General features: G+C 29.8%; 46 protein-coding genes (2 of these 46 cut by a window edge). 25 read left to right on the forward strand and 21 right to left on the reverse strand.

Features of this window, described 5'->3' with window-relative positions; genetic code table 11:
* Positions 1–947: the 3' portion of a cobalt-precorrin 5A hydrolase gene (locus tag MSM_RS06400; protein WP_011954397.1), read on the forward strand. The gene continues 73 nt to the left of window position 1, outside the view; 947 of the gene's 1,020 nt are visible here — the last part of the coding sequence; the start codon falls outside the window, past its left edge; its stop codon occupies positions 945–947.
* A gap of 6 nt (positions 948–953) precedes the next feature.
* Here MSM_RS06400 and MSM_RS06405 read toward each other — a convergent pair whose 3' ends face one another.
* A complete protein-coding gene (locus MSM_RS06405; protein WP_004032653.1) occupies positions 954–1,202 on the reverse strand; it encodes a UPF0147 family protein in 249 nt (82 codons plus the stop codon).
* A 117-nt stretch (positions 1,203–1,319) separates the two neighbouring features.
* On the opposite strand from MSM_RS06405, the gene MSM_RS06410 reads away from it, so the two are divergent.
* Entirely contained in the window at positions 1,320–1,511 is a 192-nt protein-coding gene (locus MSM_RS06410; protein WP_004032652.1) for a hypothetical protein, read from the forward strand.
* On the opposite strand, the gene MSM_RS06415 is transcribed toward MSM_RS06410, so the two are convergent.
* Positions 1,503–2,090, reverse strand: a complete 588-nt coding sequence (locus MSM_RS06415) for a class II aldolase/adducin family protein (protein ID WP_011954398.1) — start codon at positions 2,088–2,090, stop codon at positions 1,503–1,505. The genes MSM_RS06410 and MSM_RS06415 overlap by 9 nt on opposite strands.
* 52 nt (positions 2,091–2,142) lie before the next feature.
* Complete coding sequence (locus tag MSM_RS06420; RefSeq protein WP_004032650.1) at positions 2,143–3,858, reverse strand: DNA-directed DNA polymerase II small subunit; 1,716 nt, start codon at positions 3,856–3,858, stop codon at positions 2,143–2,145.
* Between the two features lie 184 nt (positions 3,859–4,042).
* Here MSM_RS06420 and MSM_RS06425 point away from each other — a divergent pair, with 184 nt between their 5' ends.
* From MSM_RS06425 to MSM_RS06440, 4 genes are read left to right on the forward strand one after another with little or no spacing between them, the layout of a single operon-like run.
* Positions 4,043–4,537: a hypothetical protein gene (locus MSM_RS06425; protein WP_011954399.1), complete on the forward strand. Its 495-nt coding sequence runs from the start codon at positions 4,043–4,045 to the stop codon at positions 4,535–4,537.
* Between the two features lie 9 nt (positions 4,538–4,546).
* A complete protein-coding gene (cobJ, locus tag MSM_RS06430) occupies positions 4,547–5,623 on the forward strand; it encodes a precorrin-3B C(17)-methyltransferase (protein WP_011954400.1) in 1,077 nt (358 codons plus the stop codon).
* Positions 5,624–5,634: 11 nt separating this feature from the next.
* Positions 5,635–6,237, forward strand: coding sequence for a potassium channel family protein (locus tag MSM_RS06435; protein ID WP_004032647.1), 603 nt, complete (start codon positions 5,635–5,637; stop codon positions 6,235–6,237).
* A 53-nt stretch (positions 6,238–6,290) separates the two neighbouring features.
* Positions 6,291–7,544 carry a magnesium transporter gene (locus tag MSM_RS06440; protein ID WP_011954401.1) on the forward strand — a complete coding sequence of 418 codons (1,254 nt, stop codon included), beginning with the start codon at positions 6,291–6,293 and terminating at the stop codon, positions 7,542–7,544.
* Here MSM_RS06440 and MSM_RS06445 read toward each other — a convergent pair.
* Together MSM_RS06445 and MSM_RS06450 are read right to left on the reverse strand one after the other, a co-directional pair.
* Positions 7,541–8,407, reverse strand: coding sequence for a hypothetical protein (locus MSM_RS06445; protein WP_011954402.1), 867 nt, complete (start codon positions 8,405–8,407; stop codon positions 7,541–7,543). The two genes, MSM_RS06440 and MSM_RS06445, sit on opposite strands and share 4 nt — an antisense overlap.
* Positions 8,407–9,348 (reverse strand): hypothetical protein, encoded by a 942-nt coding sequence (locus tag MSM_RS06450; protein ID WP_004036163.1) that lies wholly within the window; start codon positions 9,346–9,348, stop codon positions 8,407–8,409. The genes MSM_RS06445 and MSM_RS06450 overlap by 1 nt, the downstream gene beginning before the upstream one ends.
* A gap of 266 nt (positions 9,349–9,614) precedes the next feature.
* Between MSM_RS06450 and MSM_RS06455 the strand changes: the two genes are divergently transcribed.
* From MSM_RS06455 to amrS, 7 genes are all read left to right on the forward strand, one after another.
* On the forward strand, positions 9,615–10,820 hold the full coding sequence (locus MSM_RS06455) for an ATP-binding protein (protein WP_011954403.1): 1,206 nt from the start codon (positions 9,615–9,617) through the stop codon (positions 10,818–10,820).
* A gap of 118 nt (positions 10,821–10,938) precedes the next feature.
* On the forward strand, positions 10,939–11,337 hold the full coding sequence (locus tag MSM_RS06460; RefSeq protein ID WP_004032642.1) for a Zn-ribbon domain-containing OB-fold protein: 399 nt from the start codon (positions 10,939–10,941) through the stop codon (positions 11,335–11,337).
* Positions 11,309–12,238: a sirohydrochlorin nickelochelatase gene (gene cfbA / locus MSM_RS06465; RefSeq protein WP_011954404.1), complete on the forward strand. Its 930-nt coding sequence runs from the start codon at positions 11,309–11,311 to the stop codon at positions 12,236–12,238. Before MSM_RS06460 ends, cfbA (MSM_RS06465) begins: the two co-directional genes overlap by 29 nt.
* A gap of 41 nt (positions 12,239–12,279) precedes the next feature.
* Positions 12,280–12,771, forward strand: coding sequence for a sirohydrochlorin nickelochelatase (cfbA, locus tag MSM_RS06470; RefSeq protein ID WP_011954405.1), 492 nt, complete (start codon positions 12,280–12,282; stop codon positions 12,769–12,771).
* A 122-nt stretch (positions 12,772–12,893) separates the two neighbouring features.
* The gene (locus tag MSM_RS06475) at positions 12,894–14,471 is read left to right on the forward strand and encodes an adhesin (RefSeq protein ID WP_048058628.1); all 1,578 of its coding nucleotides are present in this window, start codon (positions 12,894–12,896) and stop codon (positions 14,469–14,471) included.
* Positions 14,472–14,577: 106 nt separating this feature from the next.
* Positions 14,578–15,498, forward strand: a complete 921-nt coding sequence (thiL, locus tag MSM_RS06480; RefSeq protein ID WP_011954407.1) for a thiamine-phosphate kinase — start codon at positions 14,578–14,580, stop codon at positions 15,496–15,498.
* On the forward strand, positions 15,488–16,489 hold the full coding sequence (amrS, locus tag MSM_RS06485) for an AmmeMemoRadiSam system radical SAM enzyme (RefSeq protein ID WP_011954408.1): 1,002 nt from the start codon (positions 15,488–15,490) through the stop codon (positions 16,487–16,489). Before thiL ends, amrS begins: the two co-directional genes overlap by 11 nt.
* Here amrS and MSM_RS06490 read toward each other — a convergent pair.
* From MSM_RS06490 to MSM_RS06510, 5 genes are read right to left on the reverse strand one after another with little or no spacing between them, the layout of a single operon-like run.
* Complete coding sequence (locus tag MSM_RS06490; RefSeq protein WP_011954409.1) at positions 16,479–17,741, reverse strand: DUF6056 family protein; 1,263 nt, start codon at positions 17,739–17,741, stop codon at positions 16,479–16,481. The two genes, amrS and MSM_RS06490, sit on opposite strands and share 11 nt — an antisense overlap.
* A gap of 2 nt (positions 17,742–17,743) precedes the next feature.
* Positions 17,744–19,000: a UbiD family decarboxylase gene (locus MSM_RS06495; protein WP_011954410.1), complete on the reverse strand. Its 1,257-nt coding sequence runs from the start codon at positions 18,998–19,000 to the stop codon at positions 17,744–17,746.
* Between the two features lie 9 nt (positions 19,001–19,009).
* On the reverse strand, positions 19,010–20,029 hold the full coding sequence (purE, locus tag MSM_RS06500) for a 5-(carboxyamino)imidazole ribonucleotide mutase (RefSeq protein WP_011954411.1): 1,020 nt from the start codon (positions 20,027–20,029) through the stop codon (positions 19,010–19,012).
* 60 nt (positions 20,030–20,089) lie between these two features.
* Positions 20,090–21,595, reverse strand: a complete 1,506-nt coding sequence (locus MSM_RS06505; protein WP_048058629.1) for a glycosyltransferase family 39 protein — start codon at positions 21,593–21,595, stop codon at positions 20,090–20,092.
* Positions 21,579–22,007, reverse strand: coding sequence for a GtrA family protein (locus MSM_RS06510; RefSeq protein WP_011954413.1), 429 nt, complete (start codon positions 22,005–22,007; stop codon positions 21,579–21,581). The genes MSM_RS06505 and MSM_RS06510 overlap by 17 nt, the downstream gene beginning before the upstream one ends.
* 163 nt (positions 22,008–22,170) lie before the next feature.
* Here MSM_RS06510 and MSM_RS06515 point away from each other — a divergent pair, with 163 nt between their 5' ends.
* Positions 22,171–23,097 carry a glycosyltransferase family 2 protein gene (locus tag MSM_RS06515; RefSeq protein WP_011954414.1) on the forward strand — a complete coding sequence of 309 codons (927 nt, stop codon included), beginning with the start codon at positions 22,171–22,173 and terminating at the stop codon, positions 23,095–23,097.
* Positions 23,098–23,101: 4 nt separating this feature from the next.
* Here MSM_RS06515 and MSM_RS06520 read toward each other — a convergent pair whose 3' ends face one another.
* Entirely contained in the window at positions 23,102–24,607 is a 1,506-nt protein-coding gene (locus tag MSM_RS06520) for a DUF2142 domain-containing protein (RefSeq protein ID WP_011954415.1), read from the reverse strand.
* Between the two features lie 15 nt (positions 24,608–24,622).
* On the reverse strand, positions 24,623–26,770 hold the full coding sequence (locus MSM_RS06525; protein ID WP_011954416.1) for a Tex family protein: 2,148 nt from the start codon (positions 26,768–26,770) through the stop codon (positions 24,623–24,625).
* A gap of 331 nt (positions 26,771–27,101) precedes the next feature.
* On the opposite strand from MSM_RS06525, the gene MSM_RS06530 reads away from it, so the two are divergent.
* Both MSM_RS06530 and MSM_RS06535 read left to right on the forward strand, forming a co-directional pair.
* On the forward strand, positions 27,102–27,617 hold the full coding sequence (locus MSM_RS06530; protein ID WP_011954417.1) for a nitroreductase family protein: 516 nt from the start codon (positions 27,102–27,104) through the stop codon (positions 27,615–27,617).
* 60 nt (positions 27,618–27,677) lie between these two features.
* A complete protein-coding gene (locus MSM_RS06535; protein WP_048058630.1) occupies positions 27,678–29,384 on the forward strand; it encodes a glycosyltransferase in 1,707 nt (568 codons plus the stop codon).
* Positions 29,385–29,401: 17 nt separating this feature from the next.
* Here the strand turns inward: MSM_RS06535 and mmp11 are convergent, their stop codons facing one another.
* The 7 genes from mmp11 to MSM_RS06570 form a co-directional block, all read right to left on the reverse strand.
* The gene (gene mmp11, locus MSM_RS06540; RefSeq protein ID WP_011954419.1) at positions 29,402–30,340 is read right to left on the reverse strand and encodes a methanogenesis marker protein 11; all 939 of its coding nucleotides are present in this window, start codon (positions 30,338–30,340) and stop codon (positions 29,402–29,404) included.
* 8 nt (positions 30,341–30,348) lie between these two features.
* Positions 30,349–30,765: a 6,7-dimethyl-8-ribityllumazine synthase gene (ribH, locus tag MSM_RS06545; protein WP_004032619.1), complete on the reverse strand. Its 417-nt coding sequence runs from the start codon at positions 30,763–30,765 to the stop codon at positions 30,349–30,351.
* Between the two features lie 154 nt (positions 30,766–30,919).
* Positions 30,920–33,229 (reverse strand): glycosyltransferase family 2 protein, encoded by a 2,310-nt coding sequence (locus tag MSM_RS06550; protein ID WP_011954420.1) that lies wholly within the window; start codon positions 33,227–33,229, stop codon positions 30,920–30,922.
* Between the two features lie 11 nt (positions 33,230–33,240).
* The gene (locus MSM_RS06555) at positions 33,241–34,251 is read right to left on the reverse strand and encodes an isocitrate/isopropylmalate family dehydrogenase (protein WP_011954421.1); all 1,011 of its coding nucleotides are present in this window, start codon (positions 34,249–34,251) and stop codon (positions 33,241–33,243) included.
* Entirely contained in the window at positions 34,223–34,705 is a 483-nt protein-coding gene (locus MSM_RS06560; protein WP_011954422.1) for a 3-isopropylmalate dehydratase small subunit, read from the reverse strand. The genes MSM_RS06555 and MSM_RS06560 overlap by 29 nt, the downstream gene beginning before the upstream one ends.
* 4 nt (positions 34,706–34,709) lie before the next feature.
* Positions 34,710–35,957 carry a homoaconitase large subunit gene (gene hacA / locus MSM_RS06565; RefSeq protein WP_011954423.1) on the reverse strand — a complete coding sequence of 416 codons (1,248 nt, stop codon included), beginning with the start codon at positions 35,955–35,957 and terminating at the stop codon, positions 34,710–34,712.
* A 106-nt stretch (positions 35,958–36,063) separates the two neighbouring features.
* Entirely contained in the window at positions 36,064–37,065 is a 1,002-nt protein-coding gene (locus MSM_RS06570) for a radical SAM/SPASM domain-containing protein (RefSeq protein ID WP_011954424.1), read from the reverse strand.
* An 88-nt stretch (positions 37,066–37,153) separates the two neighbouring features.
* Between MSM_RS06570 and MSM_RS06575 the strand changes: the two genes are divergently transcribed.
* Positions 37,154–38,383, forward strand: a complete 1,230-nt coding sequence (locus tag MSM_RS06575) for a DUF2264 domain-containing protein (RefSeq protein ID WP_048058686.1) — start codon at positions 37,154–37,156, stop codon at positions 38,381–38,383.
* A gap of 28 nt (positions 38,384–38,411) precedes the next feature.
* Here MSM_RS06575 and MSM_RS06580 read toward each other — a convergent pair whose 3' ends face one another.
* On the reverse strand, positions 38,412–39,650 hold the full coding sequence (locus MSM_RS06580) for a nucleotide sugar dehydrogenase (RefSeq protein ID WP_011954426.1): 1,239 nt from the start codon (positions 39,648–39,650) through the stop codon (positions 38,412–38,414).
* A gap of 97 nt (positions 39,651–39,747) precedes the next feature.
* Here MSM_RS06580 and rfbD point away from each other — a divergent pair, with 97 nt between their 5' ends.
* Positions 39,748–40,590 (forward strand): dTDP-4-dehydrorhamnose reductase, encoded by an 843-nt coding sequence (gene rfbD / locus MSM_RS06585; RefSeq protein ID WP_011954427.1) that lies wholly within the window; start codon positions 39,748–39,750, stop codon positions 40,588–40,590.
* A 20-nt stretch (positions 40,591–40,610) separates the two neighbouring features.
* Here the strand turns inward: rfbD and MSM_RS06590 are convergent, their stop codons facing one another.
* A complete protein-coding gene (locus MSM_RS06590; protein ID WP_011954428.1) occupies positions 40,611–46,721 on the reverse strand; it encodes an Ig-like domain repeat protein in 6,111 nt (2,036 codons plus the stop codon).
* Between the two features lie 379 nt (positions 46,722–47,100).
* On the opposite strand from MSM_RS06590, the gene MSM_RS06595 reads away from it, so the two are divergent.
* The 7 genes from MSM_RS06595 to MSM_RS06625 form a co-directional block, all read left to right on the forward strand.
* On the forward strand, positions 47,101–51,393 hold the full coding sequence (locus tag MSM_RS06595) for an Ig-like domain repeat protein (protein WP_011954429.1): 4,293 nt from the start codon (positions 47,101–47,103) through the stop codon (positions 51,391–51,393).
* 261 nt (positions 51,394–51,654) lie between these two features.
* Positions 51,655–52,524, forward strand: a complete 870-nt coding sequence (gene rfbA, locus MSM_RS06600; RefSeq protein ID WP_004036237.1) for a glucose-1-phosphate thymidylyltransferase RfbA — start codon at positions 51,655–51,657, stop codon at positions 52,522–52,524.
* 1 nt (position 52,525) lies between these two features.
* A complete protein-coding gene (gene rfbC, locus MSM_RS06605; RefSeq protein ID WP_011954430.1) occupies positions 52,526–53,083 on the forward strand; it encodes a dTDP-4-dehydrorhamnose 3,5-epimerase in 558 nt (185 codons plus the stop codon).
* 10 nt (positions 53,084–53,093) lie between these two features.
* A complete protein-coding gene (rfbB, locus tag MSM_RS06610) occupies positions 53,094–54,104 on the forward strand; it encodes a dTDP-glucose 4,6-dehydratase (RefSeq protein ID WP_011954431.1) in 1,011 nt (336 codons plus the stop codon).
* A gap of 2 nt (positions 54,105–54,106) precedes the next feature.
* Entirely contained in the window at positions 54,107–55,240 is a 1,134-nt protein-coding gene (locus tag MSM_RS06615; protein ID WP_011954432.1) for a glycosyltransferase family 2 protein, read from the forward strand.
* On the forward strand, positions 55,237–56,670 hold the full coding sequence (locus MSM_RS06620) for a glycosyltransferase family 2 protein (protein WP_011954433.1): 1,434 nt from the start codon (positions 55,237–55,239) through the stop codon (positions 56,668–56,670). Before MSM_RS06615 ends, MSM_RS06620 begins: the two co-directional genes overlap by 4 nt.
* Positions 56,671–56,676: 6 nt before the next feature.
* Positions 56,677–57,671, forward strand: the 5' portion of a protein-coding gene (locus tag MSM_RS06625) for a glycosyltransferase family 2 protein (protein ID WP_011954434.1). Its footprint extends 544 nt past the window's final position; 995 of the gene's 1,539 nt are visible here — the first part of the coding sequence; the start codon lies at positions 56,677–56,679; the stop codon falls past the right edge of the window.

The raw sequence follows: 57,671 nt of genomic DNA on the forward strand, positions 1-57,671 counted from the left end.
AAGATTCAACTATCATCAACACTGATATTTATTATAAGGATGTTAAAAACACTTTCAAATTATTATTTTATGAATATGATGCAATTATAGCTATTATGGCTTCTGGAATTTTAATTAGAAGTATTGCACCATTAATCAAATCAAAGGTTTGTGGTCCTGCTATTTTAAACATTGATGAAAATGCTAATTTTGTAATCAGTACATTATCCGGTCATCTGGGAGGTGCTAATAAACTTACATCAAAAGTAGCTAACATGTTAAATGCAACAGAAGTCATTACAACTGCAACTGATGTCAACAAAAAGTTAGGTGTTGATGTAATAGCTAAAGATTTATATTTGACAGTTAAAAATCCAAAAGAAATCGTATACTTTAATAAAGCTATTTTAAACAATGAAGAAATAATATTCAGAGTCAACAGTAAAGAAAACTATGATTTTTTATTTGATTATTTAAATGAAAATACACTTGAAATTGATGTTTCAATTGAATTTACCAGTTCCATAAATACAGATGAAATACATGTCTTATATAAAAATCATAAACTGATAATGAAAATTGAAGATATTGTTGTCGGTATTGGCTGCAGACGCGGAAAATCCAAAGAAGACATTTTAACAGGTCTTGATAAAGCACTTGATGATTTAAATATTTCTAAAAAAAGATTATCTAAACTAGCTTCAGGTGAAATTAAGAAAGAAGAAACAGGTATTTTGGATTTAAGTAAAATGTTAAATATTCCAGTTAATTTTGTTGAAATGGACAAACTGACTTTATTCAAATCAGAGGATATACATGAATCCGAATTTGTAAAATCTAAATTTGGTGTTGGCAGTGTGTCTGAAGCTTCTGCTTTAATTACAGCAGGCTTTGATTCAAAATTAATTTATAAAAAAACAGCTTTTGATGGTGTTACAATAGCTTTAGCTGTTTCTAAAAAAGATTAAAAAAAATTAGATGGATTCTAATTTAGAAAGGACTTCCCAGATTAAAGTTCTTGCATGAACTGGTATGTTAGGATCATTACTAATTTCATCTAATTTAGTTAAAACAGTACTTACTTTTACAGACTGATCTTGGGATTCATCTTTTAATAAATTGTTAGATTCCTGTGCTGCTTCTCTTATGTTACGTGGAACTGTATTGTTCTCCATAATATATTCCAATATTTCTGATACTTCATCGATTGTTTGATTAGACATAAAATTTCCCCTCCAAAATAATATATATTTAAAAAATTAGTATATTAAAATTATATTATTATATTAATCTTTAAATATTTTTTGGTAAATTTCAGTATAGAAAAAAATATATAAAATATGATAAACAATTATATAATTATGTCTGATATAAGTAAAACAACTATAAATATGCCTGTAGATTTGAAAAAAGAATTAAAAAAAATAGCTATTGATAAAGATACTTCTTTATCTGGTTTAATTTTAGATATTATAACTGATTATGTTGATTCTGGAAAAGAAAATGAATCTTCACAGGAAGATTCATATTAAATCTTCAGTTGAATTCAACATATAAGTTATAAACTGTGTTTTAGCTGTTTCTTCAACGAAAGTTGCAAGTAAAGTAGCTTCTTTTAAACTGTCACCAACACATAAAACACCATGCTGTTTTAAGATTAAAACATCTTCATCACCAATAGCTTTTGATGCACTTTTAGCTAGTTTCATACTTCCTGGAGCTTCATATTCAATATCTTCTAAAAATGGAGTGTTAATAGCTCCGAAACCTTCATGTCTTTTAATTCTTTTTGAAGAAAATGCAAATCCTGTTGCATACGGTGAATGAGTATGGACAATACCATTTACGTCGCTTCTTTTTTTATAAATTTCTAAATGAAGATCAACTTCAGAAGAAGGTTTACCTTTTGTTAATAAATTGCCTTCTAAATCCACTAAAACAATATCTTCTTCATTTAATTCATATAATGATTTTAAAGTAGGTGTAATAGCAATTACATCATCATCTTCACCTTTAAATCTAGCACTAACATTTCCGGCTTTTCCAGCAACAAGTTTATTTTTATAAAGATAATCTGAAACATTAATAATTTCTTCAATATTTTTTTCCATTTTTTCACCTAAACTTAATATTATTTTAACTTGTTCTTATTTATAAAAATTTTTAAATGAACTTTAAACATTTATATTTCCCTTTGTAAAGTACAGGGACTTCAGCAGGGGTTGGTTCAATATTATAAATTTTCTGGAACTCTGTCTGAGTCTGAAATGTTCCAGAATTAATTAAATGAATACCATTGTATTTTTTATGGGTGTTAATGTGAACATGCCCTGTATGGAAGACATCTGGAACTTCATCAATTACTAAATAATCTTCAAGTTCTGAAGCAAGCGGAGTTCTTTCTCCGTAAATTGGAGCTAAATGTCTTTTTTTAAGTAATTCTTCCATTAACAAATCGTTTTTCTCATGGGTAAACTCTTTAACTGCCATTACCAAATCGTCAAAACTACGTCCGTGGTAAATTAAAACATTAATACCGTCTAAAGAGACAACACCAGGGTTACTTATAAATTCTACATTATCAAGTTCATATAAAGCTTTTGCATACTCTTCAGGTACTGCAGGTTGAGGTTCTGCCACTCTAGATGCATCGTGGTTTCCAGGAGCAATAATAATTTTAATATCACTTCTAATGTTTCCTAAAAATCTGGCTGCTTCATTGTATTGCTGAGTAATGTCTTTAATAGCCAGTTCTTTTTCCTGATTTGGATATACACCAATACCATCTACAATATCTCCACCAATAACAAGATATTTAACACTTTCAGCTATTTTTACTTGTTCTTCATTTCCAAATTCACAATTAATCCAGTCTATAAATCTAGTAAATGCATCTTCCAAAAAGGTTAAACTTCCTATGTGAACATCAGATAAGAATACAATACTGAAATCCATTTCTTTTTTAGGTATTCTCATAACTCCAGGATTTATAATTTCATTTCCGATAGCCAAATCACCATTTTTATCAGCAAGAACACCGATAACTTCATCTTTAACTAGTTTTTCAGCTTCTTTAAAGACTTCTTCATTTTTATTTGAAAATAGTATTGGAATAGTTCCTGTATCATCTTCAAATTCAATAAGTTTATGGCCATTTTTAGTGGATCTGATTTCCCTAACCATTAAAATAAGGCTTAAATTACTTTGACCTTCTTCAATATCAGCTACTTTTGTGTAATTTTTAAGTTCCGGTCTTTTAACCAGAATATTAGCTAATTTTTCATATCTGCTTTGGAAATAAGCAATTAAGTTTTCAAGTTCTCCACTTGTGTATGATTTTTTACTTGTGTCCTGTATGATTTTAAAGTCATATTCTACATTTGTTTTTGTTAAATTCCTTTTAAATTTGACTTTTTTATTTTCTACAGTTTCTAAAGCTTCTGCATTTTCCTTGTTAACGTATTTTTCTTTAACATCAGATTCTTTTTTAAAATCACTAATGCTGGATGGTTTTTTAGTTTCTTCTTTAGGTTTAGGTTCTACAGTAGGTTTTTTAGTTTCTTCTTTAGGTTTAGGTTCTACAGTAGGTTTTTTAGTTTCTTCTTTAGGTTTAGGTTCTACAGTAGGTTTTTTAGTTTCTTTTTGTGTTAATTGAGGTCTTGTTGTTGATTTTTCAATTGTGCTATTTCTCATTATTTCATCAACAGTTTGACCGCTAACTGAAACTAAATCTTTAGATTTAAAATCACCTCCTTTTAATTTAACAATTAATGAAGAGGTAAAATCTAGAGGATTTTCAGCTTCAAGAACTTTTTTATAAGCCTCTGGTGATAGGTTAATTCCCTTTTTTGCAAATTTTAATAAAATTTTATTAGTCATATTAATTAAAATTTTTATTTTCTATATTAATAAACTTTGAGAATTTGGATTTTGAATTTTTATTTGCATTAAAAATTTTTTTTGTATTGATTAAATATTAGTAGTTACTTTTATTATACATTAGAAATATAATTAAATCATTAATATTTCTGTTTTATACAGAGATAAAAAGTAATGTGATAAAATGGCAAAAGCACTTAGAATAATACTAGTTGTTGTACTATTTGTAGTATTTTTTGAAATAGGACTCTTTAGTTCATATACTATTGTTGCTGCAGAAGCTCCTGACATTGAGGGATTAATAGATATGCAGATTTCAAAAATCACAGGTATTTTTAATTCTGACAATGTTAATAATGTTTTAGTTAAAGATCCAACTGTTGTAAACATCACTAATAAAAGGGATGTGGCTCAATCACTGGAGGATTTATCAAAGGTAGATGGAGTTAATGTAGATTCAATGAATGTCACAACTTATGATGACAAAGATAATGAAGAGTTAAATGTAACTATTGAAGCTTTAGGTTATGCATCACCGTCTTCCAATTCTTCACAGATTGTAATTAGTCAGGACCCATCATATAAAATTGTAGCTGAGGGTAATGCAACATTTAAGGGTGGAAGTTTAGTTGTTGATGTTGATTCTATCACTATACAATCTATTTTAAAATTATACTGAGATGGTTATATGATTAATGTAATTGGAATTGGTCAAAATAGAGAGAACATGACTTTAGGAGCAGTTAGAGCTATTAAAGAATCTGATGTTATTGTAGGGTATAAAAAGTATGTAGCTCAAATCTCCGATTTGGTTTCTGATAAAGAAATTATAAAAAAAGGAATGGGTGATGAAATAGCTAGAGCTCAACTAGCTATTGATAAAAGTTTATCTGGCCAAACAGTTTCATTAATAAGTTCCGGGGATCCTGGTGTCTTTGGAATGGCAAATGTTTTATATCAGATAATCAGCAGGTATGATGAAGATATTGATGTTAAAGTTTATCCTGGAGTATCTGCAGCTAATTATGCGGCAGATAAACTTGGAGCTCCTTTAAACGATTATGCAAACATTAGTTTAAGTAATATTTTAACTCCTTTATCTGAAATAGAAAAAAAATTAGAGTTTGCTCTGAAAGCTAATTTAGTTATAGCAATTTACAATCCTATTAGTAAAACACGTAAAGAACCTTTTAGAAGGTTTATAAAAACTGTTTTAAAAATTAAAGGTGAAAATGCATTAATTGGAATTGTAGATAGTACTTATGAACCTGCAAAAGAGACTATTGTCAAAATTAAGGATTTGACTGAAGACATGGTCAATATGTCTTGTACTTTAATTGTTGGAAATGATTTAACTTACATGCAAGAGGATAAGTTAATTACTCCAAGAGGATATGTGATTAAATCTAAAATACATCCTCTTTCCAGTGACCATTATGAGAAATTTTTAAATGGGGAAATTTCTCACGGACCAAATAGGGAATGTGAGTTTTATCCATGTCATTATGAAGGTCAGTACTGTGATTTTTGTTACTGTCCGTTTTATCCATGTGGAGACAGTTCTACTGGAGGGCAATGGATAAAAGGCAAAGGTGTCTGGAATTGTAAGGAATGCATGTGGGTTCATGAAAAAGAAGCTGTAGATTGTTTAAGAAAACCTTTGGAAGAACTTTTAGAGGAAGTAGATGATTTAAAAGCTAAGAAAAAAACGTTATTAAAACTTAGAAGAGCTTGTTTATTAAAAAATAATCCATATGATCTTTAGAGGTAGTGGGAATGTCAATTAAAAATATTTTAATTGAAATGAAAAATATGTCGGAATTGATGGTTGATTTAGCTTATTCAGCTGTTTTATTTAATAGTAAAGATGCAGCTGAAGAAGTTTTGAAACTTGAAAATAAAGTAAATTCAATGAATTATGAAATTAAGAAAGAATCGCTAGTTGCAGCGCGTTCTTATGAAGACGCTGAGAAATTAACTGCATTGCTTGAGGTGGCTGAAGCTGCTGAAAGTATAGCTAATGCTGCTAAAGATTTAGCTGATTTAGTAATTACAGGATTCAAACCACATCCTGTATTTAAAATGGTAATGTCTGAATCTGATAAGATGATTGTCAGAGTTTCTGTAGAATTGGATTCAGATTTAGCTAATAAAACTTTAGGGGAATTACTTTTAGTAAATCGTACTGGAATGAGAGTTATAGCTATTAGACGTGGAGATTCATGGATATATGGTCCGGATAAGAATACATTAATACTTCCAGATGATACTTTACTTTTAAAAGGTACTGAAGCGGGTGCTGATCTTTTAGAAAAACTTGCATCAGCAACATGTTCTCTAGAAGATATTCCTGATGAATTGGAAGAAGACGAAGATTAATTTATTTTTATTAAATAAACAAGTGGTTAAAATGATGAGAGGTAGTGATATTTATGAAACAGAAGATGATTCGACATCCTTATTCTACCTTTTCATCATTTCTAAAAGAACATAATAATATTTTAAAAGAAAGTCTTATAGCTTTGTTAATCTGTGCCTGTGGAGATTTAGTTGCAGGTATAGTTCTTGGAAGAATGGATATTTTTCTTGAAACTTTTCCTGGACTATTGGTTATTATTCCTGGAGCTATAGGAATGAGGGGAAACATTTTTGGTTCTTTTGCATCCAGATTATCCACAGCATTACATATTGGTATAATAGATCCTAAATTTAACCGTTCTGAAGAGTTAATTAATAATATTTTCTCTTCATTTGTGTTGACTTTATTTTTATCCTTATTTTTAGCTATCATTGCTAAAGTTATCTGTGTAATATTCGGTTTTCCGTCAATGGATATTGTAGATTTTATTTTAATTAGCTTAATAGCTGGAGTAATTTCTATAGTTATAATGCTTCCAGTTACAATGTTTATTTCATTTAGAAGTTTTGAACGTGGTTGGGATCCGGATAATGTTACAACTCCATTAGTTGCTGCTGTTGGAGATTTATTTACATTGCCTGCTATTGTAGTGGCTCTTTTTATAATCTCTGCTCTAAAATCAGTTGTATATTTAGAGTTGATAGTCTTTATAATAGTAATTCCACTTGTATTATTCAGTTTTGTATACTGTTACAACTATTCAGAAGAAAATAAGGTGATTATAAAACAGTCTACACCAGTTTTATTAGTATGTTCTGTTTTAGGAGTATCTGCAGGAGGAATTCTTAACAGTTCACTTGAAACATTACTTACAAATCCAACATTACTTACATTAGTGCCTTTATTTTCAGGAGAAAGCGGTGGTTTAGTAAGTATTTTATCAGCAAGACTATCTTCAGGTATACATTCAGGTCTTATAGAACCTCTTAAAAGACCTGAAGGTGAATCTGTACATAATTTTGCAATTATATTATTGTTGGCTCTTATAATGTATCCATTTATAGGAATTCTTGCAGAATCATCATCTGTTTTCTTAAATATAGTTGGTATTGGCTTTGATAAAATAATATTGATAAGTTCAATTGCAGGATTTATTTTAATCCCTATTATGTTGATTTTGGTCTATTATATTTCAATTGTTTCATATGATAATGGATATGATCCGGATAATATTTTAATTCCAATTTCAACAAGTATTACAGATGCAATATCCAGTTTAATACTTATTTCTGTGTCATTAATTATTACTGCAGTTATTTTTATTTAATACCACCCTTTCAGGATAAATTCACAGTTATTTGTTCTAAAATAATCATAATCCAGTTTTGATTTATCAAAATCTTTTGGAACAGAAACTAAAAGGGCTTTGACATCTTTTTTATTAAAATGGATAAACATTATTGAACTAAAATCGACTATTGGAAATTCTAGGTTTATTCTATTATTTAAATATATTTTATTGCTTGTAACACTTTCTACAACAGGTAGTTTTATTCTGGTATTGTCCATACACCATTTTAAGTTATCTGCTGAATCTTTGTCAATTAATAAATAATAATCATTGCTTCTTAAGTAATTTCTATATATCTTGAAATAATTGCAGCTATAGCCATCCTTGTGGTTATGATTGCATTTTCCTTTTGTTTGAAAATCTTTTACAACGTATTTTTTATAAAAATCACATTTAACCATTCTGTTTACACTGTAAACGTTTTTTCCGTCATCTGGTGAACCAATTTTTACACTTGAAATACTGCTCTCTTTAGGGATGACTTCCATTGAAGTTTTAATTTTTGAATCAAAAAGATTCTTGTCAACTAGTTTTCTATAATTTTTACCTAAAATTAAAAATTTATCATAAGAAATACTATTTGGAATAATAGCTTCATTTTCATTTGAAATAGCTAATCCTGGGGTACCTGCTAAATATTTTTCCCAATTTGGAGTTCCCGGATTATTAATTAAGTTATCTGCACTTTGAGAAAGCAATAATTCAATATTTTCATTTTCTGTTGATGTAGCTAGTTTATCTAATGTAATTTCACTAAATTTAGCTGTTATACCAATTATTAATAAAATAACAACCAACACAACCAATATTTCAGTTGAAATACTTCCCTTTTCATTCATTATACTAATACTCCATATTTAGTTCTGTGAGCAACATCTAAAAATAGTTCAGTTGGATCTTCGGGATTTATTTTATGGCCTGGATATCTGTCATGAAATACGACATGGTCCGATCCGGAAACAGAATATTCAACACCTACGCAGTGCGGAACAATAAAGACTTCAAATCCATAGTGGGGACATATTCCTTTTCCCTCAAGTCTACATAAATAACAGCTGCCGTCAGCACTTTCATGAAAATAACCATTTTTTAAGCAGTTTTGCAGGGTATCTCCGTCACCATGGTGAATATAAGGGTCATATGGGCATTTTTTTATTATTAAAGGACTAGTTGCACCTAAATAACCTTCTGGCTTATCGATGCCATGTGCAGTTAAATAGGTGGTTAAAGTAGTTCCATAATGGATTTTTTTATCGTCATGCCAAATTCCGCTATATGGAGTTAAAATGGCATAAGGTAGGGGGTCTTTTAAGCCTTCAACAGAGGTTATGCTTTTTAAATTACCTGAAAATCTGTCCTTATTTTTTGAAATCTTTAAATGAGTTGTAACTTCTAGATTAATGGGGTCATCTGTGTTTTTGATGGATAGGACATTAGAAGATATTGAAACACCGTATTTTTTTTCATATTCCTTGTTTTTATCATCTAATTTTTTATTTAAGACTTTTTTAATTTCTCTTTCAGAACTGAAAATATATTTCCCGTGGTAAACTTCTTCTGTAACTTCAGCTATTGAATCACGGGATAAAACCTCTAAATTTCTATTATAATCATTAACAATATATTTTAGATTATCATTAGCTATTGAATCAGTATTTTCATTTTCTAAAGTATACATACTTGTTAAAACAAAAATTAGAATTAATATTAGAGAAGCTATTAAAATCACAGTTGTTCCAGTTATTATATTTCCTTTAGAGTCTATTTTTAAATATTTCATCACTTGAAATTTAACTTCCAATTTATAAATTATTTTTTCAAGTGCACCAATGTGAAAAAGTGAAAATATGTTTTTTAATTGGAATTATAAAACATATCTAACCGATTTTATTTTGAAAAATAACTTAATTTCAGAAACAATTAGATATAATAATTTTTCTTTTTTTACAAAACATAAATTTTAATTTTTTATAATTTTATGTTTTATAAAACATAAATTTAAATATTACAATAATGTTAAATATTAAATAACTGAAGGTGGTCTAATTGATTAAACGTAAATTTTATTTAGAAAAGATTGTTAAATTAATAGACACAGAAGATATTAAAGTTATAACTGGAGTTCGTCGTTGTGGTAAAACAGTTTTATTAAAACAAATCATCGATGAATTAGAAAACAGAGGAATAGCTAGTGAAAATATTATTTATATGTCATTTGAATCTTCAAAATATAAAAATATTAGAAATGATGATGATTTAGATGAATTTATTTTTTCAAAGACAAATAATTTAAATGGGAAAATTTATTTATTATTTGATGAAATTCAGAAAGTAAAAAACTGGGAAGTTTCTCTAAATTCTTATAGAGTTGATTTGGAATGTGATATTTATATTACTGGATCTAATTCACAATTATTATCCGGAGAACTAGCTACTTTAATTTCTGGAAGATATATTTCAATAAATATGCTTCCATTTTCATTTAAAGAGTTAATTCAATATTATGATGAAATGCATGAAAAAATTGATGAAATTAAATTATTTGAACAGTATTTAAGTTATGGTGGATTTCCAGGTTTATTAAATTATGAAAATGAAGAAAAAGAGAAATATTTATATGATTTATATTCTACTATTGTTTTAAATGATATTTTATATAAAAATAAAGTAAAAGATTTAGATTTGCTTGAAAGATTAATGGAATTCATGATTTCTAATATTGGTAAATTATTTTCAGCTAATTCTATTTCTAAATATATTAAAAATGAAAATCGTAAAACAACTCCCCATACAATAATTAATTATATGGATTATGCAAGAAATGCTTTTATTTTTTATCAAATTAAACGTGAAAATATTAAACAAAAAAGGAAGCTATTAATATCTGATAAATATTATCTTGTTGATTCCGGATTTTATTTTATTTTTAATGGGTCCACTCAAAGGAATTGGAGTCAGTTATTAGAAAATATTGTGTTTTTAGAATTAATAAGACAAGGATATTCCATAACAATAGGAAAAATCCAAGATTTGGAAGTAGATTTTGTTTGCAGGAAAGCTAATCAGATAAAATACATTCAGGTATCTCAATCTATTTTAGATGAAAATACTAGAAAAAGAGAGTTTAAATCATTAGAAAAAATATCTGACAGCTATCCTAAGTATGTTATATCAATGGATTCATTTGACTTTTCAGCTAATGGGATAATTCATCTTAATATAATTGATTTTTTAAAATCAGAGAATTTTTAATTAGTATTACATTATCTCTAAATTTTTAGTTTTAAGTATTAAAAAAAATACTTTTTTATATTATTGTGTAGATAGTATACTGTAATAAAAAATTTTTTTAAAATTATGGAGGATTTGTATGTCAGATACTGTTAGAACATGGCGTCATATACAACAAAGATATAATCTTATAGGTTCCAAATGTAACACTTGTGGAGAATTATTCTTCCCATCTCGTGTAGTTTGTCCTAATTGTAGGAGGAAAGGAGATCTTGAACCTTTTCAATTCAGTGGTAAAGGAAAAATATTCACTTACTCTGTAATTAGGTCAGCTCCAGATGACTTTAAAAAAGTAGCACCTTATGCTGTTGCTGTAATTGAGTTAGAAGAAGGAGCTAAATTAACTGCACAACTTGTTGACTGTGATGTTGACAATCTTGAAATTGGAGACCCTGTTGAAATGGTCTTTAGAAAAATTAGAGAAGATGGCGAGGATGGAGTAATCTCCTATGGTTTCAAATTTAGAGTTACAAAATAAGATTGCAATTCTATTAGTAAGCCATGGAAGTAGTCTCCCTTTTGCAGAAGTTACCTTTAACGAGATTAAAGATAAATTTAACAAGGCTACTGGATTTGCTACAGAAGTAGGTTACATGAAAGTAGCCGAACCTTCTATTGCTGGAGCTGTTGAAAATTTAAAAGAAGAAGTTCCAGAACTTGAAAAAATAATAGCTATTCCTGTATTTTTAGCTCCTGGAATTCATACTAATATTGATATTCCAACTCTTTTAGGGTTAAGTCCGCTGGAAACTGATCCTAGATGTCCTGACGGTAATTATCCTGATGACCATTATTTATCTATTGCTGAGGATGTTGATTTTGATGGAGATATTGAGTTATTGCCGGCTATTGGACCAGATGATAATCTTTTAGAAGTTATTGATAAAAGGATTAATGAATCATTAGCTGATTCTAAGTTAAATGGTGATGCTAAAACAGGAATTTTATTAGTTTCTCATGGAAGTAGATTAAAATATAATAAAGAGTTTATAAGTGAAGTTTATAGGAAGTTTAGTGAAACTACTGATTATCCATCTAATTTTGGATTCATGGAACTTGTAGAACCTAACATTCCGACTTCTATTAACAAGCTTATTAATGAGAATGAAATTGACAGATTAGTTGTTGTACCTGTGTTTATAGCTCCGGGAGTTCATACAACTTCTGATATTCCAACTATTTTGGGTTTAAAAGAGGCTGATTCCCATTCACACTCACATTCACACAGTCATGAACATGGTCATGAGCATCATCATCATCACCATCATCATGATTTGGAAGCGATTGATTTTGAAGGGGAAATTTTATATCCAGAACCTATTGGTTCAGATGATATTTTAATTGATATCTTAGTAAAAAATATGGAAAAAGCTTTATAGATTTTCCGTATTTTTTAATTAATTTTTTTTATGTGATTATAATGACTAGTGATTTATCTAAAACCGGAATTTTACTTTTAAGTCATGGTAGTAGATTAGACCAAGGTAAAAAAGTAATTGAAGCATATACACAAATGTATAAAGAAGAATTCCCTGAAGCTATTGTTGAATATGGATTTATGGAAATGAGGGAACCTAATATTCCTCAAAGTATTAATAAATTAACTAATGGAAATGATTTGGAAAAAATTATTGTTGTTCCTGTATTTGTAGCTCATGGACTTCATACAAGAAGGGATATTCCAAAATTATTAGGAATTGAAAATGATTTTGATGAATCTGAAATATCCGGCGGACATCATGAGCATCATCATGACCACGGACATCATCATCACCATAACCACCATCATGACCATGATCATGATGATGAAGAAACATTTGATTTTGATGGCGAAATAGTTTTAGCTGACCCTTTAGGCATTGATACTCGTTTATATGAGATTATAAAAGATAGAGTATCTCAAAATTTATAATTCCTTAATCATCACCACTTGTGGTGGTGCTTAACTACTTTTGATATTAACATTTATATATAATAAGATGTATAATTTATATTACATTATTGAAAGAAATAATGATATTTTTTTGTGATATTATGAAGTTTAATAAAATATTTTTATTTACTTTAATATTATTAGCGGCATTATCTTTTTCAGCTGTAAGTGCTGAATCTTTTGATGGTAATGATGCTGTTGCTGTAAATGATGCTAATAATGTTATTGTATCCGAACAAAGTTTTACAGATGTAATTAGTGGATCTGAACCTACAATTTCAGATGATGCTAATCAAAATTCAAGTACTGGAGGGGATGTACCTGCTCCTTCCACTAATGCTTCTACTGGTGATAATGGAACTAATTCCACACCGGAAGATAAAAATAGTACTATAATTTCTGAAGATATTTCATTATTCTATAAAAATGGTACCAGATTTTCTGCTATTTTCTTAGATGAAAACGGAAAAGCATTAGCTAATCAAAATATCGTATTTGTTATTAACGGTGTATCTTATACTAAAACCACTGATGAAAACGGTATGGCAAGTATTGGTATTAATCTTGCACCGGGCAGCTATGTTATGGAATCTAAAAATTTAGCTACTAATGAAACTGTTAAAAATAATGTAACTGTTATTTCAACAATTAATCCATCCAATGTTGTTAAATTATATAAAAACGGCACTCATTATTATGCTACTTTTATAGACGGTCAAGGTAATGCTTTAGCTAATAAAACTGTTAAATTCAATATTAATGGTGTTTTCTATACTAGAACTACTGATGAAAACGGTACTGCTAGATTAAACATTTGGTTATATCCTGGCAACTACATATTAACTGCTTATAATCCAATTAATAATGAAGCAAGAGCAAGCAATGTCACTGTTTTATCCACTATTAATGGAAAAGATGTTACAAAATACTACAGAAATGGTACTCACTATTCTGCAGTTGTTTTAGATAGTAATGGAACTCCTTTAGTTAATCAGACTGTTAAATTAAATGTAAATGGTGTATTCTATAACAAAACCACTGATGAAAACGGTACTGTCAGATTAAACATTTGGTTACTTCCAGGCAGTTATATTATAACTGTTTACAATCCAAGTAATGGTGAAGAAAACTCAAACAAAATAGAAGTTTTATCTAAACTTGTTGCAAAAGACATGACTGTAGAGTATCAAGCTGGTAAAAATTACACAGTTAAAGTATTGGACGGTCAAGGTAAAGCTTTAGCTAATCAGACTGTTAAAATTAATATTAATGGTGTGATTTACACTAAAATTACTGATGAAAACGGTACTGCTTATTTAGGTATAAGATTAAATCCAGGTAATTATATATGTACTTCTTACTGGAACGATTCTTTTGTTTCAACTAAAATTGTTGTAAATAAATTAACAGCTTCAATATCTGTTTTAACTCCTACAGTTAAAAAAGGAGATTACTACAAAGTTAAAATTACAGATAAAAAATCCAGCAAACCTATTGTAAATCAGTTAGTTTTATTTATCTACAATGGAGTTGCATATGGATCATATTCTGATAATGCTGGAATAGCTAAGATTAAAATAGGTTTACCTGTAGGGTCCTACCAGTTAATCACAGGTATCCAAAGCAGTTATTGGTATCAGAATATTGCTGTGTACAACACCCTTAAGGTTACAGCTTAATTAAGTGGGATTTTTCCCACAATTTTTACTTTTTTTAATTCTTCAGATAATTTTAAGCACTTTTTTTTAAAAACTTATTTAATCTATAAAACTTATAGTATTATTCATGACTTTAAAGGTCTCAGATATTGGTGAAAAGGAATTAATTAAGTATATTCTGGCTAATTGTAAAACTATAACTCCAGATGATACTGCAGTTACTCCAATAGCTAATACTAACTTAATTTCCACCTGTGACATGCTTATTCAATCAAAGCATTTTCCTGAAAACATGTCTTATTTTCAAATGGGTTTTAAAAGCGTAACTGTTAATGTCAGTGATTTGGCGGCTATGGGTGCTACTCCTTTAGGATTTCTATTGTCAATAGCTCTTCCGAAAGATTTTGAAGTTGATGATTTTAAACAAATTATTAAAGGAGTTCTAAAAGCCTGTGAGTATTATGGTATTTGTTTAATTGGTGGAGATACTAATGAAGCCAGTGAAATTATAATATCTGGAACTGCATTAGGTCTTTGTGATAATCCGTTAATGAAAAACACTTCTGAAAAAGGGGATTTGGTAGTTTTAACTGGTAAAATCGGATTAGCAGCATTAGGTTTTAATTTAGAAAATGACAATATCTACACTAAAAAGGCTTTGGAACCAATAGCTAAGATTAAAGAAGGAATCAATATTAAAAATTCTGGCGGAACTTCAGCTACTGATATTACTGATGGTTTAGCTAGTGAACTTTATGAAATGAAAAGGGAAGATATTGGATTCATGATTTATGAAGATAAGTTAGATATTTCTGGTGAATTTAAGTCATTAGCTGCTGAGCTGAATCTTAATTATCTTGATTTGCTTTTGCATGTTGGTGAAGATTTTGAACTTGTTTTCACGATAAATAAAAAAAATTTACATAAGTTAAATTTCAAATATCTGGTTATTGGTGAAGTAACGGATTCCAAAAAGGTTGAAATCAGGTTAAGTGATTCTACAGTTAGACAAATTAGTTCCAGAGGATATGATCATTATGTTAGTTAGCAGCAATCTTTTTAAGAAAAGTTCCAAGTCACGAAAGGTAAGGTGTGAGATTTGTGCCAATTATTGTAAAATAGCAGATGGAGCTTATGGGATTTGTAAACAGCATAAAAATATTAATGGAGAGTTATTTGATGAAAGTTTTGGCATAGTCTCTTCTTTAAATGCTGATCCTATTGAAAAAAAGCCATTGTATCATTTTTTACCGGGAACTTTAACATATTCTGTAGGCGGTTTTGGGTGTAATATGGGCTGTCTGCACTGTCAGAACTATATGATTTCAAAGGAATTTGATAAAATTTCTGATAGGTTAAATATACTTCCAGAAACGATTGTGGAAAATGCAATTAGTCAAGGTTGTAAGTCAATTGCATGGACATATAATGAACCTACTATACATTTACCATTTAACAAAAAAACTTCTTTACTTGGCAGGAGGAAAAATCTTAAAATTATCTATGTAAGTAACGGGTATATGTCTAGTCAGGCACTGAGTGAAATTTTAGAGTTTGTTGATGCGTTCAATATAGACTTGAAATCCATGTCTCAAAATTTTTATAAAAAAATATGCGGAGCAGATTTAAACATCGTTTTGGACAATTTAAAACGAATTTATGAGGCAGATAAACATTTAGAAATTACAAATTTAATTATAAATGATTACAATGATTCAGCAGAAGAAATTACAAAATTAGCTAATTTCATTGTTGATAATTTGGGTTGTAATGTTCCACTGCATTTTTCAAGAGCATTCCCATACTATAAATTAAATGATATTGCACCGACATCTGAAGACAAATTATTTGAAGCTAAAAAAATAGCTAATGAATGTGGACTTGAGTATGTTTATATTGGAAATTTGGAGTGCGATACAAATACTTACTGTTCAAATTGTGGTGAAACTCTTTTAAAAAGAAATAGCTATTCTACAGAAGTTTTAAATAAAAATAAAAAATGTATGAAATGTGGAAAAAAATTAAATATCATGTTTTGATTCTTTTTTCTATAATTTGTTTAATAAATATAAGAATAGCTAACATATTTCCATAATAAAAAAATATGTACATTCTCTCCATTGACGGGGTTGACGGAGTAAAACCAAACATTATTGTGGAAGCAAATCCAACAAACATTATGCTGTATATCGGCCATAAAACACTTTTTTGATTTTTATATATTGAATATAGGCTGTATAGAAATGCTATAATGAAAATTGCATAAATTGTTAAGCTTAAAATCATTCTTTTAATGCTTATTGGAACATAGCCATAGCGAACAATATTTGCATTCATTATCTGAATAAGTGTTAGATTATCTGTTAAGGTAAGAATCCAAAATCCACTAGCTATTATAAATGGGATTAAACTGATTATGGTTTGTTTTTTATTTTTAGTAAGTAAATAAACACATATTGCAATAATTCCAAGTAAAATTAAAGTAGTAAGATCACACCAGGTAACACATCTATTTATAATGTGTGAAAATCCGATATTAAGTTTATTTAATATATTCAGCTGCAAATAATCCGGAAACCATCTTAGTTCTAGAATATATCGTTTATGAATTCCCGGACAAATAACAGTATTAATAATTCCTATAACTGATGTAATTCCTATTAGATAACATTTTTTATTGATTTTTGTTTTGTAGTTAAGCAGATAATACAGCACAAACAATCCGAGTAAAATAACAGCTAGCTGCTCGTTATTTACTGCAAACATAAGACAAAGTACTGAAATTATATAAGCCAATATTCTTTTTGTTTTGCAGGTATCCTTTGCAGCATGATTTTTTAAAATATATATGGCCAACAAGCCACTGAACAATGGCCAAGTATAATTAATGGTTGTTGTAATAAATCCGGCTGAGCCTAAAGCATAATGACTTGAAAATATGAAGGATAAACATAATATGCAAGATAATGTAGAATAAAAAAGCTTATTTTCACCGTTAATGAGTTTATAAGTCAGTACAGCAATAAATGTGAAAATTAAGCTATCTAAATACCACCAAAGTATAAGAGGGGATTGTAAAATATGGCATAAAATATATTCAATCAGTATTCTGGAGCTCCAAATATCATATCTTTCTATAACAAAGCTCATAATATTTGTTTCTTGGGGAATGGTGTAAAAAAATAAGTCATCTATCGATAATCCAATCGAATGGTGCCAATTCAATAAAATTAAAAATAAAAATATAAAAGGTAATAAGAATAAATAATTCTTATATTTTTTAATATTCATAATTACTCTCCGAAACTAACTCTTTCAAATTTATCTAGGGTTTTTAAGGATTTGGTGGCATCCAAACCTATTTTTGTTGTTGTACCGTCACTTTCAGCTACCGGGTCAAGGGAAGATCCACGTACATTAGGAACAATCATTAAATCTCTGTCTCCTTTTACACGGGTAGCTATTGCATATTCAATATCCTGTGGGTCAAATACATCTACATCAGTGTCTACAACAACAGCGTGTTTAAGTGAAGGATGTGCAGACAGTGCAGCCATAATTGCATTTTTTCCATCTCCTTCTGTTTGTTTGTTAATGGAAATAGCTGCATGTAACCAGCAACACCCTCCTTCTGTTAAAACAACATTTTCAACAGTTGGAACTGCATTTTTAACAGATTTGAAAATTCTAGGTTCTTGAGGAAGGCCCTGTAATAATTTATGTTCAAATCCGGCAGGAAGGATTCCGTGATAATGGGGATTGTCCTTTTTAATATGCATTTTGCTTAAGTTGATAATTGGCTGGTCACGAATAATGTCATAAGTATCGGTTAAGTCTACAAACGGACCTTCAGCTGAAGTTTCACTTACAGATATTTTACCTTCCAAAATAATGTCTGCTTGAGGAACTTCCAGGTCTCCGCATTTAATCAGGGTCAATTCTCCGTTTTTAAATGCATTGGCCACATCCATTTCATTGTAGTCAATTGGGATTGAAGTAGTACTTGCAAGTAAAATTGCAGGATCCATTCCAATAGCTATTGCAATTTCCAAATCTTTGCCTAATTTTTGAGCTTTTTGGAAATATGTGTAGAGATTTCTTGGAACAATCCTAATAACCAGTCTTTTATCATCTAAAACAAGCATTCTGTGAATTGATGCATTTTGAATACCTGTTTCAGGGTCACGTGCAAATACTACACCTGCAGTAATATACTTTCCACCGTCTCTTTTATAATGTGTTAAAATAGGTATTTTATCTAAATTAGCTTCTGTAGTGTTATAATCTGAAAAATCAGTAAATTTATCTACTTTAATTGGATTATCACTGGCTTCTATGATTTTTTGAGTAATTTCACTTACTTCACAATTAATAGATTTAGCTATTTTTTCTCTTGTATTGCAGATTCCGGAAATAATCGGCAAATCATATCCTTTTACATTTTTTATAATAACAGTGTCTTTAGGATATTTCCTTAGCTCTTTAGCTACTTCAAACTCGCTTGAAAGCTCAGTTGTTATTTCAATAATGTTTTCATCTTTGATATCCATAATTATCCCTTATATGTTGATTTTTTTATTTTTTAATTTTTCTAAAAGCTCTAAAAGAACAGGATTGTTAATAGAAAGTATTTCACCACTTAAAACAGCAGCATTACGACCATTATTAACACCAACAGTAGCTACAGGTACTCCTGGTGGCATATTTACAGTTGAAAGCAGGTAATTATTTCCAAGTTCATTTTCACATGGAACTCCAATAACAGGCTTTTCAGTAAGACCTACAAGACCTCCACTTACCTGGGAAGAGTTGGAATTAATTCCAATAAATATTTTAGCATTTTTCATAGTGTTTACATATGCTCTGAATTTTTTTCCTGATCTAATCGGGCAAATTACTTGCATATCATGAGGTATTTTAAGTCTGTCTAGTGTAACACTTACTTTTTTTCCAGTAATTAAATCAGTATGTCTTCCAACAATAATGACTACCTCAGCATTTTTATTAATGTAGCTTCCATTAAATTCTTCTGTAGTTTCATTTAATTCGAGGTTTTTAATCCTTAAAAAGTCATTGGTAATATGTGGATTGTCTATTTTTTGAACAATTTCTTCATTATTTTTAATGACTTTCTGTTTATATTCTTCTTTTAATTCCAATACTTTTTTGCGTATTTCCTCGTCATAAAGCCCTAGGATTTGTGCAGCTAAAATAGCTCCATTATCTCCCCTATCAATTCCAACAGTAGCTACAGGAGAGGGATAAGGCATTTGAACTGAAGAATATAGTGCATCCAGTCCGCTAACTTTAACATCTACAGGAACTCCAATAACCGGTTTGTGAGTATATGCAGCTATTGCTCCTGGAAGATGAGCAGCTAATCCTGCAATTCCAATAAATACTTTTATACCTGCATTGGTTCCCTGTACAACAAGTTCTCTTACAAGATCAGGTGTTCTATGTGCTGAAGCTATTTTCAAACTATATGGTATTTCAAGTTTTTCCAAAATCTTCATACTTTTTTCAGCGATAGCAATATCTGACCCACTTCCCAGAATTATCATTACTTTTGGTGTCATTTTAAAATACCTTCTAAAAAAATATTAATAATTGATATTTGTTTAATTTTATATTAAAAGTTATTTAATTTCAACTTCATAAGCAGTGTATTTATCTAAGTCTATTGGAAGCTTTTTAAGATTATATGTATCATGATTTAGAGTTATTTCATTATCATAATGTTTATAATTTATGAAAAAGACTTTACTTCCATGAGATATTTCATTTTGAATACCTGGGTCAGCTAAAACATCACTAATCTGATTAGCAGTAGTATTAAAATCTTTATCCTCTGTTACTGTCAGCATAAAATTATGGTCATCTGTCAGATAATAGGAATTCATCTCAAAGTACGGAACAAAAGCATCATAAATAATAAGATTTCCACTACCAAAGGTTTCTTCTAGTGACTGTATTTTATTGCTGTCATTAATTTGGTCGTTAATTTGAGTTTGTGTAAAATTAACACAGCCAACTGAAGCTACAAGTAAGATAATCACGAAAATTGGAATAAATATCTTTTTATTGCTGAAGTTTTTGCCAAGTAAAATACTTACTCCCAACCATAAACATCCTAAAACAGGTATTAAATAACGTGGATGAAAAACAGGTTTGATAATTAAAGATAAGATTATTCCGATAATCGGAACACAAACAGCAATTAAAATCCCGTAGGTGTCTTTTTTATCACTTTTAATTAGTAGAACAATAACTCCAATTAGAAGTAATAATCCTAAAACAGAAAATGCAGCTATCTGATTTGCATTAATAACCTGATTATCCGGTGATAAAACAAACCAGAAATATCCTAAAATCTTATTTAGTGTAATTGGAGCTATCCAGTAACTGCTGCTTACACTTGCAGCCTGTTGTTTTAGAATAATCAGCCATGGTGTAAAACTTAAAATAGCTATAATTGCTGATGTGAAGTATTTTTTAAGCTCATTTTTATTATTTCTAATTAAATCAGCAAGTAAAAATAAATAAATGACAAATGAAGCTACTGCTGAGAAATAATGTGTGTAAGCAGAAGCTATTGTTAGTAAAGTTAAAATTCCCCAGCTTTTCCATGTTGAGTTTTTATTTAAAATATCATAAGCATAAATAAAACTTGCTGTTACAAAGAACAGTCCCCAGCTGTACATTCTTAATTCAACAGCAAAATTCATTAGCTGAGGCATGCTAACTATACAAAAAGCAAATAAACCTGCAGTTAAGTATCCCCAGTTTTTCCTAACTTTCGTTGCTGCTAGTACAAGTATTAAATAAAATGGAAGCAGTGAGGTGAATTTACCTACTATAATCGGATTTATTCCTAAAAAGACTCCGATTTTGTAAAATACTTTAAAAATCAGATAATAAAGTGGAGGGTGGACATCAAGAAAAGCAAAATTAATAAAATCATTAAATGGAGATTTAACCATTCCCAAAGAGTATATTTCATCATACCACATTCCTAATTTTGTAAATCCAATATAGGAAACATAAAGCAATGTAATTATGCTTATTATAAAAAGTATTTTTCCTAATTTGTCTTCTTTATTTAAATTTTTCATAATAATTTCCAACTTAAAGTTTTTTCCCATAAAACATAACTCTACGTGCTGTGAAATTCCAGAACATTACTATAATGGATGCTATAATTTTAGACCAGATGTAGTTTATATTTCCATAGTCTACAAATGCGTATAATAATATTTCAGTAAAAATAAGCCCGATAAAGCTGATTAAAATAAATAAATTGAAATCCAGAACCTTATTATTTCTGTCTGTCTGATTAAATACCCATGAAGTAGACATGTAATAATTAGCCAGCACTGATATAAAAAAAGCAATAGCTGCTGAAATTAAATAATTTTGTCCTAAAAAGTTAATTAATGATAAATAAATAATGAAATCTATTAAAAAAGATGCAGTTCCTACAAATAGGTATCTAAACATTTGTAAGAAAATGTTGTCAGTACTTTTTCTAAATAACTTATTAATTAATTTATCCATAGTTATAATCTTAATTTTAATTATTTAATAAGTTTTAGTTTTAATTTTGTTTACAGTGTCTGTGTTGTTGTAGCTGCTTGTTGTGATGTAGTCACCAGGATTTAACAAATAAAAATTATAATCATAAATAATTAATACTATTAGTCATAAAATCTTTATTATAATGAAAACTGCAGTTTTAATCCCCTGTTATAATGAGGAACTTACAATAAAAAAAGTTATCCTGGATTTTAAAAAAGCCTTACCTAAGGCAGATATTTATGTCTATGATAATAATTCAACAGATAATTCTTATGAAATAGCTAAAGACACAGGAGCTATTGTAAAAAGAGAATATAGACAAGGTAAGGGAAATGTTGTAAGATCCATGTTTAGAGATATTGATGCGGACTGTTATATTTTAGTTGATGGTGATGATACCTATCCTGCTGAGGCATCAAAAGAAATAGAAGAGTTAATTCTATCTAAAAAAGCGGATATGGTAATTGGAGACAGGCTGTCCAGTACTTATTTTGAAGAAAACAAAAGAAGATTTCATAATTCAGGAAATAAACTGGTTAGAAAACTTATAAACACTATTTTTAACAGTGATATTTCAGATATCATGACCGGTATGAGAGGATTTAGCTATGAATTTGTTAAATCATTTCCTATTTCATCTAAAGAATTTGAAATTGAAACTGAAATGACTATTTTTGCACTAAATCATAATTTTTTAATTAAGGAACTGCCAATAGAATATAGGGACAGAATGGATGGCAGTGAATCTAAATTAAATACTTTCAGTGATGGTTATAAGGTTATTAGCTTGCTTTTCGGACTTTTCAGAGATATAAGACCTTTGTTTTTCTTTTCTTTAGTAACGTTAGTTCTTTTAATAATAGCTGGTCTGTACTTTTTCCCGATTTTAATTGATTTTTATAGAACCGGATTTGTGGAAAAGGTTCCTACACTTATTACTGTAGGAGTAGTAGCTATTGTAGCTGTTATTATATTTTTCACAGGTGTTGTTTTGCATGTTATTAGAAAACAGCATGATGAAAACTTTGAACATCATTTAAATTTAATAGCTCAAAATAAAAAAAGGTAAAATGTTAATATTTAACAGCTGTTGTCAGCATTAACATTCCGGAAATAAAACTGATAGCTACAGTCAGCACTAAAAAGCTTAAAGTTTGCTTATCTATTTTTTTATTGCCTATTCCAAATACAAACGGTAAAAATATTAGCAACGGCATGAAGTAACGACTGAATACACCACTTGTTACATTTTCCCCTCCAACTGGAGACCATGTTAAGTATTGGATAGCCATTACACCACTATAAATTAAAATAATTATTAAAAATCCTTTAATACGTGTTTTTAAATTTAAATCTTTGAAATTACAATAAAATACACTAAATAAACAGAAGAATACAAAGTAAAGTCCTGCAAGAAGAGTTGATGAATATTCTCTTACACTATTTGAGAAATAAAAGAATCTGTCAATAACAGTTGGCAGTGCAGTACTGTAGATCTCACCAAATCTTTGAAGTGCAATTAATGGATTGGCCAGTAAGTAATCAATTTGACCACTTGCACTTACATTTCTTTGGATAAAATATTCTCCTCTCCAGGAATTAGCTAGTTGTGTTGTTGCATAGCTGCTCCAAGCAATTCCAATACCTAAAGCAACTAAAATACAAAGTTTAGATATGATATTTTGCTTTTTATCACTAAAATTTGTATTTGGAACCAGAAAAATCAATAAACTTAAAGCCAAGTAAGGGGTTTTAAGCAGTCCGCATAGAATTACAGCTATATAAAATATCCCTAAATCCGTCCAGGTAATTTTAGGTGTTTTATAGAAATATAGAAAATAACTGAATGCAAGAATGGCCAGTGCGCTGAATAATCCATCACAGCTTGTTGATGCGGCTTGATAAATAGCTATTGGAAGTATTGACACTATAAGTAATGGAAACTTAAAGACTGGTGCTTTTTTAATAGCTACTGCAATTATTCCGGCATATAATAATAAATTAAAGAATCTTCCAAGCCATAACATCCAGATTGCATTTAAATCCAGACATTTTGCTAAAAACACTCCAATTCCCTGTGCTAAATAACCATAAAATGGATTTTGAGCAAAAGCGGAGTTGAAATATGATGGAGTATGATCTATTTTATCATCATCTGCATGTGTATTAAATACATTTGCTCCAGCATTATCAAAAAATGTGGTTACACTTGCAATTGTTTTATAACCGTTTGCAGTTGTATTTGGAATTGGCACATAATTGGTTGACAATTCTCCGGTTGAAACTATTTCTGAGCGGACAAAATGTTCAGTTTCATCAGACACATCATAAATCGGTGTCAAAAACAGGCTTATTATACCAAATATTATTATTAGTACCAATGCAACTTTATGTAACTTCTCATTGTTTTTTGTATAGTATACAATAGATAATATTCCTGCTATCAGCAATATACAAAACATAAGCACTTCAAATTCAGGATTTGAAAAGTTTGCCCTATATGTGAAATACAGGCTGAATAAGCTTAATATTAAAGCATATATTCCAATGAAATATTTCTTATTTTCTAATTTAAACATTTTAATAACCTTTATTTATATTAACATTGATAATTGTATTCTATTTCTAGCTAAATCAACATCTAAAACCTTAACATCAACAATATCTCCGACACTTACAATATCCAGAGGGTGCTTTACAAATTTGTCAGCCAGCTGTGAAATATGGACTAATCCGTCCTGATGAACTCCAATATCTACAAAAGCTCCAAAATCAACAATATTTCTAACAGTTCCCTGCATAATCATGCCTTCTTCTAGATCATCTATTGATAAAACATTTTTTCTTAAAACAGGTTTTGGCATGTCTTCACGAGGATCTCTTCCAGGTTTTTTAAGTTCTTTAACAATATCCTGCAGGGTAATAACACCAACGTCTAACTGCTTAGATAATTCATCATAATTCAGGTTATCTAATTTTAAGTTATCTGAACCGATATCTGCCAAACTGTATCCCAATTTATCTAAAAGTTTGACTGCAGCATCGTAAGATTCGGGATGTATTGTAGTGTTGTCTAAAGGATGTTCGGGATTGTCTATTTTTACAAATCCTGCACATTGCTCAAAAGTCTTTTTACCAAGTTTTTTAACATTTAAAAGTTCTTTTCGGTTGTTGAATTTACCGTTTTCTTCTCTATAGCTAATGATATTTTTAGCAGTTGATTTGGTAATTCCGGAAACATAATTAAGTAAGCTAGATGAAGCAGTATTTAAATCAACACCAACTTCATTAACTACTCTTTCAACAACTCCTCCTAAAGACTCATTCAATTGTTTCTGATTCATGTCATGCTGGTACTGACCAACTCCAATAGATTTGGGATCAATTTTAACAAGTTCAGCCAACGGATCCTGCAGTCTTCTGGCTATTGAAACAGCACTGCGTTCACCTTCATTAAAATCAGGAAACTCTTCATCAGCCAGTTTACTTGCAGAATAAACAGATGCGCCAGCTTCATTAACAATGATGTATTCAACAGAAGTGTTTTTAATAATATTAGCCACTATTTCTTCAGATTCCCTTGAAGCAGTTCCATTTCCGATAGCTATTACATCGACATCGTACTTTTTAATTAAATCAAGTACCACTTTTTCAGATTCCTTAACCTTATTTTGAGGTTCAGTTGGATAGATTAGGGATGTTTCTAAAACTTTACCTGTTGAATCAATAACAGCTAATTTACATCCTGTTCTAAAAGCAGGATCCCATCCTAAAATAGTTTTTCCACTTAAGGGGCTTTCCATAAGAAGTTGGCTTAAATTTTTAGCAAAAACTTCAATAGATTTCTCTTCAGCCTTTTTAGTTAAATAACTTCTAATTTCCCGCTCAATAGCCGGTGAAATCAAACGTTTATATGAATCTTCAATAGATTCTGTAATAATTGGGGTGGTATGAGGGTTATATTCAATCATTTCAGGAACTTTGGAGCAGTTTTTAAGTGTGTGTCTTTTAAGGTATTGGATAATGTCGTCTTCTTCAATATCCACTTTTACTTTAATAATGTCTTCATTTTCCGCTCTGTTAATGGCTAATATCCTATGTGGTGGAATTTTAGATAGTTTTTCTGAATAATTAAAATAAATTTCATATCCTGAAGCAGATTCATCTTTATTTTTAGCTTTAGTTTCAATTACTCCATTATAAAAAGTATTCTGTCTGATTTTTTTTCTAAAAGTGGAATTGTCAGAAATAATCTCAGCAATTATGTCTTGCGCTCCTTCAATAGCTTCTTTGGGTGTTTTAACTTCGTCTGTAACATAATTTTCAGCTATTTTGGAAACAGGTTCTTTAACTTCCTGAGCCAAAATAAGACTGGCCAGCGGTTCCAAACCTTTTTGTTTTGCTATTGTTGCACGTGTCCTTTTTTTGCTTTTATAGGGCCTATATAAATCATCAAGTTCCACTAATGTTTCTGCATTAAGAATTTGATTTTTTAAGTTGTCGTCTAACTTTCCTAAGTTGTCAATGCGCTCTATGATTTTGGTTTTTTTATCTTCCAAGTTTCTAAGATATTTAAGCCTTTCATCGAATTTTCTTAAAAGTTCATCATTTAAAGAGCCGGTAACATCCTTTCTGTATCTTGCAATAAATGGAATAGTGTTGCCCTCATCAATTAATCTGATTACTTTGTTTACTTGCCATTGTTCCAGGTTTAATTCTTTTTCGAGTGTTTTAGCTATCATTAAAATTACATTCCTAATATATTACAAGAAATTATCTTTTTTTTAATTAATATAATTTCATCTTTTTTAAAATTGAAATTATAAATTATTGCTAAGAGTATAGCTATTATAAATTTGAGCTTATTTTAAAACTTTATTATATGCTGAAAAGTTGTTGATGTAATAATGATTAAACAAGAAACTCAAGAAAGAGAATTTAGACATCTTAAGTTATTAATGATAATTTTGAAAAGATTGTTATAAGTATGGATGATTTTGATTTTTCACATGATGGAATTAAACATTTAAATATGATTAAGTTTTTAAAAGAATTTATCTAGGATGTGATATTATGGCAGATTTTGAAGAAGTTGTAAATACAAGACGAAGTATTCGTGAATATGACTCAAAAGAAGTTGAGGATGAAAAAATAGAAAAAATTCTTAAAGCAGCTATGCAGGCTCCAGGAAGCAGACTTAAGGCCGAACCATGGGAATTTATTGTAATTAAAAACAGAAAAACCCTTAAAGAAATAGGTGAAATAAAACCTAGAGTCAGGGATGCTCCAGTAGCTATTGTACTTGTAGCCAATATTGAAAGGGCATTTTATAAAACAATGTGGCAGCAGGATATGAGTGCAGCAGCTGAGAATATGCTGCTTGAAGCTTGTAATTTAGGTTTAGGTGGGCTTTGGAATGGAGTGACTCCAGAAGAAGAACGTATGGATAAAATAGCTAAATTAGTAGGCATTGATGATGAAAATCTAAAGGTATTCTGTTTAATTACATTAGGTTATCCAAAAGAAGGTTTAAAAAACGAATTCATGGACAAATTTGATGAGTCAAGAATCCACTATGAAAAATACTAAACATTTATACTATAAATAACATATGTATATAAAGTATTAAATTATTATAGGTGAATTTTATTGTCTTGGCTTGTTGTGCTTCTTGTATTTTTATTGGCTGCATTTAAAACAGAAAAACCTAAGAAATATATGAAGGTTTCTGTTATTATTCCTGCATTTAATGAAGAAGAAACAGTAGCCAATGTGATTAATGTTGTTAAAAAGGTCAAATATGTTGATGAAGTTATTGTAGTCAATGACGGATCAACAGATAACACCGAATCAGAAGCTAAAAGTGCCGGGGCAATTGTAATCAACCATGAAGTAAATAAGGGTAAGGGTGAAGCTCTTACTACAGGTTATAGAAAATCTGAAAGTGATATTATTGCATTTATTGATGCAGATATTCATAATTTAACTTCTAAAAAAGTAGATGCTATGATTAGGCCTATTTTAGAAGGAAGAACGGATATTACCAAAACCAAATTCGCAAGAGAAAGCGGTAGAGTAACAGAGTTAACTGCCAAACCTCTTTTAAACTTTTTTTTCCCGGAAATTTCATTTGAACAGCCTTTAAGCGGACAGTTTGCTGCAAAAAGGTCAGCTTTAAAGAAAATAAATTTTGAAAAGGATTATGGTGTTGATGTTGGTATTGTTATTGATGCTGATGTTTTAGGCATTTCTGTAGAGGAAGTGGATATTGGAGAAATTGAACATGACATGTCTCCATTGTCTGATTTAAATTTAATGGCTAATGAAGTTGTAAGAACAATCATTGACCGTGCTAACAAATATGGCCGTGTTGTAATGATTGATGAAATCGGTTACTTTATTAGAATGTCTATTGTAGGTTTGTCCTTAATTATTTTAGGATTATTTGCAATATTTTTTGTAAAACCAGTTCCTTTAGAGGTAGGAGTTATTGTTTCTATTGTAGGAGTTATAATAGCTATTTGTTATATTATTAAAGTAATTGTAAAATCTGTTGTAATATATAGAAAAGCTCCAACAGGCAATTTAGTTAAATCATTTATTAAGGTTCATTTTCCGCTGATTATTTCAGTTATTATTTTGATTTTGATGATTTCAACATTTATAGGGGCAGCCACTTTTGAAGAGGGCACTATTTCTATTGAACCTAGTTCCAGAAATTTAATTATTTTTGCAGATGATAGCAATAATACAATTTCTGTAAGGGGACCATACACTGTAGACTCTGCAATTGAAAATGAAACAGATGTAATCCGTATGCCAGCAGATAGCTTACAAACATTAGGTATGAATTATGGTGATAGTCTTATTGTAAATGGTGTACCTTACTTGATAAATGATACTCGTAGCGGCGAGGTAGATATATTAAGACTCCCTATTGATGCTAAAAATGCACTTAATCTGGAAGATGGTGATGTCCTGCAGGACAGCCGTTTAGGTCAGATCTTTGAAGGAACAGTAGTTCACCATATTTTCAACAAAGGAAATGCCAGTTTGGTTGAATCATATATTATATCTTCAAAAGGTGGAAATACATATTCTTACGGCATATATTTGGATAATGAATCAATAGCTAATTCAACAGCCATATTTGAAGATAATAATACCTATAGTGTAGGTTTAAATCAGGAAGAAATAGGAACAATTGAATATCAGAATGCTTCATTTACAAATAATACTCAAAGTTTTTATTATGACGGTCATGTAATTGAAATTAGATTTGAAAATAGCACTGCTAATTCAATAAAACATATAACTAACATCAATCAGGGATTTTTCATTAATTTAAATTTATAAAAATAAAAAAAGAAAGTTTATGATTTGTCATAAACTTTTACAGCTTCTTCAACATCATTATAAAGTCCAAGAGCTGCAAGAGCACCAACTTTTCCTTGGTCTCCTGTAACAGCTATTAAATCAATACCTAATTCTTTAGCTGTAGCTTCAGCAGTTTCAATATCCATCATTCCAGACTTGGTAGCTATTGAATACTGTCTTAATTTTTCAGGAATTTCTAATCCTTCTAAAACTGCAATTGCGGTTTTATCAGATAATGTATCTCTTTTAAGAATTTCTACAGTTCTTTTGATTAATTCTTCTTTTTTATCTTCAGGCACTGCAAAAGTTAATGCAATTGAAACGCAATTTTGTGTTTTGTGTGGGTTATGGGGATATAACTGAACAATAATGTGATCCAAATATTCAAATCCTTCATTTTTAAGTTCAACACCTAAATTATGAGCCATTGTCCAGGTAGCACCAGCATCTTTAATATCAGTGTCATCGACACCAATAACTACTTTTTCAAGTTTAGGGGTAACTACTCTGGCTCTTCCTACTTTAGAACCTCCCCCTTCTTCAAGAAGTTCAATGTATTTAACACCTTCGCCCATTCCTCTACACATTCCAGCACCTACACCAGCTCCAGCAAGGCCTGCATGAGTTACTTTGACTTCATCTCCATCAACAATAATCTCATCAATTCCTGCTGCATTAAAACTAGCTTTTAAATCAAGTGGAGCACAACCTATATGGCATGAATAAACATGTTTGTTTCCATCTCTGTATGCAGAATCAATTAAATCACTGTTGTTTTTGTATTGGTAAAGTAACCAGTGTGATCCTGAAATACAAGGGTGGAATTCAACGATTTCGACTTTATCTCCATCTACCATTGTCAATACTTTTTGGTAGGGTGCAATCCAGGGGTCATTAAATTTTTCTTTTAACTGATCAGGTTTTAGAATTTCCATGTAATCATCTAAATTTCGTTTAATCTATCGCACATTTTAATAGCTGCTTCAACAGCTCTTTTACCGTAATCTACACGTTTGTGTGCATCTAATCTTGTCATACCTGGTCCGCTGATTCCTAAAGCTACTGGTTTTTCGTATTCTAAGGATAAGTCAGCTATTTTACGGGATGCATGCTGTGCTACAATTTGGTCGTGGTCTGTAGCTCCTTCAATTACTGCTCCAAGAGTGATTACTGCATCAATTTCATCTTTTTCAAGTAATTTTTTAATAGCTAATGCCATATCAAATACTCCAGGAACGGTTACTACCTGTGTAATTTCACAGTCTCTGGATTTAGCTTCTTCTTTAGCTAAACCTAACATCATCTGAGTTATGTCATAATTAAATTCAGCGACTACTGCGCCTATATTATATTTTGCCATTTTTAAGTCCTCCAATTAGATAACCATTAACATAAAACTTGCAACACCACTTAATACCATAATTAAGATGATAAAAAGTGCAGCTGCTCTTTTTTTATCGATTTTCATATTATTTTCCTCATTTAGATAATATTATAATTTAAGATTTTTATTATTATTTAAATTTTCTTTTAATTTTTCTTAACTTTTCAGTAGCCTTCCAACTATTTGAATTTAATATTTGGGAATTAATATTTTCTAATTCACTGATTTTATTTTCATATTCACTGTCTTTTCTAAACTCTTCTTGGCATACATCAATTAATTCGGATATTTTTTGGGTTAATTGTATTAGTCTTTGATGATAGTACTCTTCTGGATTAATGTCATTATTCAAAACATTATTTTCAATATTTAGTTTGTCTTTTACAATATTTTCAATGGCTGTTTTTCCAGAATCAATATTATTTAATTTGGATTTGTAATCAATATCTAAGTTGTCCATTACACTTTCAGATTCACAAACTCCCCAAATTGAACTTCCACTGCCTTTATAGTCGGAGATTTTTGAAGGCAGATAGGGATTAATTTTAAAATTGCCTTTTTGGCTGTCTTCAACAAGCAAAACATCAAATTTTGTTGTAAGGTTTAAAAATTCTAAAAAATCAACTGAAGGGTTTAAAATAGTTTTTTCATATATTTTTGAACTTAATACCTGTTGAAATAGAGTTATAGATGATGTAAATATGTGTAAACGAATTTTATTTCTTATATTTTCATTTAAACTATCAAATGCATTTATAAAGTCTTCAAAATGTCTATTGCTGTATATATCCCCGAAATATGCTAAATTTAAATAGTTATTGTCTATATTATAGCTACTTTTAAAAGCATAGTAATATTTCATATCTAATGTGGGATGGGAGCTAATTTTAGCTTTTTTATTAACAATATCTTTAACATCATAGGGATTGGTGCTAATCATAACCTCTTTCTGATTTTTATTGGTAAAGATTATCTCATCACACAATAAAAAGGTTAAATACTCACAAATGCAGTTTATATCATCATTAACTGATAAATTCAGATTTAATTTTTCATTAATTCTTCCAATGTAGTCTTCATCTTCAATAGCTACACTTAATTTGTCTTTTCCGAAGGCGTAAATTAATGGATCTGAAAATTCTGCACGCCAATAGGTTTCAGGATGGGCTAATTTATATTCAATCGCTAAAAAATGTGAATGGACAAAATTGGCTCTACTGTAAATTTTATCATAGACTTCTGCATTGTCTAAAGCAGCCATTGATTTTTTTACAAAGTTTTTAATATTTTCCCAGCCAGTGGAAAAATTGCTTTCAATTACTATTTTATTTATTAAAAATTGATTAACAATATTTTCAAGTGTAAAATCTTTATCCAATTCATCCAGACTTCCACAAATAACATCTACATTTTTTTTCTCAGTTAAAATTCTTTTAGCTACTGTATTGCTTGTTGCAGTGTTTGTTGGGCTAAAAGCATAAGATATTATTAATTCTCTTTTAGGATTATCTAATTTGGAGATATCTTCATTTAAATATTTAAATGGGAAAAAATCAAAGTTATAACTATTTATATCTTCCAATACTTTTTTATAATCCTCAGGATGTTTTTCCAAGTATTGATTTATTTTAAAAACTTGTCCTCCAGTTAATGTTTTTAAAAAACTGGTGACTTCTATTTTTTTAGCTCTTTTTAAATTCTTATTAATTTCATTAATTACTTTTAAACGGTCTGTAACATTAAAATCATAAGATAAAGGCATTCTTGAAATAGAATTATCTCTTAGCAGACGATAATAATTGGCACCTTGGTTTTTATCAATTATGTAAAATTCAAAGTCATAATCTACATAAAGTTGAATATAATAGGCGATATCAACACCATTTTTTAAATCAGGATTAAAAGAGTATTTTTTTACAATATCAGTTGGAACTAATTTGTCTGTTGTAATTGTAAGCATTTCTCTTAAATTATCATAAGGATTTTTGAATAATCCTGATTTTTCTAATTTGGGAGTTAAATAAGAGTCTCTGACTTCACCGCTATTTTGATCAACATCATAAAAAGTTCCAATAACTATACGGTCTTTTTTAGCATATTCATACATTTTTTCAAAGTAATTATAGCTGATGTAGTCATCATCATCAATAAAAATAGTGTACTCTTTATTTATAAGTTCAATTCCATGATTTCGAGCATTAGATACTCCGGGGTCACTATAAGTTAAAATAATATTGATTTGAGGATTTTCCTCCTGGTATTTTTTAATAATGTCTGGTGTTGAATCTAATTCTCCGTTAACAATAAAAACAGCTTCAAAAAGATTTGGATTAATGGTTTGGTTAATTAAAGAATCCAATAATTTAGAAATAAACGCTTCTCCCTTGTATGTTGGGATAATGGCACTTATGCCTTTTTCTAAATTAGATTCTTTAATCATATGATTTCCTCTTATAATGCATTTTTAACAGCTTGTGCTACTTCCATGGTAGTTGCACTGCCGCCTAAATCACCAGTTAAGGTTTTACCTTCACTTAATACTTTTAAAATAGCAGCATCAAATTTGTCAGCAGCATCATTTTCACCAAGGTATCTAAGCATCATAATTGCTGAGAGCATCATAGCTATTGGATTTGCTTTTTGCTGACCTGCAATATCCGGTGCTGAACCATGAACAGGTTCAAATAAAGCACCATCTGCTCCAATATTTGCTGATGGAATTAAACCAAGTCCGCCAACAAGTCCTGCACCTTCATCAGATAAAATATCTCCAAATAAATTGGTAGTTACAACAACCTGGAATTCCTGAGGCTGTGTTACAAGATACATTGCTGTTGCATCAACGTAAAAGTCTTCAGTATCAATATCCGGATATTTTTCGCCGACTTCGTAGAATATTTTTTTAAATAATCCGTCGGTTTTTTTAAGAACATTAGCTTTGTGAACTGCAGTAACTTTAGTTCTGTTGTTGTCCTTTGCATATTGAAAAGCATAATCAATAATACGTTCTTCAGCTTCTCTTGTAATAACACGTTTAGCTATTGCACCATCTTCGGTTTCTTCTTCCTGGTCTGCAATGTATAATCCTTCTGTATTTTCCCTTACAATCATAAAGTCAACATTTTCAAATAATGATTTGGTGTTAGGATAAGATTTGACAGGTCTTAAATTAGCAAACATTTTCATTTCCTGACGGATTTTTACAATAACATCTGCTGCAGTTTCTCCGGCAGCTCCAAATAAACATGCATCAGAATCCCTTACAATATCGATAGTTTCCTGAGGAAGAGGTGTTCCATGTTCTTCATTGCATTCGTCACCTGCTATACCATAAATATAATCAAAATCAACATCTAATTCGTCTAAAACAGAGATTGTTGCTTCCATAACTTCTTTACCTATTCCATCACCTGGAATAACAGCTATCTGATATTTATTGTCTTTTTTGTTTGAGGTACTCAATTAAACCACCTTTTTCTAATATTTCTAACATAAATGGAGGTAATTTTTTAAATGTAATTGTTTCTCCATTTTCGGATGTTATAGTTCCTTTATCCATGTCTACTTCTATTTCTTCTCCATTTTCTACAAGTTTACTTATACCTGGAGCTTCAAGAAGTGGAACTCCAACATTTGTAGCATTTCTGTAAAAGATTCTTGCAAATGATTCAGCTATTACTGCAGCTACTCCAACACCTTTTAAAGCTATTGGGGCATGTTCTCTGGAAGATCCGCATCCAAAGTTTTTGCCAGCTACAATAAAGTCACCTTTTTTGCATTTTTCATTAAATTTATCATCTAATCCTTCCATACAGTGTTGGGATAATCTTTCTTCATCTGTATAAATTAAATATCTTCCTGGAAGGATAATGTCAGTATCAATATCGTCTCCGAATTTCCAAACAGTTCCTTTCATATTCTCACTCCGGTGCAACAATTCTTCCTTCAATAGCTGAAGCAGCAGCTACTGCAGCAGAAGACAGGTAAACTTTTCCATCTGGACTTCCTTGTCTGCCTTTAAAGTTTCTGTTAGATGTGGAAAGGCTTACTTCTCCAGGTCCTATGATTCCGGTATGTCCTCCAAGACATGGACCGCAGCATGGAGCAGATACTAAAGCTCCTGCATCAACAAATATTTTAAGTAATCCTTCATCAAGTGCTTTAGAGTATACTTCTTTGGAAGCTGGAATAACTAACATTCTGGTTCCTTTAGCTACTTTTTTACCTTTTAATATTTTAGCAGCATCTCTTAAGTCACTAATCCTACCATTGGTACAGGATCCGAGGAATACTTGGTCAATTTCCTGATCCACTTCACTTACTGCTTTAACATTGTCTACATGGTGAGGACAGGCTACTTGCGGTTCCAACTCACTTACGTCAATATCAATAATATTAAGTGACGGAGCATCTAAGTCAGTTTTAAATACTTTATATGCTTTGTTGGAACGGCTTTCTACATAATCAATAGTTTTTTTATCAGGTTCTACTAAACCAGTTTTTCCACCCATTTCAATAGCCATATTTGTTAAAACCATTCTGTCAGAAATGCTCATATTTGAAACAGTTTCTCCTGCAAATTCACAGGCTTTATATGTTGAACCGTCAACGCCTACCTGGCCGATAATATTTAAAATAACATCTTTAGCATAAACATTATCTTTTAATTCACCGGTGATTTCAAATCTGTTGGTTTCAGGTACTTTAAACCATAAATTACCTTCTGCAAATACCATAGCCATATCTGTAGAACCAATTCCTGTTGAAAACGCACCTAAAGCTCCATGAGTACAGGTATGTGAATCTGCACCAACAATAACTTCTCCAGGAACAACATGTCCTAATTCTGGAAGAATCTGATGGCAGACTCCTGCATTAACATCATAAAAGTTTTCAATTTTCTGTTCTTTAACAAATTTTCTCATTATAATATGATTGTTAGCTGAGTCGATAGAATCAGCTGGAACTTGATGATCGAATGGTATTACAATTTTTGACGGGTCCCAGACTTTAGTAGCACCAATTTTCTCAAAAGATTGTACTGAAAGAGGTCCGGTTAAATCATGAGTCATTGCAACATCAATATTGGCGATAACAATATCTCCAGCCTCAACTTCGTCTTTACCAGCTGCTTTAGCTAATATTTTTTCAGACATTGTTTTTGGCATATTTTTAAACCTCACATATTAATGATAAATATATAGATGTTTGTACTATATAAACTATTTTAGAATGGGGCTTTGTTTATTTTTTTTTCAAAATTTCATTTTTTTTTTATTGAATATTAAAAATAGAGTATAAGTTTTCCCATTGATTTGTTATATCTGTATTAGTATAAGGTATTCCGTCTAATTTTTCAACTAAAACATCACATTGCTTGCATAATTCTAAGTTTTTTCTGCTATTTTCTTTTTTATAGAGAATTTCACGTATTTCTTTAGCTTTTTTACCATTCCAAATATCTACAAGTTTTGCAGTGTTTAAATCTCCTAAAATAACTTTTCCAAAAGGATCACAACAGCATAATGGGACTTTACCATCTGGTTGAACAACTATTTTGTTAAATGGTAATAAACAGGATGATTTTAAGGTTAAAATTTCATTTCTGTTGTCTGACTGCCCGCCTCTGCTTGTTAAAATTTGATTTTGAAGTCTTAAATCAATTAAAACTTTCTTTTTAAGTTCGGGATGTTGGATACAATAGTCAAAAATTTCTTTTACTGGTTCAATAAGTTGTATGTTATCATTATAGTTATCAATAACTATTAAATCCAAATTTTCGGTTAAATCAAGAAATTTGTCTATTGTTAATAATGTACCATTTGTATATAGGTAAATATAGCTATTTGGAAGCTCTTTTCTAGCATATTCGGCATAATTATAGATTTCTTTATCAAGCAATGGTTCATTATTGGAATGGAGTGCAATAGCTCCATCATAATTAATTTCTTTTAGCTCTTTGATTATTTTTTCAAACAGTTCTTTAGGCATTTTTTTATATTCTCTAGGGTCTTGATTCTTGTTAACAGGACAAAAAGAGCATGTTCCGTTACATCTGTTAACAGTTTCAATTTCTATATTGTTAAATAATGGATTAGGAGTTGTTTTCATAAAATTATCAATTAAATTATAGATGTTCTGAAATATTTCTTCATCTTTTTGTTTGGTTTTTAAATTATAATCTGTTTCTTCAGTATTTTCAACTTTTGAAACTTTTTTATTTGTTGATGGTTTTTTTAATTTATTTATTAATTTTTTAATATTGTTTGAAAACATAATCTTTAACCCCTTTTGTTTAATGCTTTTGTTTTTGAGGTATTTTTATTTTTTGTGGAATGTCGATTTATTAAAAACTTTAAATATTATGTATAATAAAATACTGTTCATGAATAACTCATTCTTTGGACGATTTAAAAAAAATGATAATCAGGTTATTGAAGAACAACCTCCAGTTTGGGAGGATAGGATTTTTTGGGTAGAAACCTTGCAAAAGATTGCATTTCCAGTATTAAACAATCTTAAAAAGGAGTCTCTTAAGAAAAACATGTCTATTGAATCATTTAGCTCTGAAAGCAATAAATTTGCTCATCTTGGGGCATTTTCAAATGTTTTTAATGGAATTGCGCCGTGGTTAGAATTGGGACCTGATGAATCTGAAGAAGGTAAAATTCGTGAAAAGTATATTGTATTAACTTTAAAAGCTATTAGTAATGCAGTAAATCCAAATAGTAAAGATTATATTCTTTTTACAGAGCCTAAACAATCTTTAATGAGCATGGCTTTATTTGCTCAAGGTTTACTTAGGTCCAAAACTCAAATATGGAATAATTTACCAATGGATGTTCAAGCTAGAGTTATTTACGAACTTAAAAATACAAGGATAATTGCACCATTTGAAAATCACTGGCTGCTATTTACTTCCATGATTGAAGCTACTCTTTTAGAATTTACTGGTGAATGTGATAGGGAACGTTTAACTTATAGTATTCGTAAATTTAGAGATGAATGGTATCTTGGAGATGCAATTTATGCAGACGGTCCTGAATTTGATGTAAATTACTATAACAGTATTTTTATTCATCCTATGCTTAATGATATTTTAAAAGTAATGAGAAAATATGGTATTAACGAAGGAGAGTTATTGGATGTTCAATTAATGAGATCCAGCAGATATGCATCTCAATTAGAACGTATAATTTCTCCAGAAGGTACATACCCTCTTTTAGGAAAATCAATGGCTTATCGTACAGGAATTTTCCATTTATTAGCTCAAGCAGCATTATTTAAAATATTGCCAAGAAATATGGAAACATCACAGGTTAGGTCAGCTTTAACTAAAGTGTTAAGAACTCAATTTGGAGGCCATCAAAACTTTGATAATAAGGGATGGTTAACTATTGGATTAAATGGCTGCCAAGCTGAAATTGCTGAAAAGGATATCAATACAGGCAGTCTTTATGGATGTTGTGCAATATTTTTACCTTTAGGTTTATCTTTCAATGATTCATTTTGGGTAGGTCCTTTTGAAGAATGGACTACTTTAAAAGCTTGGAATGGTAATCCAGTAGAACCTGATCAATCAATTGATTTCTAATTTTTCTTTTTTTCTCTTTTTATTGTTTTTAAAGACTAAATAAATTTCCATAATTGTAAAGCTTAATGTCTTCAGGTACTTCTTTTATTATATTTTTAGTGTCGAATATAATTGCTTTTTCCATGTTTTCTTTGATTAAATCGTAATCAAGGTCTTTAAACTCATCATGGTCACATAATATTAAAATAAGGTTTGCATCTTTGGTAGCCTGCTTTAAATCAACATATTCTTCATTGGCTACATGGGGATCACAGATGCTTATTTCATAGTTGTCTTCTTTTAATTTAGCTATTATCTCATATGCCGGACTTTCCCTGTCATCACCAGTGTTTCCTTTATATGCAACTCCTAAAACTGCTATTTTGCCATTTGGTGTTATTTTTTTAACATTTTCATATACAAATTCGGGCATTGAGTTGTTGGTGTCTCTGGCTAGTTTTATTATTTTTGCATATTCCGGTGCTTTTGAATAAATGAAATAAGGGTCAATAGCTAGGCAGTGTCCTCCAACTCCAGGTCCTGGTGAGTGCAGGTTTACTCTTGGATGTTTATTTGCCATTTCAATTACATCCAATGCATTTACTCCTATTTTAGTACATATTTTTGTAAGTTCATTAGCTAGTGCAATGTTAACGTCTCTAAAAGTATTTTCCATACATTTGGATAATTCTGCAGTTTTTGCTTCTGTTTTCATTAATGCACCTTCAACAAACTGACCATAAACTTCACTGGCTTTAATTGAGCATTCAGGGGTTATTCCACCTACAATACGATCATTATGTACTAATTCATACATGATTTTTCCTGGAAGGACTCTCTCAGGGCAATGGGCAAGGTATAAGTCTTTTCCTATTGTGTAACCGGCTTTTTCAAAAATAGGTTTAACATAATCATCCATAGACATTGGAGCTATTGTAGATTCAACAATTACAGTATTTCCTTTTTCCAAATAAGGAAGTATGGATTCACATGCACTGATAACATAACTTAAATCACATGTGTAATTTTCAGCAATGTATGGTGTTGGCACAGTTATTATAAATGCATCAGCTTTTACAGGTGTTGTTGAAGCAGAATATACGCCTTTTTCAACAGCTTTTTTAATTATTTCACCAATTCCAGGTTCTTCAATATGAATTTTTCCCTGATTTAAAGTTTCAACAACCTTTTCATTAACATCTACTCCAACAACTTCACAGTGATTTTTTGTAAAAAGTGCAGCTGTTGGCAATCCGATGTAGCCTTGTCCAATAATACAAATTTTCATAAATAAAAAGCCCCTTTTATTTTTCAAATAATTAAATATATTATGTTTATTAATATAAATAATATTTAGTTTTTATTAAATAAAAATAGGGATAATTATGAAAGTTTTAATTACAGGATCTAATGGGATGTTAGGTCATGATTTGACAGATGTTTTAAATGACAAACATGAACTTATACTTACAACATCTAAAACATTGGACATTACTGATAAAGAGCATACAGTTGAATTTATAAAAGAAAATAAACCTGATATAGTTATAAATTCTGCAGCATACACCAATGTTGACGGATGTGAAGAAAACCAGAAACTGGCTTTCAGTGTAAATGGGGAAGGTGTAAGGAATTTGGCTATTGGATGCAGGGAAGCTGACTGTCCATTAGTCCATATCAGTACAGATTATGTTTTCAATGGCAAAAATGACACTCCATGGGTTGAAGATGATGAAATTGGTCCTATAAGTGTTTATGGAAAAAGTAAACTTGAAGGTGAAGAGGCTATTCAGGAAATACTCGATAAATTTTTTATTGTTCGTACAGCATGGTTATATGGAATTAATGGAGGCAATTTCCCAAAAACAATGCTGGAACTGGCTAAAACACATGATGAATTAACAGTAGTTTATGATGAAGTAGGAACTCCGACATACACTCTGGATTTAGCAGAAGCCATTGGAAAATTAATAGAAACTGATTATTATGGTATTTATCATATTACAAACTCCGGAAGCTGTTCATGGTGTGAATTTGCAAAATATATCTTTGAAGTAGCAGAAGTGGATGTAAAAGTCACTCCGGTAACAGCTAGTGAATTTGCAAGACCTGCACCAAGACCTAGCTATTCAGTTTTAAATAATAAAAGATGGGTCGATAATGGTTTTGAACCTTTAAGAAGCTATAAAGAAGCTATTAAAGATTATCTGTTTTGTTTAAAAAAATAAAAGAGAATTAGTTAATTCTCTTATTCTATTTTTATTGTGTTTCCTGTTTGGAAGTCGTTCCAGTAGGAAGTTATGATGTATTCACCGGCCATCAGTCTGATTCCTAATTTGGCAATACCGTTATTGTCTGTGAGTTTGTGGTAAAATACTCCGTTTACATTAAATGATACGTTTTGGTTAGCTATTGGTTTGCCTTGACCGTCTAATGTTTGTGCAGTGAAGCTGCTTCCGTCCAGGTATTTCATGTTTAAGTTTTTAGTAATTAATGTCGGCAATACATTGACTTTGTTTCCTATACTTAATCCGTCAACCATTGTGGTTATTATGTATTCTCCAGGTCTTAAAGAGATTCCCATGCTTGCAATACCGTTTTCATCTGTTTTTTTGTGGTAGAATACACCGTTGATGTTAAAGGTTACTTCCTTGTTTGCAGCTAATGATCCGTCTTTGTTGTAGATTGTTGTCTGGAATCTGGAAGCATTCAAATAGTATTTAGTTAAATCATTTTGAACAATCAGTGATTTTACAGTAATATTATTACCTGACTGCTCACCAGTAACAAGGTTAATTGCTGTTATAACATATTTGCCGGGATTTAAGTTAATACCCATCATAGCTATTCCTTTATCATTGGTGGTTTTAGTGTAAAAGACACCATTGATATTAAACTGAATATCTTTGTTTTTAAGAGGATTTCCCTGTGAATCAGTAAATATAGCATAATACTGAGTATTGTTTCTAAACATTTTAACAACGTCCAATCCTTTAACTGTCGGTTCAATAGTAACTTTCGCCTGCCTGGTTATCGGAGTATAGTTTAATAATCCTTTAAAGTTAACAGTTACTGTGTATATTCCACTGTCCAAGCTCAATCCTAAACTTACAACACCTTTTTCATCTGTTGTTTTAGTATAGGTTTTTCCGTTAATTGTTATTTCAATTGCAGCATCTCTTATAGGATTTCCCTGTTTATCAGTTAAAGTAGCTATGAATCTTGTGCCGTCATGATAAGTCATTTTAACATCAGGAGCATTTAAAATAACATTATATTCAACAGATTTGATTTCAAAAGTTCCGTTGTCAGTAGCTCGAGAAATTTTATCAGTTCCTTTATATGTTGCAGAATATGTGTATTTGCCCTCTGGAAGTTTATCAAAGCTTCTAAAACCAACACCATCAGTTATTACTATTTTATAGAACTCTTTATTAAGCTCTAAAGTTACATTACCTGTAATTGGTCTTCCATCTTCTGTTTTAAGAGTTGCACTAAATATTATTTCATTTTCACCTATTTCAACATTAACTTTCAATATACTTCTTGTTTGATTGATTACAAGTATTTTAGTTGTATTGGAACTTAAATAATTATTATCTCCATTATAATATGCATTTATGGTGTATGATCCACTTGTTAATGGTGAAATTAACCATGATGCATTACCGTTGCTGATGGTTTTATTTCTTGGTGAATATAATCCTAAAATTCTAAATGTAACATTACCTGTAGCATCATCATTTACTACTGCATATATTCTAATATTTTGGCCTTCTATGATTTCTGAAGTTATAATGTTTATATTTGAAGGTGCTTTAGCTATTTTAAATTCTTTGGTGTCAGAGGAGCCTTGGTAAATATTGTTTCCGTTGTAGGTTGCTTTAACAGTTTTATTTCCTGCATTGACTTTATTGAATGTAACTTTGGCTACTCCGTTTACTATTTCAACAGTTTTTGAGTCATGGTCAATAGTAAAAGTAACGTTTCCATTTGCACCGCTTGTAATGTTGGCTGTTATAGTAATGGATTCTCCATAGATGCTGTCTTTAATTGTATTGATTGTAATGGTGGATAATGAGTTTTTAATATTGAATTCAACTTCTTTTGTGTTATTGGTATAGTTGGAATCTCCTGAGTAAATTACTTTTAATGTATGTTTTCCTAAGGTTAAATTAGCTATTTCAACACTTGCAGTTCCATTTTTCAATGTTTTATTGTAAGTTTTACCATCTATAACAAATAATATAGTTCCTGTTGCATTGGCAGGTAATTTAACAGTAATTACTTCAGTTTCTCCGGCTAAAATGTCTTTAATGTCAATATTTAAATCTGCTGGTTTTACAATAATTTTGTTTTTGGCTGTAATTCCATTGAATGTTGCTTTAAGGATATATTCTCCTGCTTTTAAATTTAAATTAAGATAACCTAAACCTTTAGAATTTGTCATTACTGTGTAATTTTTGTTATCTATGTTTATTTCAACTTTTGTATAGGTGTAAGGATTTCCTTGTTTGTCTGTTAAATTAAAGTGATATATTGAGTTATCCTGCTCTTTGATTGTTAAATTTTCACCAGTTAATATAAAATCAATGCTTGTTATGTTTATTGTGGTATTCCAGCTTGCAGATTCAAACTGTTTATCTCCAAGGTATAAAACATAAATGTAATTGCTTCCTTTTGTGAAATTAACATTAAATACAGCTGTTCCGTTTGTGAGAGTTAATTTATAGAATTCTTTATTGATATAAACTCCAACTTCGCCGGTACAGGTGTTGGGATTAGTTTTTACATTGATGATTCCGGTTAAATCATTGTTATATGTAATATTTACAGTTAGATTGCATGAATCTTTTAGAACTTTAAATGTTGTTGTTGCAGTTGATGGGGCGTATTTGGAGTCTCCGGGATAATAAACAGTTACATTATAACTTCCGCTAGTTAAATTGTGTAGTGTGATGTTTGTTACTTCTGATTTTAAAAATATTGTAGTATTTATGCCATTTACACAGAGTATAGCTTCTCCGCGAAGATTGCTTGGATTTACAGTTATTGTAGCTGTTGCATCTTCTCCAGCTTTAACATCATCTACATTTATTGTTAAATTAGTGTTAAATTTACTTACTTTAAAAATTGTACTTGCATTGCTGCTTTCATAGTATTTTGAATCCCATAAAACTACTGTAAGGTTATATTCTCCAACAGCAAAGTTTTTAAGTGGAATTGTAGTTTTTCCGGCATAAATATAAATTATTTGTTTAAGTTCTCCATTGATGTACAGGTAACCTTGTGTTTGGGAACCTTTAGGTTCAAGATTTATAATTAGTTCTCCGTTTTGCCCGATTTTAACTTCAGGTGCAGTAATATTTAATGTAGTTGGATGTTTATTTACAGTATAATTGCAGTAATAGAAGACTTTAGCATAATCTGAGTCACCTTCGTAAATTATTTTAATAGTGTAATTTCCAGGTGTTAAATCAGAAACTTTTAAATTAGTTGACCCATTTACTAGGTTTATGGAATATTTTTTATCGTTAATAATGACTGTTACATTTCCAGTTGGGATGTGTGTGTAGTTTCCGTTTACTTTAATTTTAAATATTGCATCTTCACCGTAGATAATGTTGTTATTGAAATCCACATCTATTTTAGAATCTTCTTTTCCAACATCAAGGATTATTTCTTCTGTGTGTCCTCCTAAATTAGTATAAACTTTGTATTGGCCTTTTTGAGAGGTGTAATTATAGTCTAATGAGGCGGTTCCATTTATTAAAGGTTTAGTTATATTTACTTCTTTTCCATCAATTATAGTTGTAAATGTAACATTCATTTCAGGAAGTAAGTTATAATCTGTAAATAGTTTTCCATTAGCTAGTTTTAAATCTACTTTAAGTTGAATAGTATCTCCAATTTGTAAAGATCCATATTCTGGTTTAAATGTGAATATAAAATAATTATCTATTTCAGAGTTTGAATCTTTTGGATAAGGATTATCATTTGTACAAAAATAGTTGTAATCCATATTTATAGTGCCTTCATTAAATAGGAATGCATATGGATCTTTTGGTATTATGTAGGGGGCGGGACTGGTTGCTTGTAGGTGTTTTGTATTAATAAACATGTTATAAAATGCATTTATAGTACCTTTATTATAGATATTAAATGCACCTGTAAGATAATAAAAATTATTATCTCCATAACTATTATTGTTAAATATAGTTCTGTTAATTGTGAGAGTACCTAAATTTTCAATTGACCCATAATAAACTTTGGTATTATAACCGTTTTTTGAGTAAATTTTGTTATTTTTAATTATTGAATTAATTATTATTCCTGTTCCTGATTCATCATTATATATTGAATTATATCCATTTATATTAGATATTATTGTATTATTTAAATGCATGTTTCCAGAATTTTGTATGGCATTTCCATTATATGTGGATTTAGTTTTATTTATCAAGGAATTCCATAGGTAAATGTTCCCAGTATTATATATTGCACCTCCATGGTATCCTGCTGATAAACTTATAGAAGTATTACTTATATTTAAATTTCCTTCACTATATATTGCACCGCCATTACTTGAAGATTTGGAATTAGAGATGGTGGTGGTGGTTATAATTAATTGACCTGTGTTGTATATTGTTCCTCCAGTTCCAGATGTTGAATTTATGTGGTTAAATGTTGAATTTTCAATTGTTCCAAAACCTATATTGTATATTGCACCTCCAGTTTTGCTTTTTACATTATTAAATGAGCTAGATTTAATTTGAAAAGTTCCAGTATTATATATTGCACCACCATTACTTCCAAACCATCCTGTTGTTCCAAAAAAGTCTGTAGGAGCTGGTTTAATGCCTATATAATCTATATTGTTAATAATGTCTGTAATGTTTTTAAAACTTGAGTTTTCAATTGTTAATAAATTAGAATTGTATATTATTGATCCATTTATAGTTTTAATAGCTTTTTCTCGATATGTTTGATATATGTAATTATTTGATAATTCTTGATAAGTATCATTGATAATTATATTAATATGAATTTTAGTTTTATTTTCAAAAGAAGAATTAACAATAATCAGTCTTCCATTATTCTTAATAACTCTATTTTCAATGTTGGTAAATTTTGAATTGTTGATGGTTAAATTTGCATTTTCTGCGTTGTAGATTATGCTGTCCCATGTTATGTTATTTTTATTTGTTATTATTTGGTTTTGAAGGGAAATCTGCTTAAAAGTACAATTTTCTATTTTTAAAAGTCCCTTGTTGTAGATTAAAGAGTTATTTAAATTGCTTTTTAAATTAGTTATTTTAGGGTGTTGATAAATTGAATCTGTGGTAAATGTTATGTTAAGTAATTCTAAAATTCCTGTATTGTTAATAGCTCTTCCGAGAATGTTTTTAAATGTGCAATTTATTAAATTAACTTTTCCTTCAGTATTTATACTGTAACTTGTGGTATTTGTAATTGTCAAATTTACAAAAGTCACTTTTGCATTATTTGTTATATTAAAGAGGCTTTCTTTTTCAAATCCATTAAATGTAACATTATTTCCAATTATTGTAACGGATTTATTTATTAAAATATTTTCATTTTGGTCATGAATTATATTTAAATTAGATAAATAGATTGTTCCTTCATTTTCAACTAAATCTAATGCTTTTTTAATGGAGTTTATGGAATTTGTCCAATTATTATTGGATTTAATTTTATTATCAATAATTATATTGTTATTTGTTAGGTTTGTTAGTTGTATTTTGTTTAATTTTTCAAAAACAATTGTATTAGAAAATATTCCAAAAATATAGACTTGTAATCTACTTTTATCTTGTACATGGTACGGAAAACTTATGTCAAATGTGTAATTTCCAGGGGTTGTAAAGTGTTGGTATGGTGGTAAATTTAATTCGTTTAGGGTTTTCTGGCTTATTATTGTGTTATTCTCATAAATTATTAAATAAGTTTTGTTAAATTCTTTTTCTCCCATGGTGAACTTTCCAGTTACATGAATATTTACAGTTATATTTCCAGTTTTATTAAACTCACTTGTGTCATTAACGGTTATTGTATTTTCAATACTTGGATATTTTGAACCAATATATACATTTTCTCCAACTTTGTTTGTGTTGTCAATGGATGTATATTTTTGGTTATAATCTTTTATTTTAACAATATCTGCACTATTTTGATTTGATTCATCAGTATCTATTGTACTGTCAGCTTCACTAATTCCAATATCTTCTGTGTTAGAATGGTTTAAAGTGACAGTTGAATTATCCTCAGCATTAACATTGCTTAATGCTATAAAAAATAATCCCAGAATCAATATTAAAATTATTTTTCTATTTTTCACATAAATCTTCTCCTTATTAATTAATATTAAATTATTAACAACTTATTATATAAATTTTATTTGATTCGTAATCAATATTTATTGTTTCATAATCTTTTTCATGTTTTATTCATTTTTTTTTAAAATCATTAAACAAATTTTAAATATAATGTAATTTTGGGTAGTTTATAGCTATATTTATATATTATGTTTGTAGATATTCAATTAGTTAATGTATATTTAATAATTATCCAGTTAAATTATATTTATATTTATATTTTTTGAATCATTGATGGAAATTGTTGATATGTGGATAAGTTATTGATTTACTTAACTAGTTCATTTAATTGGGGGATTTATTATTAAATCAAACTATAAATATATATTAATCGCCTTTTTGGTGTTGATTTGTAGTATTGGTGCAGTTAATGCAACTGATTTAGATGATAATTCTACTGTTGAAGTTTCTTCTGATGTAGATGATAGTATTTCAGTTGATGAGGTACCAATTACTGATGATGTTGAACAAAGTCAGGATGTGGCTAGTACAAATGCTGCTACTTGGGATGAGTTAAAAACAGCTTGTCAAAGTAGTGGTGATAAAGTTATTACATTAACTGGTCAATCTTATAATGCAAATAGTCAAATTGTTTTTGGAAATAGTGCTACTATAGTTGGTAGTTCTGATAGTTATATCACATTATCAAATGGGAATCTTATTCCTTTCTTAAATTCTAATTCTGAACTTTCCATTACTTTTCTTAATGTAAATTTTAAAGACAGTAATTGTGATATGTTAGTTCAATTATGTGGTAATAGTAAACTAGAAAATTGTACATTTGACAATATTACTGTAGGATCTAACCATAAATCTGTGCTTTATAATACTTATGGAAGTATGGAGGTTATTGGTTGTAATTTTACTGATTGTACAAGTTCTTTTGGTGTTATAACAAATTATAATCCAAGTTCTACAACAAATGTTCTTATGAATGTTGAAAATTGTAATTTTATAAACAATGTTGCTACTTATGCTCCAGGTGCAATTAATAATTGTGGTATTTTGAATGTATTAAATTCTAATTTTGTAAGTAATTCTGCTAGATATTGGGCAGGTGCTATTCATACTCATTGTAATGCATATACTAGAATTTTAAATTCTGAGTTTAAGAGTAATACTGCAGGATGGAATGGTGGAGCTTTATACTCTTACAGTAAATTAGAAGTGTATAATTCTACTTTTACAGATAATAATTGTACTACTAATAATGGTGGAGGAGCAATAGGTGCATTTAATTATATCTCCACATATAATGTTACAGTTGAAAATTGTATATTTAAAGATAACAATAATTTATGCGGTGATTTTACTAATGAATCTACAACTTCTTTAGGTCGTGGAGGAGCAATTTCTGTATTAAATGGTGGATATTTAAATGTTCATGATTCTACTTTTGTACATAATGGGGCAGTAATTGGTCAAGCTATTTGTGCATATAATACAAATTATGATAATTCTACTGGAGGAACTCCAAATTTACAAATTTATAATAATGAATTTATAAATCATACAATTACCACAAACGATACTGTATTTATTTCAGAGGGTAATTATACATTTAGAAACAATACCTTTACTAACAGTCCTCAAACTATTGGTACAGATAGCAATATAATTGAAAGCAATAATGTTAATTTATTAAAATCTCTTAAAATTAGATCTATTGTTTTCAATCAACCAATTTCTGATTTTAATACTGTTACTCAAAATCAATGGGCAATGAGTGGATATGATAATCATAATTCTGCTAATGTTCCATATATTGGTGTTACTACAAATCCAAATATTTGGAAAAAGGATGTTGGTGGAGTTGTATCTGGTTTAGTAATTGATGAAGACGGTACTTTTTATTTGATTGCAGGGTCTAATGTCACTGCTTTTGATTCTACTGGTTTTTTAAAATGGAGTAAAAATTTAGGTCAAGTTACAATGCCTGGATTAGCATTAGATAATCGTGGAAATATAATAATACCTGTTAAAGATAATCGTCTTGTAATATTAAATAAAACTACTGGTGCAGATTTGGGCGGAAATATTTTCCAAGCATCTAGTGCATATGCTCCTATGTTGGATGATGATGGAAATATTTATGTTGTAGGTCAATATGAATATGATAATGGTTATGTGCCTATTGTTAAATATTATAACAGCACATCTTATAATCCTAATGGTGGTTATGATTATGTATATAAAAGTTTATTCAATACAGCAGTTAGTACTATTCCAGTTTTAGATAATAATGGAGTTTTATGGGCAGTAAGTGGTACTAATTTAGTTGCTGTTGATGTTAAAACTGGAAATCAAGTTGCTAGTTATTCTGATTGTTATTCTGGTATTCGTCCTATTGTAGGGGAAAATGGTATTGTATATTTTGTTAAAAGTGATAGAAAAGCAGTATATGCAGTATCTGTAAATGGTTATTTATGGAATACATCATTACCTACTTATCAGCTTTTTGGTACAAAATATGAACAGGCTACTGCATTAGGTATTGATAATGAAAAAAATATTTTATATGTTGGAACATCTAGGGCAATTAACAAAATAGATATGACAACTGGTATTCTAACTGTATTCCGCTCAGGTTTTGACATGGTTAATAGTATAATTATTGATGGTAATGGTACATTATATACTACAAAGACTAACCAAGGTTCATTGTGGGCATTTTATTCAAATGGTACACAAGCATGGAGTAAAAATATGGGAGGCTCTTTAAAACTACTTGCAATGGATAAAAATGGTAATATTTATACAAGTTATAATAATTACTTATGTGTTTTATATGCTCAAGGAGTAGACCCTAACATGACAATTGATGCTAAAAATATCTTGGCAAATGAAAACACAGATATTGTAGTAAAATTATTGGACGGAGTATATGGAAATGTTGTATTTACAATAGGTAAGGATACATATACAGTAGCTATTGAAAATGGTTCTGCTAAGTTAAATATTGGAAATTTAAGTGTTGGAAGTTATAATGTGACTGCAAGTTTTGCAGGTAATATTAAATATGCAGCTAGTGAAAATAATGCTTCTTTTATAGTATCTAAAGTACCTACAAATATGAATATTGCCGTAGATAATATTAATGTTGGAGAAGATGCAGTTATTAACATAACTCTTCCTAATGAAATTTCTAATGAATTGGTTAGTGTAACTATTGACGGTAAATCCTATACTGTACTTATCAATAATGGTAAAGGATCTTTAATTTTATCTAATTTAGTAGCTAATTCTTATCCAATTACAGCTAAATATGATGGAAATTACAAATATACTGAAGGTGAAAACAGTACTACTTTAACTGTGGCTAAAATGTCTTCAGCTGTAAATGTCACAGCTAATAATATCAAATTTGGTGAGGAAGCTGTTATTAACATTGCTGTTCCTAATGTATCTTTAGGTGTAGCTACTGTTGTTGTTAATGGTAAGTCTTATAATGTGGCTATTGTTGATGAAAAAGGTGTCTTAAATATTTATAACTTAGCTGCTGGTGATTATAATGTTGATGTAACTTACTTAGGTGATAATAAATACCTTTCAAGTACAAATGCTGCTAATTTCACTGTTTCCAAAGTGTCTGATTATAATATGACTGTTGATATTGCAGATATTGTTAAAGGTGAAAATGCTACAATAACTGTTAGTGTTCCTGAAGACGGAACCGGAAGTGTAATTGTAACAATAAACGGAACAGATTACAAAGGAACAGTTATTAAAGGCATTGCTAAAGTTATTATCCCAGATTTAGATGAAGGAACCTACAAAGTTGTAACATTCTACACTGGAGACAACAAATACGATTCCATGATTGTTAACGGAACTATAACAGTTAATAAAAACACAATAACTACATTAATAATGAATGATGTTGTCAAATACTTCAGAGGTTCTCAAAAACTCACAGCTAAACTTGTTGATGCAATTGGAAATCCAATAGCTAATGCAACTGTTTACTTCACAATAAATGGCAGGGTTTATGCTAAAATCACTGATGAAAACGGTATGGCTTCAATGGGTATCGGATTAGTTCCTAATGAATACAAAGTAAGTGCAGTATTTAACGGAACAAAAGACCATGACAAATCAACAGCTAATGCAACAGTAACTGTTAAAAGCACAATTTTAGGAAATGACACTACATTATACTTCCTTAATGGAACAAAATATGTGGCTAAATTCTTAGACAGTGATGGAAAAGCATTAACAAATACTACTGTTAAATTTAACATTAATGGTGTGTTCTACACTCGCGTAACTGATGAAAACGGTATGGCTAGTTTAAATATTAGACTAAACCCTAAATTATATATCATAACTGCTTACAATCCAGTAACTGGTGAACAAAGAGCTAATGAAGTAACTGTTTTACCAAGAATCATTGCTGAGGATCTCTCCATGAAGTATCTTGACGGCAGTTCATTTAACGCAACACTTGTTGACGGTCAAGGTAAAGCAGTAGCAGGTGTAAACATAACATTTAATGTAAACGGTGTATTCTATCATAAAACAACCGATGCAAACGGTGTAGCTAGATTAAACATCAGATTAATGCCTGGCGATTACATCATAACATCAACATATGACAAATGCTGGGCATCAAATAAAATAACAATTTCAGCTTAAGAAGTTAAAATTCAACTTCTTATCTTTTTCTTTTTTAACCCATCTATATTAAATAAAAAAACTGCTTTTTTTAATTTACTTTAATAATTTCACAGTATCAATTAAAATACTTAAAGAAAAATTATTCTTTTGTCTGTTATTTAGCTATAATTTTAATTATTCGGTAATGAAAATTATTTGAAGAAATTGTCTGATAGGTATTTTAATTAATTAGAAAAAATATATTTTTAAACATTATAAAATTTATTAAAAGGGATATTTATGAAAGGAATTGTACTTGCGGGTGGATCTGGAACCCGTCTTTATCCAATTACAAAAGCAATATCTAAGCAGCTAGTACCTTTATATGATAAACCAATGATTTATTATCCTATTTCTGTATTAATGCTTGCTGGAATTAAAGATATTTTAATAATTTCTACTCCTAGAGACTTGCCAATGTTTAAAGAGCTTTTAGGTGATGGCAGTAGCTTAGGAATTAATTTTAGCTATGAAGTTCAAGAAAAACCTAACGGTCTTGCAGAAGCATTTATTGTTGGGGAAGACTTTATCGGGGATGATGATGTTGCTTTAATTTTAGGAGACAACATTTTCCACGGTCATAGATTCACTGAAATATTGGAAAGAGCTACCAAATTGGAAGAGGGAGCAGTAATATTCGGATATTATACAAATAATCCTGAAGCTTTTGGTGTAGTTGAGTTTGACGATGAATGGAATGTACTTTCAGTTGAAGAAAAACCTGAAAAACCCAAATCCAATTATGTAGTGCCTGGACTTTATTTCTATGACAATGATGTAGTTGAAATAGCCAAGAATGTAAAACCTTCTGAAAGGGGTGAACTTGAAATCACTTCTGTCAATGAAGAATATCTTAACCGTGGCAAACTTAAAGTTGAGCTTCTTGGAAGGGGAATGGCATGGTTGGATACTGGAACTCATACAGGTCTTTTGGAAGCATCTAATTTTATTGAAACAATTCAAAAAAGACAGGGACTCTATATTGCATGTCTTGAGGAAATAGCTTATAATAAAGGTTATATTACTAAAGAAGAGCTTTTAAAAACAGCTGAAGAACTTAAAAAAACAGATTATGGACAATATTTATTTAATTTAGTTAAGGATGATTAATATGGGAAATTTTAAATTTACAAAAACTGATATTGAAGGAATGTTTGTAGTTGAACCTGCAGTCTATGGGGACAATAGAGGATATTTCATGGAAACATATAATGAAAACGATTTCAAGAAGGCAGGTTATGATTTAACTTTTGTACAGGATAATCAGTCACAGTCATTTAAAGGAGTGCTTAGAGGGCTTCACTTACAGTTAAAATATCCTCAGGGAAAATTAGTTAGAGTTATTAAGGGGGAAGTATTTGATGTTGGGGTGGATCTTAGAGCAGATTCCCCAACTTATGGTAAATGGCATGGGGAAATCCTTTCAGCTGAAAATAAAAAACAGTTATACATACCTCCTAAATTTGCTCATGGTTTTGTCGTATTGTCTGATGAAGCTGAATTTGTATACAAATGCACAGAATTTTACCATGGTGAAGATGAAGGGGGAATCATGTGGAATGACCCAGATATAGCTGTTGAATGGCCATTAGAAGGAATTGATGAAATCACTCTGTCTGATAAGGATAAAAAATGGAAAAGCTTAAAGGAATCACAGATTAAGTATTAGGGGCATTATCATGACAAAAATATTAATTACTGGCGGAGCAGGGTTTATTGGAAGTAACTTTGTAAAATATATGGTTGATAAGTATCCTGATTATGAATTTACTAATTTGGATGCATTAACATACTGCGGTAACCTTGAAAACTTAAAGGACATTGAAGATAAGGACAATTACACTTTTGTTAAAGGAGATATTGGGGATAAGGAAGTTGTCAATAATTTAGTTAAAGATTCCGATTATGTTATTAATTTTGCAGCTGAAAGTCATGTGGACAGAAGTATAAGCGATCCGGAAATATTTATCAAATCAAATGTTTTAGGAACTCAGGTACTGCTTAATGCAGCTAAGGAATATGGTGTGGAAAAATATGTGCAAATCTCTACTGATGAGGTTTACGGAACATTGGGAGAAACAGGATATTTTACAGAAACCACTCCTTTACAACCTAACAGTCCTTATTCTGCTTCAAAAGCTAGTGCAGATTTAGTTGTAAGGGCATACTATGAAACATTTAACTTGCCAGTCAATATAACACGCTGTTCCAATAATTACGGTCCTTATCAGTTTCCGGAAAAACTGATTCCTTTAATGATTTCAAATGCTCTTGAAGATAAAAAATTGCCGATTTATGGTGACGGTAAAAACATACGTGACTGGTTACATGTATATGACCACTGTACAGCAATAGATTTGGTTTTACATGATGGAAAACTTGGTGAAGTTTATAATATTGGTGGACATAACGAAAGACAAAATATCCAAATTGTAAAATTGATACTGGAAGCTTTAGGTAAGGACGAATCCTTGATTGAATTTGTAGATGACAGGTTAGGTCATGACAGGCGTTATGCCATTGATTCAACTAAAATTAGGGAAAATCTTGGCTGGGAACCAAAATACACTTTTGAAACAGGTATTAAAGAAACCATTCAATGGTATTTGGATAATCAGGACTGGATGGATCAGGTTAAAAGTGGAGAGTATCAGGAATACTATAAAAAAATGTACTTAAATAAGGTGTAATTTTGCCTCAAATTTCAGTAGTTGTACCGGTTTATAATGTGGAAAAATATCTTAGGGAGTGTTTGGATAGCTTAGCTAATCAGACATTTGAAGATTTTGAAGTAATCTGTGTAAATGACGGATCTGACGATTCTTCACCTGATATTTTAGAGGAATATGCATCTGAAGATGAAAGATTTAAAATAGTTTCTCAGGAAAATAAAGGATTAAGCGGTGCAAGAAATACTGGAATGAATTATATTAAAGGCAGATATCTGCTATTTTTAGATTCTGATGACTGGTTAGAGTTAAATGCTCTTGAATTATTATATAATCATGCAAATGCTTTGAACTCTGAAATGGTGATTTTTCCATACAGATATTTTAATCAGGAAACTAAGCAATATGAGGAAAATGACTTTACAAAATTAAACATGTTTGATTCATCAGTTGATAATAAGAATTTTAACTATAAAAACATCCCTGAAACTGTATTTAGAATTCCTCATGAATCTATTAAATTATATGATGTCAAAACACTAAAGAAACTTGCTGTTAAATTTCCGGAAGGACTTAATTATGAAGATGCCTATTTCTTTTACAAAATCTTTTTTAAATTAAATAAAGTTTCAATTATCAGAACTCCAATTTATAATTACAGAATAAGAAATGATTCAATCTGCACAACAGGCACTGAAAAATCCTTTGATATATTTAAGATTTTAACTTCCATAAAAAATTTCTTAAAAGAAGATGAAATCTATGAAAGTTTTAAGGATGAATTTATTTTATTTACAGTTATTAATCTCAAATTCGTTTATTTAAGATTGGATGAACGATTTAGAGACAGATATCTTGAAAAAATAAAGAAAAATTATGAATTTTTTTCCCTAAATCAGGTTAACAAGAATCATTTAGCTACCTGGCATTTTGATGACAGGGCATTTTATCAGGCAATAGATGTTTCAAACAATGGAATCGAGTTCGAATTAAATTATAAGAAATTGTACTATGAATTTTTAGCTAATCATTATGAAGGTGTAATAGAACAGTTGTGTCATGAAAATCAAGTTTTAGCACAAGAAAACAATGATTTAAAAGAACAGTCAGCTGATACTTCTATTAAAAGTAAATTTAAGAAAATCGTGAAATTATGAGTTATAAATTAAGTGTCATTATTCCTGTTTTCAATGCTGAGGATTATATTAAAGAATGTTTGGATTCTGTTGTTGACCAAAGCTTAGGAATAGACAATATTGAAGTTATAATAGTCAATGATAATTCCTGTGACAGTACGTTAGATATAATCAGCCAATATGCTGATAAATATCCCTCTTTTAAATTAATTTCAAATAAAAGTAATCTGGGCCCCGGTGAAAGCAGAAATATGGCTCTTAAGGAAGTTAGCTCAGATTATGTAACTTACTTGGATGCAGATGATTTTATATCACAAAATGCATATGAAGATGCATTATCTAAAATAAATGAATTTAATGCAGATTTATTGATTTATAATTGGGAAACATACACTGGAAGCGATTATGTTGAACCAATAAATATCCACCAGCAAAACACTTTGGAAAATAAATTAATAACTGATATTAAGCAGAATCCTAAGCTATTTTTATCAACAGCTCCATGGAATAAGATTTATCATAGAAGCTTATTTAAATATCTGAAATTCTCCAAAGGTTTTTATGAAGACAATATTGTAGCTATTTTAGCTTTAATCAATGCTAAAAGGATATTTTTATCAAAAGATTCTATTTATTACTATAGAAAGAATTCCGATTCAACTACTGAAAACATTACAGTTGATAGTTCTATTCATCTTTCAAATTCAATAAAAGAAATATTTGATTTAAGATATGAATATCCGGAGTTTTTAAATTATCTTAAATTGCTTAACATTAATTTTATTTATGATATTCTATTTTGGATTTATTATTACAACTGGACACTGGCTGATGAGCTTAAAATAATTAATAAACTTAAATCAGTTATTATTCCACTTAAAAAAGAAGACATTGACAGATTTAAACAACTTTTCCCAGATAAACTTAGCTATGGAGAGGATATTTTAGATTTGAACAATTATGATGCTGAAACATTTTTAGCCAAATATAAATATTTTAACAGATTAAATAAAGTAAATTCACAGGCTAGCTTATATGTTGATGCAGGAAATGGATTTAATGAATCAGATAAAGTAGCTATTGACTATTCACCTTTAAAAAAGAATAATCTTGAATTCAGCCTGGAAAAATTTGATAATATATCTAAGCTGCGTTTTGACCCTTTGGAAGGCAGTTTTGTTAAGTGTAGGATAACTAATAATTTACCGATAAGTGATGCAAATTGTGATAACTCAGTTGATGATGACTGTCAGATATTTACTAATTTGGATCCATATTATGTTTTGGATGCTGATTTTAGTGATATTTCAAGTATTCAAATTAATTTTGATTTGGAAATCTTAACTAATGATGATATTGCTAATTTATTTAGACAAAAGGACAATATTATAAATGATTTGCAAGTAAAACCTAAAAAAAGGAAATTTAGCTTTTTCAATAAAAAGGAGTAATTTTCAATGTCTGATATTTCATATTCAAAATTTTTAATTAAATCTAAATTCAATCCAAAAAAAGCAAAAAAATACATGGAAAGCTATGATAAGATAATGGAATCAGGATTATTTGATAAAAATTATTATCTTAAAGCGTATCCGCACATTGCTAAATCTGGAATGGATCCTTTGGTTCATTATTTATTTTATGGATATAAGGAAGATAAAAATCCTTCTGCTCAGTTTAATTTAAAAAGATATTTGGAAGAATATCCGGAAATTAAAAAAATGGGATTAAATCCTTTAGTTCACTATATTGACAATGATCATGAAGGTTTTACTTTGGAAGAAAATCCTTTTGTGGCACGCAGAAAGAAAATATTGGATACCAACTCTTTATTTTTAGCTGATTATAGCTTTGATAGCGAACCTTTAGTTTCAATTATAATTTTAAACAGAAACGGTTTAGGACATTTGCAAAGATTATTTGCAGATTTTGATAAGAAAACAAATTATTCAAACTATGAAATTATTGTAGTTGATAATGCGTCCTGTGATAAGTCTGTTGAGTATTTGCACTCTTTGGATTTGCCAATTAGAGTTATTGAAAACAGTGAAAATGTCAGCTTTTCAAAAGGAAACAATGATGCAGCTAAAATAGCTAATGGGGAGTATTTGATTTTATTGAATAATGATATTGAACCGACATACGGATGGCTTAATGAAATGGTTGGAACCGTCTTAAATAATGAAAATGTAGGTTCTGTTGGAGCCAAATTAATATTTCCTTACTATGAAGATATGGAAAGCCAGGGAAAATCATTTTCAATTCAGCATGCAGGAGTAAAATTTAGAGAAGAAAGAACACCTTATATTTATGGGCCATATCATGAGCATATGTATTTAACAATGCTTTTTTCAGATGAGTTAAATCATCAAAAAGAAGTGATTTCAAATACTGCCGCATGTTTATTGGTTCCAAAAGAAGTTTATTTTGAATTGGACGGGCTGGATGAACA

The organism is Methanobrevibacter smithii ATCC 35061 (genome assembly GCF_000016525.1).
Taxonomy (GTDB): domain Archaea; phylum Methanobacteriota; class Methanobacteria; order Methanobacteriales; family Methanobacteriaceae; genus Methanocatella; species Methanocatella smithii.

Excerpts from the sequence above, each read along its gene's own strand:
- MSM_RS06405 (WP_004032653.1), bottom strand. The coding sequence starts at position 1,202 with ATGTCTAATCAAACAATCGATGAAGTATCAGAAATATTGGAATATATT.
- MSM_RS06410 (WP_004032652.1), top strand. The coding sequence starts at position 1,320 with ATGATAAACAATTATATAATTATGTCTGATATAAGTAAAACAACTATA.
- MSM_RS06415 (WP_011954398.1), bottom strand. The coding sequence starts at position 2,090 with ATGGAAAAAAATATTGAAGAAATTATTAATGTTTCAGATTATCTTTAT.
- MSM_RS06420 (WP_004032650.1), bottom strand. The coding sequence starts at position 3,858 with ATGACTAATAAAATTTTATTAAAATTTGCAAAAAAGGGAATTAACCTA.
- MSM_RS06425 (WP_011954399.1), top strand. The coding sequence starts at position 4,043 with ATGGCAAAAGCACTTAGAATAATACTAGTTGTTGTACTATTTGTAGTA.
- cobJ (WP_011954400.1), top strand. The coding sequence starts at position 4,547 with ATGATTAATGTAATTGGAATTGGTCAAAATAGAGAGAACATGACTTTA.
- MSM_RS06435 (WP_004032647.1), top strand. The coding sequence starts at position 5,635 with ATGTCAATTAAAAATATTTTAATTGAAATGAAAAATATGTCGGAATTG.
- MSM_RS06440 (WP_011954401.1), top strand. The coding sequence starts at position 6,291 with ATGAAACAGAAGATGATTCGACATCCTTATTCTACCTTTTCATCATTT.
- MSM_RS06445 (WP_011954402.1), bottom strand. The coding sequence starts at position 8,407 with ATGAATGAAAAGGGAAGTATTTCAACTGAAATATTGGTTGTGTTGGTT.
- MSM_RS06450 (WP_004036163.1), bottom strand. The coding sequence starts at position 9,348 with ATGAAATATTTAAAAATAGACTCTAAAGGAAATATAATAACTGGAACA.
- MSM_RS06460 (WP_004032642.1), top strand. The coding sequence starts at position 10,939 with ATGTCAGATACTGTTAGAACATGGCGTCATATACAACAAAGATATAAT.
- cfbA (WP_011954404.1), top strand. The coding sequence starts at position 11,309 with ATGGTTTCAAATTTAGAGTTACAAAATAAGATTGCAATTCTATTAGTA.
- cfbA (WP_011954405.1), top strand. The coding sequence starts at position 12,280 with ATGACTAGTGATTTATCTAAAACCGGAATTTTACTTTTAAGTCATGGT.
- MSM_RS06475 (WP_048058628.1), top strand. The coding sequence starts at position 12,894 with ATGAAGTTTAATAAAATATTTTTATTTACTTTAATATTATTAGCGGCA.
- thiL (WP_011954407.1), top strand. The coding sequence starts at position 14,578 with ATGACTTTAAAGGTCTCAGATATTGGTGAAAAGGAATTAATTAAGTAT.
- amrS (WP_011954408.1), top strand. The coding sequence starts at position 15,488 with ATGTTAGTTAGCAGCAATCTTTTTAAGAAAAGTTCCAAGTCACGAAAG.
- MSM_RS06490 (WP_011954409.1), bottom strand. The coding sequence starts at position 17,741 with ATGAATATTAAAAAATATAAGAATTATTTATTCTTATTACCTTTTATA.
- MSM_RS06495 (WP_011954410.1), bottom strand. The coding sequence starts at position 19,000 with ATGGATATCAAAGATGAAAACATTATTGAAATAACAACTGAGCTTTCA.
- purE (WP_011954411.1), bottom strand. The coding sequence starts at position 20,029 with ATGACACCAAAAGTAATGATAATTCTGGGAAGTGGGTCAGATATTGCT.
- MSM_RS06505 (WP_048058629.1), bottom strand. The coding sequence starts at position 21,595 with ATGGGAAAAAACTTTAAGTTGGAAATTATTATGAAAAATTTAAATAAA.
- MSM_RS06510 (WP_011954413.1), bottom strand. The coding sequence starts at position 22,007 with ATGGATAAATTAATTAATAAGTTATTTAGAAAAAGTACTGACAACATT.
- MSM_RS06515 (WP_011954414.1), top strand. The coding sequence starts at position 22,171 with ATGAAAACTGCAGTTTTAATCCCCTGTTATAATGAGGAACTTACAATA.
- MSM_RS06520 (WP_011954415.1), bottom strand. The coding sequence starts at position 24,607 with ATGTTTAAATTAGAAAATAAGAAATATTTCATTGGAATATATGCTTTA.
- MSM_RS06525 (WP_011954416.1), bottom strand. The coding sequence starts at position 26,770 with ATGATAGCTAAAACACTCGAAAAAGAATTAAACCTGGAACAATGGCAA.
- MSM_RS06530 (WP_011954417.1), top strand. The coding sequence starts at position 27,102 with ATGGCAGATTTTGAAGAAGTTGTAAATACAAGACGAAGTATTCGTGAA.
- mmp11 (WP_011954419.1), bottom strand. The coding sequence starts at position 30,340 with ATGGAAATTCTAAAACCTGATCAGTTAAAAGAAAAATTTAATGACCCC.
- ribH (WP_004032619.1), bottom strand. The coding sequence starts at position 30,765 with ATGGCAAAATATAATATAGGCGCAGTAGTCGCTGAATTTAATTATGAC.
- MSM_RS06550 (WP_011954420.1), bottom strand. The coding sequence starts at position 33,229 with ATGATTAAAGAATCTAATTTAGAAAAAGGCATAAGTGCCATTATCCCA.
- MSM_RS06560 (WP_011954422.1), bottom strand. The coding sequence starts at position 34,705 with ATGAAAGGAACTGTTTGGAAATTCGGAGACGATATTGATACTGACATT.
- hacA (WP_011954423.1), bottom strand. The coding sequence starts at position 35,957 with ATGCCAAAAACAATGTCTGAAAAAATATTAGCTAAAGCAGCTGGTAAA.
- MSM_RS06570 (WP_011954424.1), bottom strand. The coding sequence starts at position 37,065 with ATGTTTTCAAACAATATTAAAAAATTAATAAATAAATTAAAAAAACCA.
- MSM_RS06575 (WP_048058686.1), top strand. The coding sequence starts at position 37,154 with ATGTATAATAAAATACTGTTCATGAATAACTCATTCTTTGGACGATTT.
- MSM_RS06580 (WP_011954426.1), bottom strand. The coding sequence starts at position 39,650 with ATGAAAATTTGTATTATTGGACAAGGCTACATCGGATTGCCAACAGCT.
- rfbD (WP_011954427.1), top strand. The coding sequence starts at position 39,748 with ATGAAAGTTTTAATTACAGGATCTAATGGGATGTTAGGTCATGATTTG.
- rfbA (WP_004036237.1), top strand. The coding sequence starts at position 51,655 with ATGAAAGGAATTGTACTTGCGGGTGGATCTGGAACCCGTCTTTATCCA.
- rfbC (WP_011954430.1), top strand. The coding sequence starts at position 52,526 with ATGGGAAATTTTAAATTTACAAAAACTGATATTGAAGGAATGTTTGTA.
- rfbB (WP_011954431.1), top strand. The coding sequence starts at position 53,094 with ATGACAAAAATATTAATTACTGGCGGAGCAGGGTTTATTGGAAGTAAC.
- MSM_RS06620 (WP_011954433.1), top strand. The coding sequence starts at position 55,237 with ATGAGTTATAAATTAAGTGTCATTATTCCTGTTTTCAATGCTGAGGAT.